The following is a 57671-nucleotide window of genomic DNA, read 5'->3' as shown; positions in this document are numbered from 1 at the left end:
CGGGCGCGCCTGCCGCGTGGCACACCGCATCGCACCCGCACCGACACCCGTGCCTGCACCGACACTCACACCCGCACCCGTGCCTGCACCGACACCCGGACCCGCACCCGCACCCGCACTCTCACCGGGACTCCGGCCGGCCGTGGGACACCGGTGAGGGCGCCGGCGACACGGCTCGCCCCCGCCGCCCGGCCCCGGCCGTCCGGCCGTCCCGGGCCGCCCAACTGCCCCCCGTCCACCGCCCGCTGACCCGCCCGCACAACCGAACGGAGAGATCATGAACCGCCTTGAGCTCAGCGACCTGAAGACCCTGCTGCGCGAGTGCGCCGGCGAGGAGGAGGGCGTCGACCTGGACGGCGACGTCATCGACGTCCCGTTCATGGAACTCGGCTACGACTCGCTGGCCATCCTGCAGACCGCCGGCCAGATCGAGCGGGACCACGGCATAACCCTGGACGAGGACGCACTGGAGGAGGCCGACACACCACGCGCCTTCCTCGCCCTCGTCAACGGCGCACTGTCCGCTCCCCGGGCCGTCGCCTGAACCACGACCGGGCAGGCCGGGCAGGCCCTGGAAGGCCGGGTGCGGATGACCGGGCCGGGTGACCTGCCCGGCCGGCCCGGGCACAACGCCCGCGCACAGCAACCCCGTTCGGGCCGCGCCCATGTCCGCGCCGGGGCCCGCGCCCCTGCGGCCCGCGCCTGAGCCCGCAGCGCCTGAGCAGTGCCCGAGCCCGTGTCCGTCCGCGGCGCCGGACCGGGGCTCGGTCCGGCGCTGTGCGGCACCTCCGCGCCCGCCGCCGCTGTCGCTGCCCTCAGCCCTCGGCGCGGGAACGCCAGTGGATGTCCAGCTCCCGGACCAGGGCCAGTTCCAGCGACGTCAGCGGCACATCCGGGCGCAGCCGCTCGGGGTGGCCCTGGGGCGGCCGCGCCAGCGGCACCTTCGGGGCGCGGGCCCGGTGCATCTCACCCAGCACGTGGTGCAGTCCCGCGGCGGCAAGTGCGGGCCACACCCGCCGCAGCAGACGGGACGGCCATCGGCGGCGCTCGCTCATCTGGCTCTCCCCATTTCTTCCCGGTGGACCGGTCGTGGCCGCAACGCTCTTAGGAAACGGTCGACAACCGCTCGAGAGCCGCTCGCGCGGCGGGTTCGGCCGCTGTCCACCACGCCGCGAGGCGGACTTGGCAGGCTCACCGGACCGAGAACTCGTGTGAGGAGACCGGCGTGCACCCCAGCCCCTCAGTCCGCACCCCGGTGACCGTGCCCGCTCCGGCCGGCCGCGTCACCGAGATCGCGATAGGCGTGCACGCCTATCTCCAGCCGCCCGGCGGCTGGTGCCTGAACAACGCGGGCATCCTCGTCTCCGGCGGCCACAGCGCCCTCGTCGACACCGCCGCGACCGAGACCAGGGCCCGCAGCCTGCGGGCCGCCGCACTGGAACTGAACCCGGCGCCGCCGCGCACCGTGGTCACCACGCACTTCCACGGCGACCACGCCTTCGGCAACTTCGTCTTCCCCGAGGCCCTGGTGATCGGCCACGAGCGCACCCGCACGGAGATGACCGCGGCCGGACTGCACCTGAAAAGCCTGTGGCCGCACGTGCGGTGGGGCGACATCGAACTCGCGCCGCCCACCGTGACCTACCGCGACCGCCTCACCCTCCACGTCGGTGAGATCCGCGCCGAACTGGAGCACGTCGGGCCCGCCCACACCTCCAACGACACAGTGGTCTGGCTGCCCGAACAGAAGGTCCTGTTCACCGGCGACCTCGCCATGAACGGAGTGACCCCCTTCTTCCTGATGGGCTCCCTCGCCGGATCCCTGGCCGCGATCGAGCGGCTGCGCGCGTACGGCGCCACCACCGTCGTACCCGGTCACGGAGCGGTGTGCGGACCCGAGGTGTTCGACGCCGTCGAGGGCTACCTGCTCCTGGTGCGCCGGCTCGCGCAGGAAGGCGTACGGGCCGGCCGGACCCCGCTTGAGACGGCACGCGGCGCAGACCTGGGACGCTACGCACGCCTCCTGGACCCGGAGCGGCTGTCCGCCAACCTCAGCCGCGCCTACGCCGAACTCCAGGGCCTGCCCGCCGACGCGCCGCTGCCCCTGCCCCAGAAGCACGCCGCACTCGATGAGATGACCGAGTTCAACGGCGGCCCACTCTGCTGCCTGGCCTGACCGGACGCACCCCGGCCCGGAACCCGGCCCTGACTCCGGGCCGCCCCGAACCGCTCTGAGGGCCGGCTCGAGCGTCGCCCCTGCGGGCCGCCCCGAGCGGCCCTGCGCAGACACCGCACACCACCACGCCCGCGCCGCACATGTCCGTGCGCACCGCACGCCACCACGCCCGTGCGCACCGCACACCACCATGTCCGCGCCGCGCATGTCCGCGCGCCCAGGCATGTCTGCTACGACGAAGTCGGCGTCCCCGGTGAAGTCGGCGTCCCCGGCGCGGGCGTTCGCCGCCTGCCCCGCCCATCACCCCGCCCATCACCGCGCCCGGCATGGCCCGGCGCGGCCCGGCGCGGTGTGGGCCGTATCCGGTGCGCGGGCGCTGCCGCACCCGGGTGCGCGTGCCGCCGTATCCGCGCGGACCAAGGCGGCGAACTCGGAAGCGTACGGGGCCAGTTCGCCGCGCGTGTACGGGCTGAGTTCACGACGCCGCGCCCGGTCGCGCGCCGTGCCGGGGCGCGGTCGGCTGTGCCGGTTCTCCTCGTGTTCTGCGGCCGCGGTCGAGCGGGTTTCGAACATCTCTCGAGTTCCGGCCCTGAGCGTGGGCGTACCCACCACCACGCCAAGCCGGCCCGTCGACGCGCCGGAGCCGACCCGTCGCAGAGGGGGCCGCACACCGTGCCGCACTTCACGTGCCCGCAACTGCCACTGGACGGACTCCTGCGCCGCGCCGCCGCACGCGCCCCGCACGCGCCCGCCCTCACGACCGGACGCGGGACGGTCACCTTCGGGCAGCTCGACGCCCACGCCGACCGGATCGCCCGGTTCCTCGCCGCCCGCACGGCGGGCCGCGGCCCGGTCGTGGTCGGTGTGGCCGCCGGCCTCGACGCGCTCTTCCCCGCCGCCCTCTACGGCACCAGCCGCAGCGGCAACACCGTCGCCCTGATCAATCCACTGGCCGACGAGAGCACCCTGCACCACCTGTGCACCGCCGCCGGCATCGAGATCGCCCTGGTCCCGGCCGCCGTCGCCGAGCCGCTGGCCAGGATCCGCGGCCGGCTGCCCCTGCTGCACACCGTCCTGGTCACCGACGCCGACGCCGGCGGGGCCGTCCCCGAGGGCGCCCTCGCGCTGCACACCGTCCTGGACACCGTGCCCGGCGAGCCCTACACGCCGCCGGCCGCCCCGGACCTGTCCGCGGTGGTCTGCCTGCAGTTCACCACCGGGACCACCGGGCGCCCCAGGGGAGTGCGGCTCACCCACCGCAACCTTGTCGCCAACGCCGCCCAGACCGCCCTGGCCCAGGGGCTCGGGCCCGCCTCGGTCACCCTCAACCACCTGCCGCTGTTCCACCTGATGCATCTCAACTCCGCGGTGTACGCGGGGGCTCGGCAGGTCCTGTGCCACGACCCGGACCCGGTGGCCTCGCTCGCGCTGGCCGCCCGGGCGGGTGCCACCCACTACTACGGGCTGCCCGCCCGGCTGCACCGGCTCGCCGCCGATCCGCGGCTGGACACGGCCCGGGAGGGAATCCCGGCCGGCCCGCGGCTGACCGCGCTCATGTCCGGCGGCACCGCGCTGGCCCCCGAGGCCGCCCGCCGCCTGCACCATGTGCTCGGCGTCCCCGTGATCCAGGGCTACGGCCTGGCCGAACTCTCCCCGCTGTCCCATATGCAGCGCCCCCACGACCCCGTGCTGCCCGGCGCGGTCGGCCCGCCCCTGCCCGGCACCCAGTGCCGTGTCGTGGACCTCCGCTCACGTGCCGGGGTCCCGGCCGGGACCCCGGGGAAGTGCAGGTGCGCGGACCCCAGGTGATGGCCGGCTACCTGGACGACGGCGGACCGTCCCCGATCGACGCGCAGGGCTGGCTGTCCACCGGTGACGTCGGCCTGCTCGACGAGGACGGCCGCCTCTTCCTCGTGGACCGGATCGACGACGTCTTCACCTGCGACGGCCACCTCGTCTCACCCACCGGCGTCGAACGCGTCATCGCCGCGGACCCCAGGGTCGCCGACTGCGCCGTCGTGGCCTGGCCGGACGCGGAGCACGGCGCCGTGGCGTGGGCGGGCATCGTCCTGTGCGGCCCGCCCGGAGCCGCCCGGCACACCGCGCGCACGCTGGAGGCGATCGTCCGGGACGCCAATGGGCGGCTGGCCCCCGGCGAGCGGATCCACCGGGCCCAGGCACTGGACGCCGTGCCCCGCACCCGTACCGGAAAACCCGAACGGCAGGCGCTGCGGGAGTCCGTGCGCGCCCGCGCCGCCGCCGAAGCCGGCGCCTGAACGGTGCCCTGATATCCCGCCCGACACCCGGGCCGCCCGTCCGACAGGAGACCCCTCATGGCGACCTCTGTGCACAAGCCGCCCCCCGGTTCCGACGTGCTGGTCGTCGGGGCCGGGCCGGTCGGTCTGACCGCCGCCCACGAACTGGCCCGCAGGGGCCTGCGGGTGCGGGTCGTCGACGCCGCACCCGGACCCGCCCGCACCAGCCGCGCCGTCGCCGTCCACCCGCGCACCCTGGAGACCTTCGACCAGATGGGAACGGTCCAGGGCATGCTCCGCCACGGCCGCCGCAACCGGGCCTTCACCATGTACGCCACCGGCCGGCGCCTGGTCCGTCTCGAGGCCGACTACGCCTCGATGCCCACCCGTTACCCCTACACCCTCATCATCGAGCAGACCCGCACCGAGGGCGTGCTGCGCGCCGCCCTCGCCCGGCTCGGCGTGCGGGTCGAATGGGGCGTGCGCCTGGCAGGGTTCGAGCAGGACGCGACCGGCGTACGGGCACGGCTGGTCCACACCGACAGCACCCGCGACAGCACCCGCACCCTCACCCGCGACAGCACCCTCACCCGCGACAGCACCGGCGCCGCGGAGCACGAGGAACGCGAGGGGCGGCCAGCGCGGGAAGAGCCCCGGGAACGCGAGGGGCCCCAGGGGCGGGAAGAGCGCGAAGAGCCCCGGGGGCGGGGGGAGTCGGGGGATTCGGGGGAGTGGGAGGAAGTCTGCGCGGTGCCCTGGCTGGTGGGCTGCGACGGCGGCCACAGCACCGTCCGCAAGACCCTCGGCCTGCCGCTGGTCGGCGAGAGCCGCGACACCTGGATGCTCGCCGACGCCCCCGTCCGCATGGACCTGGCGCCCGACACCATCTACTGGGTCCACACCGGCGGCCAGGCCCTGATGATGGTCCCCTACGCCCGCGAGGGCCACTGGCGCCTGCTCGACACGGCCCCCCGCAGCCATGACGGGAGGGGGAGCGCCGAACGGTTCAGCGCCAGGCTCTCCCGCGGCCTGGGCACCGGTGTCCAGGTCGGCGAGCCCGAGTGGACGTCCGTGTTCACCTTCCAGCAGCGGATGGTCCCGCGGATGCACGAGGGCCGCGTGTTCGTCGCGGGCGACGCCGCCCATGTGCACAGCCCGGCGTCCGGGCAGGGCATGAACACCGGCATCCAGGAGGCGTACAACCTCGCCTGGAAACTCGCCGCCGTCCACCACGGGCACGCGCGGCGCCCGCTGCTCGAGTCCTACGGCCAGGAACGGGTCCCGGTCGGGCGGGCGCTGCTGGACTCGACGCGCACCGCCACCTGGCTGGTCCAGTTCAAGAACGCCCTGGCCGCCATCGCGCTGCCGCTGGTCTTCGCGGTCGTGCGCAACGTGCCGTGGCTGCGCCGCGCCATCCAGCGCAAGGTGCTGGGCGGCATGTCGGGGCTGCGCCTGCACTACGCCGGATCGCCCCTGACCACACCCGCCGCCATCCCCCGCACCCGCCGTCCGCGCGGCCGGCCGGGGCCCGGGCCCGCGCCGGGCGAACGCGCCTCCGCAGCGGCCACCGCAGGCGACGCGCTGGTCCGTGAACTGCGCGACGTGCGCTGGTCCCTGCTCCTGGCCCACGACCACGACGACAGCAGCAGCGGCGGCGGCATCGGCGGGAGGGGGAGTGGCAGCGGGAGCGGGAGTGGCAGCGGGAGCGGGAGTGTTGCGCTGCGTACGGCCCGTGAGGCGGAGAGCCGGTACGGGGCCTGGCTGTCCGTGCGCCGCGTCGGCGGCCGGAGAGGACAGGGAGTGCTGCCCGACCCGGACGGAGCCCTGCGTGCCGCCCTGGGGCTGGCGGCCGAGGGGTCCTGGGTGCTGGTGCGGCCCGACGGCTACCTCGCCGCACGCGGCGAGACGCTGACCCCCGCCGTGCTGGAGCGGGCGCTCGCCCCGGTCCACCCCGTCGCCGCCCGGGATGCAGCGCCTCTCGAGCGGCCCTCCGGCAGCCGTCGAGCCGTTCAGGACACGGTCGAGACGAACAGCCCAGCAGGCGCCACGGAAATGGAGAGAACACGATGACGTCATCCCCGCCCGCCCCCTCGCCCGCCCAGCCGGCCGCCCTGGTCACCGGCGCGACGAGCGGCATCGGGCTGGCCGTCGCCCGCGACCTGGGCCGCCGCGGCCACCGTGTCTTCATCTGCGCGCGCAACCCCGAGCAGGTCAAACAGGTCGTCGAGGACCTGCGCGAGGAGGGCCTGGACGTCGACGGCACCGCCGCCGACGTCCGCTCCGCCCCGTCCGTCGCCGCGCTCGTGCGGGCCGCGGTCGACGCCTTCGGCCCGATCGGCGTCCTGGTCAACAACGCCGGGCGCAGCGGCGGCGGCCCGACCGCCGACCTCTCCGACGAGCTCTGGTACGACGTCATCGACACCAACCTCAACAGCGTCTTCCTGCTCACCCGCGAGGTCCTCAAGAACGGCGGCCTGGCCGGCACCCGAGGCGGCCGCATCATCAACATCGCCTCCACCGCCGGCAAGCAGGGTGTCGTGCTCGGCGCCCCCTACTCCGCCTCCAAGCACGGCGTCGTCGGCTTCACCAAGGCGCTCGGCAAGGAACTCGCCCCCACCGGCGTGACCGTCAACGCGGTCTGCCCCGGCTACGTCGAGACACCCATGGCCCAGCGGGTCCGCCAGGGCTACGCCGGCGCCTGGAACACCACCGAGGAACAGGTCCTGGAGCAGTTCGAGGCGAAGATCCCGCTCGGCCGCTACTCCACCCCCGAGGAGGTCGCCGGCCTCGTCGGCTACCTGACCACCGAGCACGCCGCGTCCATCACCGCCCAGGCCCTCAACGTCTGCGGCGGTCTGGGCAACTTCTGAGATCCGCCCGCCCCGAACCGTCCGTGTGATCCCCAGAGCGAGGAGTGGGACATGTCCGCCGAGCGAGTGCACCGCACCACGCACCAGGTGATCGTCGCCGCGCCGGCGGGCGTGGCGTACGGGCTGATCTCCGACGCCCCCCGGTGGCCGCTGTTCCTGCCGCCCACCGTGCACGTCGAGCAGCTCGACTTCGACGGTGACCACGAGCGGCTGCGCATGTGGGCCACCGCCAACGGCCACCTCACGTCCTGGACCTCACGCCGCACCCTGGACCCGCAGCGGCGGCGGATCACGTTCTGCCAGGAACTGCCCGCCGCCCCCCTGCGCTCCATGACCGGCACCTGGACGGTCGAGGCGCTCGGCGCCGACCGTTCCCGGCTGACCCTGCAGCACGACTTCACGGTCACCGGCGGCCACCGTGAGGACGTGGCCTGGGTGCGGCGGGCCACCGACACCAACACCCGTACACAGCTGGAGAGCCTGCGCGCTCTCGCCGAGCGCTGGGGCCGCCTGGACGACCTGGTCCTGTCCTTCGAGGACACACTCCGGGTGCCCGGACCGGCCGAACTGGTCTACGACTTCCTCTACCGGATCGGCGACTGGCCCGAGGTGCTCCCGCACGTCACCCGCCTGGACTTCACCGAGGACGAACCCGGCATCCAGTCCCTGTCCATGGACACCCGCACCCCCGACGGCCGCACGCACACCACCCGGTCCGTGCGGGTCTGCTTCCCGCACGCCGGACGCATCGTCTACAAGCAGACCGCCACCGCACCGCTGATCGCCGCACACACCGGCGAATGGTCCGTCGTCCCCGACGAGAAGGGCGTCACGCTCATCGCGCAGCACCATGTCGTGCTGCGCGAGGAGGACATCACCACGGTGCTGGGCGAGCACGCGGACCTGGCCGGGGCCCGCCGCCATCTGCGTCAGGTCCTGGGCCGCACCAGCACAGCGGTCCTCGACCTGGCCGGCCGGCACGCCCGCAGCGCGGTCACGCTCCTGTGAGGGCCGCCCCCGGCCCCCCGGCCGCCCCCGCCGCACACACCGCCGCCGCCGCCGCCGGCGTCGGCGCCGGTGCCGGTGCAGGTGCAGGTGCCGGTGTGGCAGGGTCCGACGGCGCCGAGCGGGCCGCGCGGATCGAGGAACTCCTCGGCGATCCGGCCGACCCGCGCAACCCGCACGGCCACCGCGCGCTCCTGGACGCCGACGAACAGCGCCGCACCCCGCAGGACACCGAGGCACTGCTCACCGACGCCGGCCTCGCCGCCGAGTTCGTCCCCCACCAACTCGGCGGCCGCCTCGCCCGCCCCGACACCCTGGCCCGCGTGCTGCGCCCGCTCTTCCGCCGCGACGTCGCCCTCGGCTTCGGCTACGGCATCACCGCCCTGTTCGGCGCGGCCGCCGTCTGGGCCGCGGGCAGCCGGCAACAGCGCGAGCGCACCGCCCGCCACCTGCTCCACGGCGACGACGACGGCGGCGGCCGGGTCACGATCCTGCACCACGAACTGACCCACGCCAACGCCATCCTGCGCGACGAGTTCACCGCACACCCCGCCCCGGGCGGCGGCTTCGTCCTCGACGGACGCAAGGACGTCATCATCAACGCCGACCGGGCCCGCGCGTTCGTCATGTACGCCCGCACGAGCGCCGCGCCCGGCCCGCACAGCCACTCCGTACTGCTCCTCGATCCCGACCGGCTCCCGCCCGCCCGGCTGCGCCGCCTGCCGCGCGTGGCCACCCCCGGCATGCGCGGCAACCGCTTCACGGGACTGGAGTTCACCCACTGCCCCGTCCCCGCCGACGCCCTCGTCGCCGCCACCGGCGACGGACTCCCGCTCGCCCTGCGCACCTTCATGGTCAACCGCTGCCTGATCCCCGCCGCCCTCGTCGCCGGCGTCGACAGCGCCCTGCGGCTCGCGGTGAAGGCCGCGACCACCGGCCGCACCACCGGGCAGCCGGCCCGCCGTCACCAACCGGTCCTCGCCGGCGTCTTCGCCGACCTGCTGGCCTGCGACGCCATGGCCGTCACCGCCCTGCGCACCCTGAGCCTGCTGCCCGACAGCGCCCACCTGGCGGCCGCCGCCGTCAAACTCGCCACCCAGGACGTGCTGCGCGAGAACCTGGACGAACTGGCCACCGTCCTGGGCGCACACGGCTACGACCGCGGCCCCCTGTACGGCGGCTTCCAAAAACTCGGACGCGACCTGCCCGTCGCCGGACTCGGCCACGCCGGCAGCGCCGCCTGCCAGGCCGTCCTGGTGCCACGGCTGCGCGCCCTCGCCCGCACCTCGTGGTTCCGTACCCCCGAACCCGCCCCCGCCCTGTACCTGCCCACCGCCGCCGTCCCCGACCTGGACTACCGCAGGCTGTCCCTGACGGGCGGCGACGACGTCCTGACCGCCACCCTCCTCGGCGCCGCCCACCGGCTCGGCCCGCAGCGCACCGCCGGCCCGCAGCGGGCGGCACTGGCCGACCTCGCGGACACCTTCGTCCAGGAGATGCGCACCCTGCGCGAGCAGTGCGGCCACCTCCCCGAAGCCGTCCACGACACCCTCGCCGACCCGCGGGCCTGCACCCTCCTGGACCGCTACGTCCTGGTCCTCGCCGCCGCCGCCTGCCTGGGCGTGTGGGAGGGCCACCACCACACCGGCACCTTCCTCGCCCAGCCGGCCTGGGCGGTGCTGGCCCTGTCCCGGATAGGACGCCGGCTCGGCCTCCCGGTCCCCGAACCGCCCCACGGCGTCGTGCAGTCCCTCCTGGAGGAAGCACTCCTGCGGTTCGCCCACGGCCGCAGCTTCGACGTGTACGACACACCCCTCGCAGGCTAGGAGACAGCCGCCATGCACCGGACGGCGACCGGCGAGCCCCTGCCCGCCGACTCGGACCGGCCCGCGGCCGGCGAACCCCTCCAGACCACGCACCGGCCCCGGCCCGCGGCCGGCGAGCCCCTCCAGGCCACGGACCGGCCACGGCCCGCGAGGGGCGAGCCGATCCACGTCCTGCCCGCCGGACCCTGGCGGCCCGTCCGCGACCACCTGAGCGCCCACGGCCACGCCGTCGTCCACACCACCTGGGGCGAATGGCTGCCCGCCGCGCTCACCCGGCCCCACCTGCGCCGGCTCCTCGGACGGCGGGACTGGGCCCGCTGCCGGCGCATCACCGACCCGGCGGTCCGCTACCGGTTCGTCGCCTCCCGCCTGCTGATGAAATACACGGCGGCGGCCGCACTGGCCACCGCACCCGAGGGCCTGGACGTCTCCTACCGGCTCGGCGGACGCCCCTACCTGCGCGGCTTCGACCAGCTCGACCTCAGCCTGACCCACACCGGCGACCTGATGGCCCTCGGACTCAGCAGAGACGGCCGGATCGGCGTCGACGCCGAGCCCGCCGACCGCAAAATGCGCCCCGACCTGCTGCAGGCCCAAATGTGCACCCCCACCGAGGCAGCCGAACTGGCCCGGCTCGCCGAGGACGAACAAAGCGAACAGACCCTGCGCCTGTGGACCCTCAAAGAGGCCTACACCAAGGCGCTGGGCCAGGGCATGCGGCTGCGCTTCACCGAGTTCGGCTTCGGCCTGCACACCGGCCGCCTGCTCGCCCCGGACGGCACACCCGCCGCCCGCACCGAATGGACCTTCTCCACCCACCGCATCCTGGACCGCTACCTGCTCAGCACCGCCCGCCACGACGCGGGCCTGGACACCGCCCCCGACACCTCGGCACGCACCATGCTCGACCCCGGCTTCGCGGCGGTCATGACGCACTCCCTCCCACCGCCGCACGACCCCCGCGCCCCCCGCCGCCCCGGGTGAGCGAGCACCGGCGCTCGAGACCTCGAGACCCGCTCGCACCCGCCTGACCCCCGCTCGGCGCGTCAGCCGCACGTCAGCGCCATGGCAGCCGCATACCCGACACTCGGGAACGGACGGTGCGGACCACCGAGCCGAGGCATGCCCGCAAGCACCATGCCCCGGATGGCGATTCAGGAGACACCCGATGACCAAGTTCCAGCCCCCAGGCGCGCCGCCCGCCGCGACCGCCGGACCCGGGGCGGACGAGGCGGGCACCGTACCCCTGACCGAGCGGCAACTGGCCCTGCTGCGCCGGCACCGGGCCCACCCCCACGACGCCTCCTCGAACCAGGTGTTCGCCATCGACCTGCGCGGCCCCCTCGACGACACCGAACTGCGCAGCGCCCTGGCCCGCCTCATCGCCCGCCACCCGCTGCTCTCCGCCCGCCTGGCACCCGGCCCCGACGGCCCGGACGGTCCGCCCCGCCTCCACCTCGACCCGGCCCGCACCCCCCGCCTGGAACGCCGCACCGCCACCGGCCACCCGCCCACCGAGGACGAGGCCGGCCAGGAACTCGACCTGGAACACACCGGCGTCCTGCGCACCGTGCTGATCGCCCACGGGCCCGCGCACCACACCCTGCTGCTCGTCATGCACCGCCTCGTCGCCGACGGCGAGTGCGCCGGCCTGCTCCTGGCCGACCTCCTCGACGCCTACGAGCACGGCGAGAACCCCGCCGCCGCCCCCCGCGCGTTCATCGCCCACACCACCGCCCCCGCCCCCCGGGCGATCCCGGACAACCCCGCCGCGGCGAACAGCCCCGGACACCCCCACGAACCCGGACACCCCCACGAAACCAGCCACCCCGCCGCCCCGCAGACCCTGCCGGTCACCCCCCGCCAGCACGCCCTGCTGCTGGACGCCCTGGCCCACCACGGCACCGGCCGCTACGTGGAACAGCTGTTCTGGCACTGGCACGGCCCGCTCGACACCGGCCGGTTCACCACCGCCTGGCAGTCCGTCTTCGACCGCGAGACCGTCCTGCGCGCCGCGTTCGACTGGAACCACGAACCGCGCGTCGTGCTCCACGACCAGGTCACCGCCGACGTGGTCCACCACCGCGCCGGCACCCTCGACTGGGACGACCTGCTGCACCAGGACCGGCTGCGCGGCTTCGACCTGCGCGCACCGGGCCTGCTGCGCGCCACCCTCCTCGACGACACCCGCCCCACCGGCGACCCCCGCGCCACTGACGACACCCCCACCGGCGACCCGCGCGCCACCGGTGACACCGAACGCGCCACGTCGACCCGCGTCCTGATCACCTTCCACCACGCGCTCCTCGACCACTGGAGCGTGTCCGTCCTGCTCCAGGAGTTCTACCGCGCCTACCTCGCCGACGGCCTCCTGCCGGGCAGCGAACGACGCCCCGACATCCGCGACTACGCACACTGGCTCGCCCGGCAGGACACCGCCCCGGCCCGCGCGTTCTGGTCGGCCGCCACCGGACCGGCCACCCCCACGACCCGCCCCGCCCTGCCCGGCCCCGCGACCGGCCAGACCGGCTGGGGCCGCGCACAGGCCCGCCTCAGCCGGGCCGAATCGGGCCGCCTGCGCCGCTGGGCCGCCGCCCGTGCCGCCACCGAATCCAGCATGCTCCAGGCCGTGTGGGCGCTGCTCCTCTACCGCACGGGCGGCGCCCACGGACCCGCCCCGGTCGGCTTCGGCGTCAGCGTGTCCGGCCGCGGCATCGCCCTGGACGCCGTGGAACGCCTGCCCGGCCTCCTGATGAACGCACTGCCCGTCATCGTCCGCATCGACCCGGACCACTCCATGCCCCGCCTGCTGGCCCAACTGCGCGACCAGGCACTCGACATGGCCGCCTACGAATGGGTGTCGACCGCACAGATCCACGAATGGAGCGGACGCGGGGCCGACGAGAAACTCCTCGACAGCCTGATCGTCTTCGAGAACCGCCCGCGCACCTCACCGGCCCTGGACGCCGCCCTGGCCGCACACGACATCCGCATCAGCCCCCCGCAGACCCTCGGACTGCACAGCGCCTTCCCCATCACCCTGCTCGCGTCCCCCGGCACCGACGGCAGCCTGCTCCTGACCGCCGTGCACGACCGCACCCGGATCTCGGACACCGACGCCGGCCGGCTGGTCGGCCTGTGCGCCCGGCTCCTGCGCGAACTGCCGTCCACCCACGACGAGTCGACGACCATCGCCGACATCGTCGCCGCCCTGCCGGAGGCGGACCTGCCCCGCATGACGGACGACACCGCCGTCGGCCTGCCGTGAGGTAGCCGGTCCTGGTGTCGATCCGGGCGAAGGCGAGGCCTGGCGTCCCACGCCAGGACAGGGCGCTCTTCCCCGGGCTGCGTGGTGATCAGCCGGACGGTGGCGGGTCAATCCCGAGGACTGGCAGGCAGTCGCCGACGGCGACGAGTCCGATGTCGTCGCGCCGCCGCTCGAGCCACTGCTCGCGGGTCAGCCTCCGGCGGCCGACACGGCACGCGGCACCTATTCGGCCCGGAGCCCTGACCACGGTGATCCTCCCCGAGGGAGAACTGCCGCACTGCGGCTGGAACTTCTTCACCCGGTGTCTTCAACGGTCGCCACGTACGGGCGGCACGGTTTTCACCCATGCCGCCCGTACAGACGGACACACATCGAGGTCGGCACCCGGCGGCCCGCCCCCGGTACGGCAGTGCGGTGCACGGCAGACCGGGATCGGCGGACAAAGGCCCGGGTGCCGAGGGCCTGGAGTCATGGGGCAGCAGGTCAGGACGAGGACGTGGAGCTCATCGAGGTGGCCTCCCAGGCGAAGCCGTCCGGGTCGGTGAAGGACCCCGTGGAGCTGCCCAGGACGATCCGGTGCGAGCCGGTGCCGTCGTCGGCGACACCGAGGTCCTTGGCCAGGCCGCGGCGCTTGTACAGCGCCAGCTTGACCGGGCTGGACTCGTCCGCGGTGAACTCGGCGTACTTGCCGCCGAAGCTCTTGCCGACGGTCAGGCCCTGCTCGACGTAGAACCGCTTGCTCGCCTTGACGTCCTCGACGCCGAGCAGGAGCACGATCTCGTCGATCTTCTTGCCGGCCGGGCCGGTGTCCTTCTTCGCGGAGGTCGCGACCTTCCAGATCGTCCCGTCCGGGGCCTGCACGACGCCGCCGTAGCCCCACAGCGACTTCGCGACGGGCTTCAGCTCCGTGGCGCCGGCCTCGATGGCGGCGTTGATGAGGCTGCTGACGTCGGCCGGCTGGGACACCGTGAGCGCCAGCGTGAACCCGCGGAAGCCGGTCGTGGGCGTCTCGCCGGCCCGCAGGCGCACCTGGGAGCCGAGGCCGAAGGCGTTGGTGTAGAAGTTCTGGGCGGCGGCGGGGTCGGCCACCTCGAGGGTGATGGATGCGATGGAAGTCATGCCGATCACGCTAGTTGCGGTGCGGGTGCGGTGGCTTCTCCATTCCTGCTCGATCCGTCCGCCGGGTCACTCGCGTACCACGCGATGCCGCCCGTTCCGGCCGCCGCGCGGCGGGCGTAGAGATCCGGCGGCATACCGGCCAGCTCGGTGAAGCGGGCGGTGAAGACGGCCGGGGACGGGCAGCCGACCGCGTGCCAGACCTCGGTGACGTCGAGGTCGCCGCGGCGCAGCAGTGCCATCGCGTGTTCGATGCGCCGCGTCGTCAGATAGGCGTACGGCGACTGGCCGTAGGCGAGGCGGAACTGCCGGCCGAGGTGCCCGGCCGTCATGTCCGCGGCGCGGGCGAGCGCCTCGAGGTCCAGCGGCTGCGCGTACTGCCGGTCGATCCGGTCGCGGACGCGGCGCAGTTGCGCGAGATCGCGCAGGTGCTGCGCGGCGATCCGTGCGCGCCGCCATGCGGGATGGCACATGGGAGAACTCCTTCCTCCCGTGTCCGGGAGAACCTTCCGGGAGAACCTCGGTGGATGCCGGGAGCGGAGTGGAGCAGAGCGGGCGGGTGCGGCGGGGTGGGGCGCACAGGCCGGGCCCGGCCGGCCCCGGCCGGAGGGTTCAGCGGGTCTCCTGGATGCGGACCAGGTTGCCCGCCGGGTCGCGGAAGGCGCAGTCGCGGACGCCGGTGGGCTGCAGGAGCGGTTCCTGGACGACCTCGGCGTCGCTCGCCTGCACCTTCGCGAAGACGGCGTCGAGGTCCTCGGTGGCCAGCAGGATCCAGCCGTAGGTGCCCTTGGCCATCATCTCGGCGATGGTGCGGCGTTCGGCCTCGGTGATCCCGTGACCGGCGCCGGCCGGGGCGAGCAGGAGGGAGGTGCCGGGCCGGCCGGCGGGGCCGACCGTGATCCGGCGCGTCCGGCCCTGTCCGACGTCGCTGCGGACCTCGAAGCCGAGGACGCCGCCGTAGAAGGCCAGCGCGGCGTCCGGGTCGTCATGCGCGATGACGCTCGTATGAATGGTGAGATCCATGGCCGTCACGCTAGCGGCGCCCCGCTCAGCGGGGCTTCTCGATTCCTGACCCGTCTGCCCGCCAGCCCGCTCGTCTGCCCGCCAGCCTGTTCGTCAGCCCGCCCGCCCGCCCGGCACCCTCCCTCCTGCTCGTCCCACCGTCTCCGCCGCCGCCAGCCGGACCGTTCGTCCGGCTGTCATGCCGTCCGCCCGTTCTCCGCCGTCCGTCCGCCCGTTGGCCCCGCACCCCGCACCGCGCACCGCGCACCGCGCACCGCGCACCCCGCACCGCGCACCGCGCACCGCGCACCGCGCACCGCACATCGCGCACTCGGGGTCCGCGCGTACGTGCGCCGCGGCCCCCGAACTCCCGTGCTGCTGCGGCGTTGTTCCTGTCCGTGCCGAGCGGTTGCCGTTCGCGGCTGTGCCGGATCCCGAGTGTTTCTCGAGCCGGTCGCGACGCCGACGCGTCACGCTGCTGGGTGGATCAAGAGGGAGTGAGGTGCGCGATGGACCAGGCGGTGGAAAGGGCGGTCGCCTACATGCGGGAGCGTTGCGGCGAGCCGCTGACTCTCGCCGAGATCGCCGAAAGCGCTCTGCTCAGCCGTTTCTATTTCACGCGGGTATTCAAAGCGGAGACCGGGCTCACTCCGGGGAGATTTCTGGCCGCGGTCCGTATGCACGAGGCCAAACGGCTGATCGAGAGCACCTCGATGAGCATCACCGAGATATCCCTGGCGATCGGGTACAACAGCCTGGGTTCGTTCACGAAGTCCTTCACGGCCAGTGTCGGAGTGTCCCCGGGCCGGTTCCGCCGGCTGTCGCGGGACGGGCGGCAGGGCCTGCCGGACCCGGAGCCGGCCGTGTGGCCCGGGGGCGGCACGGTCGCCGGGACGATCAGCCTGCCGGAGGGCCACGGGAACGCCCGCGTGTACCTGGGCGCGTTCCGCACGGCCGTCGTCCAGCACGCGCCGCTCGCCTGGACCGTCGTCGACGTGCCCAGCGGGCGTCCGTCCTGCTACTCCCTGAAGAACGTTCCCGGCGGGAGCTGGCACCTGCTCGCGGTGGCGCAGGCCGCCGGTGTCGGGCCCGATGAGCGGGCCGGGCGGACCGTGCTCGTCGGGGGGCACGGCCGGCCGGCCGTGACGGTCGCCGCCGACGGTGTCACCAGCGTGGCGGTGCGGCTGCGCCCGGTCAGGCCGGCCGATCCGCCGGTCCTGCTCGCGCTGCCCGCGCTGGACCCCCCGGCCACCGTGACGGCCCGCCCCGGGTGCGCCTCCGTCACTCCGGCCGCCGGCGGCGCCGCGCGGCGCCGAGCCGCGGGGGGCCGAGCCGCGGGGGGCCGGGCCGCTGGGGGCCACCTGCGGCTGGCGTCCGCGGCGCCGGCCCGGTCACGGCCGTGAGCGCGGGGGAGTGCGGCACAGTTCCTGGCGGGTCTTGAGCCGTTCGGCGAGCAGGCCCCACTCCCGGCCGATGTGCTCGGCGATCGGGGCGATGACGCCGAGCCAGTGCGGCGGGACCGCGTCGACGAGCGTGCGCCAGTCCTCGCCGGGCTCGGTGGCGTGCAGCTGCATCCAGCGCAGGAACTCCCGGCCGCCGGCGGTGTAGCGGATGGCGGGGTCGGCGGCCATCTTGGCCGCCACCGCCGCCCAGGTGGGCGGGGGGTCGGTGTGGTTCCTGCGGTGCCCCGGCGCGGCGTCGGCGTTCGGTGCCACCCGCAGCGGCACCCGCGCGGCGCCGTCGAAGACCGCCTCCGCCGCCTCCGCCGTCCGCTCGCCCTGCCCCGCCGGCGCCACGGACTGCATGGACTGCATGGACTGCAGGGACGGGAGGGACTGCATCGGCGGTACGAACTGCACGGGCCGCATGTGCTGCGGGCGGGCGGCGTTCTGGCGTCCGTCGCGTTCGGGGCCCTCGCCGCGCCGCAGCCGCGCGCTCACGTCGTGGACGGTGCCGAGGGACACGTCGGTCTCCCGGGCGACCTGGCGCAGCGGGGCGTCGGGGTGGGCGGCGATGTACTGGGCGGCGCGCCGGCGGCCCTCGCCGGCGTCCACCGGGCGCCGGCGTCCGTCCTGGCCGATGCGCTTTCCGTCGAGCGGTGTGTGGCCGGCCGTCCTCTCGCGCAGCGAGGCGATCGTCTTCGCGCTCAGACCGGTGATCTGGGCGATGGCGCGGTCGGACCAGTCGGGGTGGGAGGTCAGCACCCGCTGGGCTCCGCAGACACGGTCGGTCTTGGACAGCGGAAGTCCGTGCGCGCCGTTGGCCTTCATGGCGATGACGAGGGCCTCGGAGTTCGAGCAGTCCACGAAGCGGGCCCGGATGGTGTCGTCGCCGCGGAGCCGGGCGGCCTCCAGCCGGTGCAGTCCGTCGATGACGCGACAGCCGTCCACCTGGACGAGGATGGGCGGCAGTTCGGCCGAGCCCGCCGCGTCGACGAGGAGCTGGATGTGCGCGGCGTCGGTTCCGCTCTGGCGCAGGGACACCCCGGGCGACAGCGCGGTGACGGGGACATCGCGTGCCGGCAGTTTCTCGAAATTCTTCAGATCGAATTCGCCGCGGGTCGAAGAATCGATGCCCTCCATCCGGACGGGGCTGAATGCACTCGTTATCAAGACGGCTTGCGCGTTGCTCTGAGCCATTCCTGTTACTCCCTCTCTGCTGCCGCTGCCGACGAGCGTCGCAGGAGGGTCTTTAGCTGCAGTCGAGAGCAGGTCGACGTTCTCTGGAAACACGACGCCGCGGGCGCCCGCCGGATCGGCGGACGCCCGCGGCGGGCGCCGGGGGTCAGGCGTCCCTGCGCTGCAGCAGTACGGCCGCGACGGCCAGCAGGGCGGCCGTCCACAGCGCGAGCACCCCAAGGCCCTGCCAGGGCCCCAGCACGTCGCCCGTGCGGGGGTGCTGCTGGGTGATCAGGTATCCGGCCTCCGTGGGGAGATAGCCGTGGACGTGCTCGCCCACGCTGCCGGGCAGCAGCTTGGCCATCGGGGCGATCACCAGGACGAAGGCGATGACGCCGGTGATGCTCGCCGCCGTGTGCCGGATGATCGCGCCGATCGCGAGCGCGAACAGGCCCAGCAGGGACAGGTAGAGGCCGCAGCCGACGACGGCCCGCAGGACTCCCGGGTCACCGATCGCGACCGGGGCCTTGCTGTGCAGGATCGGCGCGCCGATGAAGAAGGAGCCGAACGCGGTCAGTTCGCCCACGGCCAGCACCAGCAGCCCGAAGACGGCGCCCTTGGCCGCCAGCACCGGCACCCGCTTGGGCACCGCGAGCAGGCTGGCACGGATCATGCCGGTGGAGTACTCGGAGGCGATGACCATCGTGCCCAGCACACAGATCGCGAGCTGGCTGAGCAGGATGCCGCTGCCCAGGATGGTGCCGGTCGGATCGAGACGCATCGCGGCCTGCTGGGAGGCATCGCTCTTGTCCCAGTTCGCGACGCCCATCTCCATGAACAGCACGGTGAAGACGAGGGTGAGCACGACCAGGATGGCCAGCGACCAGACGGTGGAGCGGACCGAGCGGATCTTGGTCCACTCGGAGAGCATCAGCCGCCCGAAGCTCGGCCGGTGCGCTGCGGCGACGCGCACGGGGGCGCTCAGAGTGGTCACTTCACGCCTCCGGCGGTGGGTGCGACGGCGTCGTACTCGACGGCGTCCCGGGTCAGTTCCATGAAGGCGTCCTCGAGCGATCCTCGACGGGTCGACAACTCGTGCAGGACCAGACCGCCGGCGGCGGCGATCTCGGCGATGCGCGGGGCCTCGACCCCGGTGACGTCCAGGTCCCCGTCGCCGGTGGGTTCGACGGTGGCGCCCTCGGCCCGCAGCAGCGTCACCAGCCGCGCCCCGTCAGGGGTCTTGACCAGGACGGACTGCTCGGTGCTGCGCTCGATGAACTCCTCGGTGGAGCAGTCGGCGACCAGCCGGCCGCGGCCGATGACGATGAGATGGTCGGCGGTGACGGCCATCTCGTTCATCAGATGGCTCGAGACGAAGACGGTACGGCCCTCCGCCGCGAGCGACTTCATCAGATTCCGGATCCACACGATGCCCTCGGGGTCGAGACCGTTGACCGGCTCGTCCAGCACCAGCACCGCGGGATCGCCCAGCAGCGCCGCCGCGATGCCCAGCCGCTGCCCCATGCCCAGCGAGAAGCCGCCCGCCCGCTTGCGGGCCACCGCGGCCAGCCCGACCCGCTCGATGACCTCCTCGACCCGGCGCCTGCCGAACCCCTGCGTCTGGGCCAGGCACAGCAGATGGTCGTAGGCGCTGCGGCCGGTGTGGACCGCGCGCGCCTCCAGCAGCGCGCCGACCACCTGCATGGGCTGCGCGAGATCGCGGTAGCGCACACCGTCGACGGTGGCCTCGCCGGCGTCGGGCCGGTCCAGTCCCAGCAGCAGTCGCATGGTGGTGGACTTGCCTGCGCCGTTGGGGCCCAGGAAGCCGGTGACCCGGCCGGGCTCGACCGTGAACGACAGGTCGTTCACGGCGGTCTTGTCGCCGTAGCGTTTGGTGAGGTTCTTGGCCTCGATCATGGTCACCTCGGTTGAATGGCCTGCGAGAGTTTCGCCGGGGAAAAAACACTCCCCACCCGCCTGTGGTATCAGGAGTTCCATTCCGTTCAGTAGTCGCAGACCGCCCCGGTCCTGAACGATGGCCTCCGCTTCGACCCGTGGTTATTTTGGCAGTGATGACTGCCCGCTCGAGCGCCTGTTTCATCTGCTTACTTTCCTCGGTTGAACCCGCAAACCCATGAGGGTGGCCATGAATTCAGTCACGAACGATCCGCCCGGCACCGGCCGGCGCCCGGTGATCGGGATCTGCGCGCGGACCGCGCCGGTCACGCTCCAGGGCAGCGACCTGGCCGTCAGCCTCGCCCTCCAGTCGCACGTGGCCTTCCTGTCCGAGGCGGGCTGCACCCCGCTGCTGCTCCCGCTGCTGCCCGGCGCGGCGGACCTGGCGGACCGGCTCGACGGACTGCTGATCCCGGGCGGCCCCGATCTCGATCCCGCGCTCTACGGCCAGGACCCGCACCCGGCGACCCGGGCGATGAGCCCGGACGCCGACCGCGTCGAACTGGCGCTGGCCAGGCGGGCACTGGACGCCGGGCTGCCGGTCCTGGCGATCTGCCGGGGCATGCAGCTGCTCAACGTGCTGCACGGGGGCACCCTCGAGCAGCACCTGCCGGACACCACCGGCGACGACGGCCACCGCCCGCGCACCGCGTCCTTCACCCTCGGCCGCCATCCGCTCAAGCTCCGGCCGGACAGCCGGATCGCGGCCGTCCTGGACGAGGACGAGCCACGGACCGCCTGCCACCACCACCAGGCCGTCGGCCGGCTCGGCGCCGGCCTCACCGCCACCGGATGGGCCGGCGACGGGATCGTCGAGGCCGTCGAAGTCACGGACCACCCCTTCGCGGTCGGTGTGCAATGGGAATGCGGGCAGACATCCGACCGGCGGCTTCATGAGGCACTTGCCCAAGCCGCCGGACGTCCGAAGAATTAGCGGGCCGCCGAAAATTTTGTCGTCGCGGAAAAGCACGGCCCCGAGGGCAGAGTCTTTTCCGGTCTTTCCCGATCCCTGCGCGAAGGAGAATTAAAGATGCCGCCGCGGATGCCCAACCCGTCGCTGGTCGTTCCCGATGTCCTGCCGCCCATGCGCGCCCTGGTCAAGGCCGTCAACAGTGTCGGCGTGCCGTTGCAGACGCTCGTGCTCATCCACCTGCGGGTGAGCCAGATCAACGGCCGCCCGGTCCAGATACCCGTGAAGAAGCGCGAGTTCGAGGAGGCGGGGGAGGAGGACCACCGTCTGCCGCTGGTGGAGACCTGGCGGGAGCAGACCTGCTTCACCGACGCCGAACGCTCCGTGCTGGCACTGGCCGAGGCCGCCACCCGCATCGAGGGCCACAAGGACCCGGTGTCGGACGAGGTCTGGGCCGAGGCCGCCCGGCACTTCACCGAGCGGGAACTGGGCGCGGTGGTCCTGCACATCGGTCTGGTCAACCTCTGGAACCGCGTCAACGTCGCCACCAAGCAGGAGCCGGTGGACTGGCGCATCAACCCCAAGACGTGGACCCCGATGACCACCCGGCTGCCCGCCGCCCCCTGACCCCGTCCGCCCCTGCGTTCCCGCCTCCCTGTCACGCCCGAGGCCCTGTCCGGCGCCACCACCGCCGGACAGGGCCTCGGGCGTTCACCGGCCCGCCCCGGCCCCGCGACCACCCACCGGCCCGCGGACCCGCGCGGACCCGCCCCGGCCCCTCGGGCATCCACCGGCCCGCGGACCCGTCCCGGCCCGGCGCCGGCCCCTCGGGCATCCACCGAACCCGCGCGGACCCGCCCCAGCCCGCGCGGACACCCGCGGACCCCGCCCCGGCACCCGTCGGCCCGCGCGGATCTGTTCGGACTCCCGTGGGCCCGTGCGGACATGCCGGACTCCCGTGGGCCCGCACAACGGGTGCGGGCCCACGGGAGTCACGTTGGCTCGTACGGAAATCCGGGACCGGCTCAGGCGGCCCGCCCGGTGCGGCCGGCCGCACCGGTGCTGAGGACGGCGAGCAGAGTCCTGGCCTGCACGTTGACGTAACGGCTGTGCCCGGCGAGCCAGTTCAGCTGGCCCGGGGTGACCCAGTGGTATCCCGGGGGCGGCTGCGTGGGGGTGGTGGCCTCGTCGGTGTCGACGATCAGGTAGCGGCTCTCGGCGTCGAGGAACCGGCCGCCCTCCTCGGAGTGGACGGCCGAGTACCGGATCCGGTCCGCGGGCGCGTCCAGCATCAGGTCGAGGAACGGCGGGCGCGGCCCGGGGTCCGACGGGGGGTAGTTCGCCGGAGCGCACTGCACGGTCGGCGCGAGCTCGGCGGTGTCGAGGAAGCCGCCCTCCACACGGGCGTGCACCAGGACGTGCGGGACGCCGTCGAACACGCGGTGGGCGAAGCCGACGATCCCGCGCTCCACCGGTTCGATGATCGGCTGGGTCCAGCCGGCCACCTCCCGGCCCGCACCCTCGACCGACACCGCCACCACCCGGAAGAACCGGCCGTCGGCCCGGCCGATGGACCTCTCGTCCGCCTGCCACCCGGCGACCTCGCGCAGCGGCATACGGCGCACGCTCACGTCCTGCCGCGCCCGTTCCGCGGTGAACCAGGCCAGCAGGCCCGCGTCGCAGGACAGCGCCCGGGGTTCGGCGGCGGCCGCCGGAGCGCTCGCCAGCACGGTCCGCGCGTCCATGTTCACGACGTTGTCCAGCCGCAGCAGCTCCGCGATCTGCCCCAGGGTGAGCCAGCGGAACGCGTCGCCGGCGGGGACGTCGCCGTCCGTCTCGACGATCATGTTGCGGTTGCGTTTGCGGTAGAACCAGGCGCCGTGCTCGGACTGCAGGACGTCGGTGAGCACCCGCTGCCGGTCCGGCTCGACGAAGTGCTCCAGATACGTCACCGCCGCTCCGCCGTGCGCCTTGGTGTAGTTGCTGCGGGTGGCCTGCACGGTGGGGGAGAGCTGCACCAGGTTGGGGTTGCCGGGTTCCATCTTCGCCTGCATGAGGAAGTGCAGGACGCCGTCGAACTCCTTGGCCAGGATGCCCAGGATGCCGATCTCCGGCTGCACGATGATCGGCTGCTGCCACTGGGCGCCGGGCCGCATCACGTGCAGGCCCTCGATGGTGAAGAACCGTCCCGACCGGTGCCGCAGGTCGCCGGTGTCCGGCGCGAACGACCAGTGGTCGAGCCCGGCGAACGGGATGCGCCGCACCGTCGCCCCCGCGGAGCGGCGCACCCGCTCCAGCCACCGCGGCACCTCGGACGTCGCGATGTGGACGCCCTGGGCTGTCGCCGCCGACAGGGCCAGCCGCTCGCCGGTTCCGGGCCGGGACCGGGCGACCAGCCGCGCCGGTGCGCTCATCGCCGGCCGCCCTGGTCCGCGGCCTGCTTCCACCACTGCGGGTTGTCCCGGTACCAGGCGACGGTCTGTGCCAGACCGGTGTCGAAGGAGGTGAGCGGCCGGTGGCCGAGCTCCCGCTCGATCCTGCCCTGGTCCAGGGCGTAGCGCCGGTCGTGGCCCTTGCGGTCGGTGACGTGCCGGATCATGTCCGGCCCTGCCCCGCACAGTTCGGCGAGCCGGTGGGCCAGCTCCAGGTTCGCCACGGCGGTGCCGGCGCCGATGTTGTAGACCTCACCGGCCCGGCCTCCGGTCAGCACCCGGTGCACGGCCCGGCAGTGGTCGTCCACGTGCAGCCACTCGCGGATCTGGCCGCCGTCGCCGTAGACGGGGACGGGCTGTCCTTCGAGGAGCCGGGTGACGGCGAGCGGGATGAACTTCTCGGGGTGCTGGTAGGGGCCGTAGTTGTTGGAGCAGCGGGTCACCGAGACGTCCAGGCGGTGGGTGCGGAAGTAGGCCAGGGCGACGAGGTCGGAGGCCGCCTTGGACGCCGCGTAGGGGGAGTTGGGCAGCAGTGGCGACTGCTCGGTCCAGGTCCCCTCCTCGATGGAGCCGTACACCTCGTCCGTCGAGACGTGCACCACCCGCCCGACACCGGCCGCCGGACACGCCTCCATCAGTGCCTGGGTGCCCTCCACGTTGGTCCGCACGAACGCGGCGCCGCCGGCGATCGAACGGTCCACATGGCTCTCGGCCGCGAAGTGCACCACCGCGTCCTGGCCGGCCAGCACACCGGCCAGCAGGTCCCGGTCGAGGACGTCCCCCCGCACGAAGGTGAGCCGCGGATGGGCGGCGGGCAGGTTGTCGCGGTTTCCCGCGTACGTCAGCAGGTCCACCACCGTGACGTGCGCGTCCTCGAAACCCGGATAACCCCCCTCGAGCAGGGTCCGTACATAGTGCGAGCCGATGAACCCGGCTCCGCCGGTGACGAGGATTCTCATGTGACCACATCGCAGTCGGAATTCCACGCTCGAAGCATGTGCCTTTTCCCTTTTCGACGAGGGGACGGATACCGCTCGGCCCGCGCTGGAGAACTGCCTGATTCCCGGTCGCCCTTCGGCCGCCGGATTCCTGCCTGACGCGGCCCGGCGGTCCCGGGGGAGGGGACCGCCTGTGACCCGGTCCCGCCCGGCGAGGCTAGGACGCCCGCCTAAAAGCCCCCTCGAAACGGACTCGAGGGGGCTTTCGGAACTGCCTGAGCGTGTGCCGGGGTGTCAGCTGTCCTGCAGCAGCCCCAGAACGTTGCCGTCGAGGTCGGTGACGGTGGCCACCAGCCGGCCGCCGCCGACGTCGGCGGCGGGGCTCTTGACCGTGGCCCCCGCCGCGGTCACCTCGGCCAGCTTCGCCTCGATGTCGGGAACGTGCCAGTAGGCGACCGGCGAGGTGATGTCCTGCGCTCCGGCCGGCACCAGCCCGATGTGCTGGCCCGCGATGTCGAAGCCGACATAGAACTCCGAGTCGGTCTGCGGCTCGATGCCGAGCAGGGCGGCGTACACCTTCTTCGCCGCGGCCACGTCCGCCACGGGATGCAGGACGGTCTTGATTCCCTGAATGGCCGAGTCAGCCATTTCCACTCCTGGGGGGTTGGGATTTCGTGCCCCCATGCTAGGAAGATCCGCGGCCGTGATGCATCCCCGTACCCGATCACTCCAGCGGGTTTCCAGCCACTCTTGACCAGAAGTGGACAGGCCCTTGCCAGGCTGCGAGCGCGCTGAATTCAGGAGGGGAAATCACGTGAATAAGCTCGCATGGCTCACAGCGGTGGCCGTGGCCGGTCTGCTGGGGCCGGCCGTCGTCCCGGCGGCGGCCAAGGACGCGGCCCAGCCGGCCGCTTCGGCCGCCTCGACCATCGCCTGGTCGCCGTGTCCCGACACCGACCCGGTCCTCGGCAGCCTGCTCAAGGGCCTGGACTGCGGCACGGTCCAGGTACCGCTCGACTACGCCGACCCCGGCGGCCGGCAGATCAGCCTGGCGCTGACCCGGGCCGTCCACACGGCCCCCGACAGCCAGTACCAGGGCGCCGTGGTCCTCAACCGCGGCCAGTGGCCCGGCGGCATCGGCCGCGACCTGCCCACCCGGTACGCCCAGGGCACCACCGGGCTGGCCAAGGACGTCGGCGCCGCCTACGACTGGATCGGCTTCGACCCGCGCGGCGTCGGCGCCAGCGAACCGTCCGTGGTCTGCGACAGCGACTACGTCTACCCCGGGCACGCGCAGCCCGCCTCCGTGCCCGCCACGCCCGCCGCCGAGCAGGAATGGGCCGACCGGGCCCGCGCCTACGCCCAGAGCTGCGGCGACACCTACGGTGACGTGCTCAACCACCTCACCACCAAGGACGCCGCCCGCGACCTCGACCGGATGCGGATCGCGCTCGGCCAGGACAAGATCACCTACTTCGGCACCGACTGGGGCACCTACCTCGGCTCGGTCTACGCCTCGATGTACCCGCACCGGGTCAAGCGGATGATCCTGGACAGCGTGGCCCGGCCCAACGGCAAGTGGTACAAGAACAACCTCGCCAAGAACGAGACGTCCGAGACGAACGCCCGGATCTTCTTCACCTGGGTCGCCAAGTACGACGCGGTCTACCACCTGGGCACCACCGCGGCCGCGGTCGAGGCGAACTACTACCGGGGCCAGGACGCGCTCGGGGCCGCCCCCCTCGACGGCAAGATCGGCCCGTCCGAGTGGGCCGACGTCTTCGAGCCGGTCGTCTACCGCAGCTGGACCTGGCTCTCCCGGGCGAAGGTGCTCTCCGACTGGGTGGTGCGCCAGGACCCCGCCTCGCTGCGGGCCACCTACTCCGACCCGGGCTTCCCGCACCAGAACCGGCACGCGATGACCAACGCGGTCCAGTGCACCGACGCTTCCCAGCCGCGCAACTGGAGCCGCTGGCACAAGGATTACTCCCGCCAGTACGCCGCCGGGAACCACTTCCTGACCTGGACCAACGCCTGGTACAACGCGCCGTGCGCGTTCTGGCCGGTGCCGGCGCAGACTCCGCAGCAGGTCGGTGACCCCTCGGTGAACGTCCTGCTGGTGCAGCCGGAGTTCGACACCGCGCACGGCACCACCGGCGCGGTGCGCACGCACAAGCTGTTCCCCAACTCCCGCCTCGTGCTGGAGCAGGGCGGCCACAACGTCGGCGCGGCCCTGTCGGCGAACAACAACGCCTGCCTGAACACCTTCGTCGGCGACTACCTGCGCGACGGCACCCGTCCCGCCTCCAAGAAGGGCATCGACGCGACCTGCCAGGCCTCCCCGGACCCGGTCCCGGCGTCCTGAACCGCCTGAACCGGACGGCGGCCCCGCACCGTTGAAGGGTGCGGGGCCGCTTCCGCCTTTGCCCGCCGTCGCGGCTCAGCGCACGGCGGGCACCGGCCCGGACGCCGGCACCTGTGCGGGCACCGCCCCGGACGCCGGCAGCCGCGCGGGCACCTCGCTCGTCCTGGCCCGCAGCACGTCCGCGGGCGCCGTGCCGGCCCGGTGGGCGGCGACCAGGTCCTCCAGGGTCTGTGTCATCTCGTTGGGGGAGGGCATGGCCAGCACCTCCTCGCTCAGCTTTCGGGCGTTGGCCCGCAGCGACTGGTCGTGGAGCAGCCGCTCCAGCGCGGCCCGCACCCGCGGCCCGTCCGCCTCGGCGGGCTTCATGGCCAGCCCCGCCCCCGAGCGTTCCAGGCAGCGGAGTTTGAGCGGGACGTCGAACGCCCGGCTGACCAGCAGCTGCGGCACGCCGTAGCGCAGGGCGCAGCCGAACGACCAGGTGCCGCCGTGATGCACCATGGCCGCGCAGGTCGGCAGGACGTCGGCCAGCGGCACGGACTCCACCAGACGGGTGTTGGCCGGCACCCGCTCGAGCCGGGCCTGGGACTCCCGCGGCAGGGTCAGGATCAGTTCCATCTCCAGGCCGGCCGCCGAGTCGAGGATCTCCTGGATCCGTTCCACGGGCAGCAGCTGCCGCACCGGACCGTCGTTGACCGCGTCCCCGAAGGTCATCAGGACCCGCGGCGCCCGCGGCGGCTCGGCGATCCACCGCGGCACCACGGCCGGCCCGTTGTAGGGGACGCACTGCATGGGCAGCGTCGTCGCCCGCTCGTCGGGGCGGAACGCCCCGGGCAGCGGGTCGATGGTGAACTGCCCGCTCACCAGCTCCTCGGAGAACGCGCAGCCGTACTTCTCGGCCCAGCCCGCCAGCCACTCGCCGAGCCGGTCGGCGCGGTCGTGCGGCGGGCGCAGCGCCCGGGCGTGCAGGAAGTCCTCCCGCATGCGGGAGTAGACGTCGACGGAGTACAGCACCCGGGCGTGCGCCGCCCCGACCGCGGCGGCGGCCACCGCGCCCGCGAACGCCTTCGCCCCCCACAGCACCAGATCGGGCCGCCAGGAGCGGGCGAAGGCGACCAGTTCCTCCATCATCGAGTCGTTGGAGCGCCGGGCCTGCGGCAGCACCAGGTCCTCCATCACCGAGGTGACCTGCTCCCAGTCCAGCCGCGCACGGTCGGGCCCCAGCTCGAACAGCGGGCCGAGCCCGTCCTGCGCGGACTTCCGCGCGCCGGGCGGGGCGGCGGCGGCCGCCGCCTGGCGCCGCTCGTCGCGCCGTCTGCGCAGCTCGGGGCTCTCACCGGGCCCCACGCCCAGGCCCGTCAGCCCGGCCCCGGCGACGGCGTCCAGGAGGTCGGGCCATCCGGCCACCCGCACCTCGTGCCCGGCCGTCTGCAGCGACCACGCCAGCGGAACCAGGTTGAACAGGTGCGTCTTGAACGGGAACGGCACGATGAGAACCCGCACGGCGGATCTCCTTCGGGTCAGGGGCAATGGGGGGTGGCGCGGTCGACGGCACGCGTCGACGCCCCTGCCATCCTGATCACGTATCCCGTACGGGGCTTCTCCAGGTTTGCCCACTGGTGCTGGTCGAGGCGGTCACCAGCACGGAGACGGCGGCGACCGCCAGAGCCGTCGGCAAGGGTCCCGCCAGGTCGCACAGCGCTCCCGTGAGCAGGATGGACACCACCACGCCCAGCGGCAGCAGTGTGGCCCGCAGCGTCACCACCGCCGGCAGCTGCTCGGTCGTGGCCACCGCCAGCAGCCGGTTGTTGAAGTGGACGTAGGCGACCTCGAACAGGACCAGGAACAGCGCGTACAGCACCAGCGTCGGCGCGGTGCGCCCGGCCAGCACCGCGGTGGCCAGGAACGGCATCGGTGCCAGTGCCCACGCGGCCGAGGGCAGGTGCCCGAGGTGGCGCTGGGCGGGCAGGGCGGTCAGCGACCCGGCGAAGACGGCGACCGAGGAGACGGCGACGAAGACGCCCACCAGCCGGGTCCCGCCGCCCAGCACCTGCAGCGGGATCACGGTGACGGCCACGGTGTGGAACCCCTGCCAGAACGCCACCAGCAGGAACCGGGCGAACAGCCTGCGCAGCACCGGATCGGTGACCCGCAGCCGCCCGCCCTCCGCATCCTCCCCGGCACCCCCGGCAGCCTCGCCGTCCGTGCCGCCTGTGCGGTCCGTGCCGGCGGTGGTGTTCGCGCGGGTGTTCCCGGCGGGCGACGGCAGTGCCCAGGCGAGCAGCGCGGACAGCGCCAGCAGCGCCGCGTTCACCGCGACCAGGCCCCGCAGCGGCAGGACCGAGGCGGCCGGTCCCGCCAGCGCCGCGCCGAGACTGACCCCCGTCAGCTTGCCGATCTCCGCGAGGGTGTTGGCGCGCTCCAGCCGCCCGGGGTCGACGGCGGCGCGCAGCGCGACCGAGGTCGCCGAGCGGGTGAGCGCCTCGCAGAACCCGCGGGCCAGGACCAGGACGGTGGCCACGGCCGCCAGCGCGCGGCCCGGCGCCGCGAGGGCGGCCAGCGTCAGCACCAGACTGGCCGCCTCGGCCGCCCGCACCAGGTGCTCCGGGGGATGCCGGCGCAGCAGCCGGTTGAGCGGATGCGCCAGCAGCAGCGCGGGCAGCCACGGCGCGCTCAGCACCGCCCCGGCCAGCAGCCCCGACCCGGTGGCCGACCCCACCCGCGTGGACAGGCTCACCAGAAGCAGGAAACTCCCGCACGCGTTGACGAACAGCAATACGGGAGTGAAATTCGGCGAACGGCGCACCGCCGGAAACAAGGTCGATGTCATCACAGCCCCCCTCCAGGAACCGGAGGATGCCAGAGCTGAACACATTTCAGCGACCAGGGCCGCTGCCTATCGTGAACATATGACAGCAACCACCGGGAACAGCCCGTGCATTGTGATGGTCGACGCCTATGCCGCCGTCCGTTCACTCGTTCTTGAATTCAGGAAACAGGGATGTTCGGTCGTCCGGGTGCAAAGCACACGCGACGTTCCGCTCGTCTACCGTTCGGCGCCCTACGTCCGTGACGACTTCATCGCCGACATCGTCCACGACGGCGACGTGGCGGCCACCCTCACCGCCCTCGCCGCGTTCACGCCCCTCGCGGTGGTCTCGGGCGGCGAGTCCGGGGTGGAACTCGCCGACCTGCTCGCCGAACGGCTCGGCCTGCCCGGCAACGGAACCGCCCTGAGCACCGCACGGCGCGACAAACACGTCATGGTCGAGACCGTGCGTGCCGCCGGGCTGCGCGCGGCCCGCCAGCTGCGCGCCACCGACGCCGGCGAACTGGCCGCCTGGCACCGCGAACTGGGCGGACGCGTCGTCGTCAAACCGCTGCGCAGCGCCGGCAGCCAGGGCGTCTTCTTCTGCGACACACCCGAGGAGTCGGCCGCCGCGTTCCGCTCCCTGGCCGGCACCGACGACGTCTTCTCCCGCGCCAACGACGGGGCCGTGGCGCAGGAGTACCTCCCCGGCACCGAGTACATGGTCAACACCGTCAGCCGCGACGGCCGCCACCACGTCTGCGACATCTGGCGCACCAGCCGCGTCAGCGCCAACGGCGTCCTGGACCTGTGCGACGCCCTCGCGCTGACCGACTCCGGCGACCGGGCCGCGGCCCCGCTGACCCACTACGCCTTCCAGGTCCTGGACGCCCTGGGCATCCGCCACGGCCCCGCGCACGTGGAGATCAGGATGACCCCCGCCGGGCCGTGCCTGGTGGAGGTCGGCGCCCGGATCGCCGGCGGCGGCATCCCGGCCACCGCCGGCCTGGGCATCGGCGCCTCGCAGCTGGAGTGGACCGTCGAGGCGTACCTGCGTCCCCACGACTTCCACGCCCGCGCCCAGGACACCTACACCCTGCGCCGGTACTGCGCGATCGCCGGCATGGTCTCGCCGGTCAGGGGCGTGCTCAGCCAGTACCGGGGCATCGAGGAGATCCAGCGGCTGGAGAGCTTCCACGCCCTGGCGACCCCGGTCAAACCGGGCCAGGACATCGCCTTGACGGTCGACGACCTCACCTACCCGGTCATCGTGACACTGCTGCACGACCTCGAGGAGGTCGTGCAGCGCGACCTGAACACGATCCGCCACCTGGACGGCACCGGCTTCTACGTCCTCGACCCCGCGGCCGGCCCCTGACCCGCAGGCTGCCGTGCCCCAGGCCGCGCGGCCGGGGGCCGGTCGCGCCGTTCGACCGCCGCCCGGCAGCAGTTGAACATCACCGCCCGGCGCGAGCCGCTGCCGGCCGCGACCACGCCGGCCGCGGCACCCGGTAGACGAAACTGACCGCGGTGCGCGGCTGCGACGCCGTCGTGTTGGGCGCCGAGCGGTGCAGCACCAGGCCGTCGAACAGGACCGCCGACCCCGGCTCCAGGGGCATCGCGACCACGGCCGTGCGCGGCAGATGCTCGTCGGCGACCCGCGGCTCCCGCGCCCGCCGAAGCGGCGGCTCGCCCGGCAGGCGCTCGCTGTCCCCGGTGTGCGGCAGCAGCCCCAGCAGATGCGAGCCGGGCAGGAACTCCAGGCAGCCGTTGTGCACGGTGGCCGGCTCGAGCGCCACCCACACCGTCACGATGCCGTGCTCGCCGGCGTCGAAGCCGGGCGGCGCGAACGCCATGTCCTGGTGCCAGGGCTTGGCCGAGCCCACCACCGGCGGCTTGGCCCACAGGAAGGAGTTGACCAGCGTGCCCGGGGCGCCGGCGGCCCGGGCGACCGCCCCGCCGGCCAGGTCCAGCGAGCGCTGCACGGCCTCGAACTCGGGGACGTGCACATGGATCCGGTCCGCCGACCGGAGCACCCCCGCAAGCGCCCGCTCCCCCTGCTGCCAGGCCGCCCAGCCGCCGATGCCGGGCGCCTCCAGGACGAAGTCCCCCTCCGAGACGGCGCGGTCGCGGGTGAGGTCCTCCAGCGCGCCCACCGCCCGCCGCAGCCGCACCAGCGCGTCACCGGCCGCGAGCCCCGGAAGCCGCACGAATCCGGTCTCCCGTATTCCCCCGGAATCGGTCTCCACCATTTCTCGTCCTCCCTCTCTTGACATCGGATCACCCGCGAATTTACCCGTATGTATCACAGGGCGTTCATGTTCAAGACGAGCCGGAAAACGGTTCGTTGCCACCCCTTCGGCGCTCTGCGTATCCTCTCGGGCCATGAGGCCGTTCGGCCGCATCGAAAGCTATGTGCGAAAGGAGTGGAATATGAGCGACCGCACCTTTATGGAGACCCGTGACGCGGACGAGGAGACCAGCAAGTGGTAATCCTCTGACAGCGAAGTACGCGCCGCCCGTACGGGAATTCCGTACGGGCGGCACGTCGTCCCGAGAGAGGCAGAAATGGTAGGCAATCGCGTTTCCCACGTCATCGACCTTCCCGCCGACCTGCTGGTGATCGACGACTCCACCGACGACCGCTACTGGGCCTCGGTGGAACGCGTCGTCGACCTGGCCGGACAGAAGGCACCGACCGCCGACGGGGTGCCGCTGCTGGCGAGCCTGGTGGCCGCCCACCCCGAGTGGCCGGTGCGCGCCGGCGCGGTGCGGCTGCTGGCCGCCCACCACGCGGACGACCCCGCCGCCGGCAGCGCCGTGGCCGCCGCGACCCACGACACGGTCGACTGGGTCGCCTTCACCGCCCTCAAGGTCATCACCCAGTACCGGATCGCCGCCGCCGTCCCCGACCTCATCCGCATCTCCGGCTGGCCCAGCAACTTCACCCGGCCCGACTGGGCGCGCAAGCCCGTCGGCTGCGGCGCGGCGCTGACCAAACGCGCCCTCATCGCCGTCTTCGGCACCCGCGACCCCGCCGAACTGCGCCGCCTGGAGGACGAGTACTTCACCGACATGCGGACCCGGATCGAGGCCGCGCGCAGCCGGCCCCGCCGCCACACCGACGTGATCGCGGTGCCGGGCGGCCCGGCGATCATCGGCGCCGACGAGAAACCCGACGCCTTCCGCATGGCACAGGACGACAGCACCCTGCGCGCCGTCGACGTGCCCGCCTTCCTCATCGACCGGACCACCGTCACCAACGCCCGCTACCGCGTCTTCCTCGAAGAGGTCGGCGACTCCGGCGAGTTCGACCACCCCGACCAGCCCCTCGAGCGCTCCCACCGCCCCGCGCACGGCCACGACGTCCGCTTCAACGCGCCCGGCCTGCCGGTCGTGGGCCTGGACTGGTACGACGCCTACGCCTTCGCGAAGTGGGCCGGCGGCGCCCTGCCCAGCGAAATCCAGTGGGAGAAGGCCGCCCGCGGCGTCGACGGCCGCCGCTACCCCTGGGGCCAGGACTGGGACCCCGCACGGGTGAACTACGTCGAGCGGTCCTTCGGCGAGCAGGTCAGCGACCTCGACTCCCTCGAAGCCCTGCTGGTCACCGTCGAACAGGGCGAGCGGCCCGACCACCCGGTGCTGCCCGCCGACGCCCTCCCGCAGGGCGCCAGCCCCTACGGGGCCCTGCAGATGTCCGGCAACGTGTGGGAACTGACCCGCACCAACTTCTACACCGGCCAGGACATGGACCCCTTCTTCCAGGGACGCCACCCGCTGGACTTCATGAACCGCAAGGACGCCTTCCACGTCCTGCGCGGCGGCACCTGGACCTCACCGCCCACCTGCCTGACCACCTTCTACCGCGGCAAGGACCTGATCACCGACCGGCACAACGAGGTCGGCTTCCGCTGCGTGTACGAGACGAGCACCTGATGCGCCTGACCTCGCTCGGCCACGCCGCGGTCCTTGTCGAGACGGGCAGCGAGCGGATCCTCTTCGACCCCTGGCTCACCCAGCGCCTGGACCGCTTCTGGGAACACCACCCGCCGCTGCCCCACGACCTGGTCCGCCAGGTCCTCGACGACGGCGTCGACTACGTGGTCCTCAGCCACCACCACTTCGACCACCACCATTTCCCCTCCCTGCGGCAGCTCGCCGACGGCGCCGACGTCGACTTCGACGACAGCCCCCGCCAGAGCTCCGCCGTCACCTGCATCTACCCCGCCGGCCCCGTGCCGCCGCGGCTGACCGCCTCCGGGCTCGGACACCAGGCGATCGCCTGGACCCTGCGCCGCCTGGGCTTCGAGCACCTGCACCCGGTGACACCGGGCGACACGCTCACCCTGGGCGCGGCGACCCTGCGGACCTTCCCCTCGGCCGTGCCGTTCCCCGAGATGAGCGTGCTGGTGCAGACGGCCGACGCGGCCGTCATGCTGTGCGGCGACGCCCTCCTGCACGAGCAGACCGTGGCCGCCTTCCGCCGCGACGACGCACCCCGGCTGGACGCCGTCCTCGTCCCCGCGCACAGCGTCTCGCCGCCCGGCGTGCTGACCGAACGCCGCCCCCTGGCCGACCCGGACGCGGTCCGCGCCCGCGCCGCCGCCACCTTCGACCGCTACGTCGAGGCGATCCCCGCCGCCGTGACCGTGCCCTCCTCCTTCGGCTGGCGCGTCAGCGGCGACGGCGCACGCGACTACTCCTGGTGCAACACGACCATGTTCCCCTTCACCCCCGTCCAGGCCCTGCGCCGGCTCGACGAACTGGGCCGCGACGGCCTGCTGTGGGGACCCGGCCAGGTGATCGAGGCGGCCGACGGCAAGGCCGCCCTGACCGACGGACCCGTCGCACCCGCCGCCTACGACTTCGACCGGCTCTACGCCGAGGTGACCCTCGACCCGGCCACCCCGGTGCCCCCCTTCGACGCCGCCGCCGACCGCCACGGCCGCCAGAGCCGCAGCGGCGAACACCTGCTGCGCGAACTCCTGGACCGCCTGGTGGCCACCGACTACTGGTACCGGGCCCTGGACGACGGCGCCGGACGCCACGTCATCTCCCTGTACGAGGACCACGGCACCCAGACCGCCTTCCTCCTCGACCCGGTCGCCGACCGGGTGACCCGGCTCGGCGAAGGCCCGGCCCGCGCCCACCTGGCCGGCGGCGAGGGCTGGACCGAGATCGCGGCGAGCACCCTCGAGGCCCTCCTCGACGCCGACCTGCTGTTCGGCAGCTCCTTCGGCCTGTGGGCCAGCGACGGCGTCCTGCTCTCCGCGGTCTTCCACCACCCGTCCTTCTACACACGCCACATGGACCGCCGACTGCGAGAGGCGAGCACCCCGTGAACACCCCCGCCGTCATCACCTACGACAGCGCCTGCCTGCGCGGCAACCCGCTGGGCGACCCCCACCGCCGCCGCATCGAGGTGCACCTGCCGCCCGGATACGACGGCGTGCGCCGCTACCCGGTCATCTACTGGCTGCCGGGATTCGGCGCCCACCCCGGCCTCGGCAACCGGGCCCTGGCCTTCGGCACATCCGTCGCCGACCGCCTGCACCAGGCGATGACCGACGGCCGGGTACCGCCCGCCCTGCTCGTCGTGCCCGACTGCACCACCGCCTACGGCGGCTCGCAGTACCTCGACTCCGCCGCCTCGGGCCGCTACGCCGGCCACCTCGCCGAGATCGTCGCCGAAGTGGACCGCCGCTTCGCGACCCGGGCCCAGCCCGCCTGGCGCGCCATCGGCGGCAAATCCAGCGGCGGCTACGGCGCCCTCGTCGCCGGCATGACCTCCCCGCTGTTCGGAGCGGTCATCGCCTGCTCGCCCGACGCCGGCTTCGAACACAGCTATCTGCCGCTGCTCCCCGCCACCCTCGACACCATCCGGGCGGCCGGCGGCGTCGACGCCCTGCTGGCCCGCCGCGACAGCGGCCCGCACGACGGACCCTTCATGGTCGCGATGAGCATCATCGCCATGGGCATGTGCTACGCCGACCGGCCCGGCACCACCCCGCAGGACGCCCTGCCCTGCGACCCCGTGACCGGCGTGTTCCGCGACCGGGTGTGGCAGCGCTGGCTCACCCACGACCCCGTCCGCATGCTGCCCGCCCACACCGCCCCGCTCACCGCCCTGGGCCTGCTCCACCTCGGCGTCGGCGAACGCGACGAATACGGCATGCACTGGGGAGCCCGCGCCCTGCACGCCGCCCTCGACACCCACCACGTCCCCCACGTCTACGAGGAGCACACGGGCGGACACCACGGCATCGAGCACGTCTTCACCGACGCCCTCGCCCACCTGTGGCAGACCTGGCGGCACGGGCAGGAACCGGAGAGCGACACGTGTGCGGCATAGCGGGCTTCATCAGCCTGGACGGACGGCGCGACCCCGCGTGGCTGGACGCGCTCGGCCGGACCATGACCGACGCCATGGCCCACCGCGGCGAGGCCGCCTGCGCCCCCTACGTCTCCGCGTGCGGCACCGTCATGCTGTGCGCGACCCGCCTGGCGGTCCGCGACCGCACCGAGGCGGGCGACCAGCCGATGACCGACCCCACCGGCCGCATCACGCTGGTCCACAACGGCGAGGTCTACGGCTCCCGTTCACCCGCACCACCCCTGTGGGAGCGCCGCACCACCTGCGACACCGAGTTCGTCCTCCAGCAGATCTGCCGCCAGGACGACCCCGGGAACGCACTGCGCCCGCTGGACGGCATGTTCGCCCTCGCCTGGCACGACACCACCACCGGCCGCGTCGTCCTGGCCCGCGACCACTTCGGCGTCAAACCCCTCTTCTACACCGTCACCGAAGGCGCCCTGCTGTTCGCCTCCGAACAGGGCGTCCTGCTGCGCACCGGCCTGGTGAGCCCCGAAGTGGACCCCGAGGAATTCCTCCTGCGCTCCTGGATCCGGATGGACGCCGCCGACGACCACACCTGGCTGCGCGGCATCCGCTCCCTGCAGCCCGCCGAATACCTCCTCCTGGACCGCCCGCACACCAGCACCCACCGCTACTGGAAACCCGCCGCGGTCGACGACCCGATCCAGCCCGAGGAGATCAGGGCCGCCTTCGACCGGGCCGTCCACCAACGGTCCGTGTCCGACGTCCCGCGCGCCGCCGTCCTCAGCGGCGGCGTCGACAGCACCGCCATCGCCGCCGCCCTGACCCGCACCGGAGTACCCCTGGACGGATACGTCCTGCGCTACCAGGACGGCATCGGCGGCTCCGGCGACGACGTCTCCTACGCCACCGAGGTCGCCGCCCGTCTCGGCATCCCGCTGACCGTCTGCGACCTGGACCGCGACAGCGCCGCCGCCCTGGTGCCCGTCCTGCCCACCCGGCTGATGCGGCCCCTGCTGCACGGCGCCGAACTGGCGATGCACCACCTCTACCGCACCATCGCCGACGACAAGAACACCGTCGTCTACTCCGGACACGGAGCCGACGAACTCTGGGGATACCAGGACGGCCGCTACTTCCCCGTCGTCGACCCCTACGCCCCCACCTACATCCACGGACGCCACTACCTCACCCACTGCCTGCACGCCGACGAACGGCCCGTCTGGGCCCGCCTCATCAGCTGGATGGCCCACGAACTCGACGTCGACATGACCACGGTGACCGACCGGGTGTGGGAACGCACCCTGGACGAGTACCGGGCGCTGAAGACCGCCTCCCCCCTCAAACGCGGCCGGCACCACCTGATGCGCCGCTTCCTCGTCTACGTCAACGACATGGTCGACGCCACCTCGGCCACCTTCACCCTGGAGGACCGGCCCGTCTTCCAGGACGTCGCCCTGACCGAACTGGCCTTCCGCTGCCCCGAACACCTCAAGGACACCAACCAGCCCGGCACCCACAAAGGCCTCCTCAAAGCAGCACTCGCCGACCTGCTGCCCGACTCGGTGCGCGCCCGCCGCAAACAGGGCTTCCCCAGCCCCGCCGACCCCGGATACACCCGACGCCTGACCGAACTCGCCGACGGCCTCGGCACCCCCTTCGGCCTGCCCGCACCCCCCGCCGCCCTGCGCGCCGAACTCGGCGTCGGCGAATGGATGTTCCTGGCATCGGCCTCCGCCTGGACCGACCACCTCAACGAGCTCACAACCCACCCGAGGAGTCACGGTGAGCCACTCCGTCCCCCGATGGCGCCCGCAGGCCCTGCACCACGCGGCCGACCTTGACCCCGTCCCCCCGGTGCTGGACGAGACCAGCGCCCAGCCCTGGTGCACCTTCGTGCTCTGGCAGCCCGCCGAACTGCCCCGGGGCTGCGACACCCGCACCGGCACCCTGCGCCGCGAGGCACCCCCCGGCCGCGTCGACGCCGCCGGCCGCACCCCCTGGAGCGACGCCAACCCCTCGGGCTACCGCACCGAGATCTCCGGCGGCGGACGCAGGCTGCGCCTCAAACAGTTCCTCTACGACTGGGCCTTCCCCGCCGCCGACCACCCCTGCCTGTGGGGCAGCGAGACCCGCCCCCACGAGATCGGCGAGGACCGCGTGGTCTGGCTCGGCACCGACTACCTCGGCCACCGGGCCGGCAGCGCCCGCATGGCCCGTACCACCGTCGAACTCTCCGTACTCGAAGGCGAGTTCACCGACGAGGAGATCATCGCCCTGTACGCCGCCCTGCGCCCGGCCGTACCCGAGGCGCTGCCCCGGATCCTGGCCACCCCGTTCTCCGAACTCAGCTACTGGGCCCGCCACCGGGCCGACACGGTCGCCGTGCCCACCGGCGTCTTCGCCTTCCAGCGCCGCGGCCGCACCCACGAGGGCCACTGGACCCCCTCGGCCGACCTCACCGCCTTCCTCGGCAAACAGGGAATCCCGCTCACCGCCGGCCCCTTCCACGCCGACAGCGCCGCCACCTACGGCGACGGCACCACCGTCCGCGAACTCGACGTCGTCTACGCCACCCCGGCCGGCGGCGAACTGCGCCTGACCGCCCAGCGCACCGGCGGCGGACGCCTTCGGTTCCCGCCGCAAAGGGACAAGCACCCCGCCACCGCCGAGACCCGCGACCTCGGCGGCCGCCCGGTCCATCTCGGCTACCTCAGCGCTGAGTTCGGAGCCTGCGACGCCTGGTGGCAGCACCCCGACGGCTACGACCTCAGACTCCTGTCCAGCGCCGGCACCGGCCTGGGACGCGACACGTTCTTCACCCTGCTCACCGCCATCGACACCGGACTGCGCCTGGCCGGCAACGCGGAGGTGCTGGGGTGACCACCACGGAACGCACCCTCGGCCCCGCCACCACCGGCCCCGTCGCCACCGGTCCCGCGGTCACCGGCCTGCCGGATGCCGGCGGGACGGCGCGACGGCCCGTCCTGGACCCCGCCACCGGCCGCGTCCTCACCCATGTGCCCGACACCGACGGGCCCGGCGTCGCCGACGCCGTGGCCCGCGCCGACACCGCGTTCCGCACCGTGTGGGCCGACACCTCCGCCGCCCGCCGCTCCCAACTGCTGCGCGAACTCGGCGGCCTGCTGCGCGAGGACCGCGACCACCTCGCGGCGCTGGAACGCGGCAACGCGGGCAAGCCCACCGCCCGTGCCGCCGCCGAGGTGGACTTCGCCGCCGACGTCGTCGACTGGTTCGCCGCCGCCGCCCGCTACCCGGTGGGGGAGACCCACCCGGCCGGCCCCGGCATGCGCACCTACACCGACCGGGTCCCGGTGGGGGTGTGCGCGGCGATCTGCCCGAACAACTACCCGCTCCTGCTGGCCGTCTGGAAGATCGCCGCGGCGCTCGCGTACGGCAACACGGTCGTCGTCAAACCGGCACCCGAGACACCGCTGTCCGTGCGCCGCCTGGCCGACAACGCCGCCCACGTGCTTCCCCCCGGTGTGCTCACCGCCGTCCACGGCGGGGCCCGGACCGGCCGGCTGCTGTGCGAGCACGCTGACGTCGCCATGGTCTCCTTCACCGGTTCGACGGCGGCGGGCCGCGAGGTCGCCCGGCGCTGCGCGGACGGCCTCAAGCCCGTCTCGCTGGAACTGGGCGGCAAGAGCCCCGTCGTGGTCTTCCGCGACGCCGACCTGGACGCGGCCGCGCGGGCGGTCGTCGCCGGCTTCACCGGCAACACCGGCCAGATGTGCGTGGCCGGGACCCGCCTGATCGTGGACCGGGCCGTGCACGAGGAGTTCGTCGCCCGCGTCGCCGAACTCGCCGGCGCCCTGTGCGTCGGCCGGCCCGAGGACCCCCGCACCGATCTCGGCCCGCTGATCAGCCGGGCGGCCGCCGACCGCGCGGACCGGGCGGTGAAGGAGGCGGCGGAACGCGGCGCGCGGGTGATCCTCCCGCCCGGCCGCCGCGAGGTCCGAAGCGACCTCGACGGCGGGTTCTACGTCCACCCGGTCATCGTGGACGGCGCCCCCTTCGACACCCGCGCCTGGCGCGAGGAGCTCTTCGCCCCGGTGCTGTCCGTCGCCGCGTTCGACACCGACGCCCAGGCCCTGGACCTCGCCCACGACACCGCCTACGGCCTGTCGGCGTCGGTCTGGACCTCCGACACCGACCGCGCCGAACGGTTCACCCGCGCCCTGCGCGCCGGCATGGTATGGGTCAACACCTGGGGCGACACCCAGGAGACGGTCAGCGTCTCGGGCATGGGCCAGTCCGGGTACGGCCGCGAACTGGGCATCCACGCCGTGGAGGGCTACACCCGGCCCCGCGCCGTCTGGGTGGCCCACCGGACCGGGCGGTAGCCACGATGCCCCCACCCCCCGCCCAACACCCCCCGACGGCAAGGCCCTTGACCGGGCCCTCCGTCACCCCACCGCACCCGACCGCGCAGACCTCCACCGCGCAGCCGCCTGCCGCACAGACCCCGACCGCGCAGACCTCCGCCCTGCAGCCGCCTGCCGCGCAGACCCCGACCGCGCAGACCTCCGCCCTGCAGCCGCCTGCCGCGCAGACCCCGACCGCGCAGACCTCCGCCCCGCAGCCGCCTGCCGCACAGACCCCGAGCCGGCGGCCCGCCGCCCCGCGCTCCTCGACCCTGCGGCCCTCGATCCCGCGGCCCGCCGCCACCCCGTACCTCGCCCAACACCCCACATCCGCGCGGCCCTTGGCCCGGCCCTCCGCCACCCCGCAGCCCGCCTCCGCCCAACCCGCCTGTGCGCGGCTCGACTTCCGCAGTGACACCCGTACCGTGCCGGACGCGCGGATGCGCGCGGCGATGGCCCGAGCCCAGGTCGGTGACGACGTGTACGGCGACGACCCCACCGTCGCCCTGCTCGAACGGCGTACGGCCGAACTGCTGGGCACCGAGGCCGCCTTGTTCCTCCCGACCGGCACGATGGCGAACCTGCTCGCCCCGCTCGCCGCGTTCGGCCCCGGATCTCCGCCGCCGCGTCTGATCGCCGGCGCCGGCACCCACATGGCGTTCCTCGAGTCACCGGGGCTGCGCCGCTTCGGCGGCATCGAGGTGACGCCGGTGGACCAGCGCCCCGACGGCCTGCCCGATCTCGACGCCCTGGCCGCGCTGCTGTCCGCCCCGGCGGACCGGCCGACCGTGGTCTGTGTGGAGAACACGAGCATGATGCACGCGGGCAACGCCCTGGACGCCGCGGCGATGCGCTCGGTGGCCGCGTCGGCCCACCGCCACGGCGCGCACTTCCACCTCGACGGGGCCCGCCTCGCCAACGCGGCCGTGGCCCTGGACGTCCCGCCCGCCCAGCTCGCCGGACCCGCGGACAGCATCGCCTTCTCCCTCTCCAAAGGGCTCGGCGCGCCGGTCGGCGCTCTGCTGTGCGGGACGTCCGCGTACATCGCCTACGCCCGCGAGCTGAGGGGATGGCTGGGCGGCTCCCTGCACCAGGCGGGCGTGGCCGCCGCGCCCGCGCTGATCGCGCTTCGCCGCCTGCCCGACCTGGCCGCCGACCACCGCAGGGCCGCCGCGCTCGCCGACGGCCTCGCCGCCCTGCCCGGCGTCACGGTCATGCGCCCGCCCCGGCCCACCAACATGGTCATGGCGCGCCTGGCCGGGCTGAGCGCGCAGGAGTGCGCCGCGCGCCTGGCCGGCCACGGCGTGCGCGTCCTGCCGCTGCCCAACCATCATGTGCGCTTCGTGACGCACCGCGCACACGACATGATCGGTGTGCGCGAGGCCGTCGGCGCCGTGGCGGCCGTGGCCGCCACGGCGCCGGGGCCGGCCGGCGACCGACGGAGAACTCCCGTACGGGGAGCTCTTCCTGACACCCTGGAGGAAGACATGACGGACGTGCCACCGCGTGGACCGCAGGAGCGGCTGCGCGACACCCGCGCGAGGCTGGAGAACGACGTCGACCTGTGGGTCGCGACAGCGGGCGCCTCCGGCGGCGTCCACCTCGTCCCGCTCTCCTACCTCTGGGACGGGACCGCGTTCCTCGTCTCGACACCGCGGACCTCGGTCACCGGCCGCAACCTGCTGGCCGACGCCCAGGTGCGCCTGGGTGTCGGCCCGACCCGCGACGTCGTGATCGTCGACGGCGTCGCGGAGCCGGTGGACAGCGCCGACCTCGGCGACAAGACGTGCGAGGCGTTCGCGGCCAAGACCGGCTTCGACCCGCGCAAGGAGACCGACGCGCCCTACCAGTACTTCCGGATCCGGCCGCGCCGCGTCCAGGCCTGGCGGGAGGCGAACGAGCTGGCGGGACGCACCCTCATGCGCGACGGCGCCTGGCTCGACTGACCACCCGGGAACCCGGCCCCTCGCCGCCGCCGCCACTGCCACTGCCACTGCCGCCGTTGTCGTTGTCGTGGCCGTCGGCCGGTCTGCCGTGCGAGCGGCCGGCGGCGCGAGGTCCAGTCGTTCTTGACCGGCGCTGAAGAGCGCTTTGACAGGCTGCGACAGGCAAGGCATCTGTCAATTCTGGAGGGGCGAATATGGGAGCCATCGAGGTTCCGGTCCTGATCGTCGGCGGCGGCGGATGCGGCCTGTCCGCCTCCGTGTTCCTGTCCGACCAGGGCGTCGATCATCTGCTGGTGGAACGGCACCCGGACACATCGAGGATTCCGAAGGCGCACTATCTCAACCAGCGCACGATGGAGATCTTCCGCCGGCACGGCATCGCCGACGACGTGTTCGCCGAGGCGGCGCCGCTGGAACTGTTCGGCAAGGTGCGCTGGCAGACCACGCTCGCGGGCGACGGGCCGATGGACCGCCGCCTGATCCATGAGATGGATGCCTTCGGCGGCGGCACACTGCGCGAGAGCTACGCGAAGGTCGGGCCCGTCCTGCCCGCCAAGCTGCCGCAGATGTGGCTGGAGCCGATCCTGCGCCGCCACGCGGAACAGCGCGGCCCCGGCCGCGTCCTGTTCCACCACGAGGTGACCGCCTTCTCCGACGAGGGCGACCACGTCCTGGCCGAGATCCGCGACACCGAGACCGGTGAGACCACCACCGTCAAGGCGCAGTACCTCATCGGCGCCGACGGCGGCCGCATGGTCGGACCCGCGGTCGGCATCCGCATGGAGGGACCGCCCTCCCTGGTCAACACCACCACCGCGTACTTCTCCGCAGATCTGTCCCCGTGGTGGGAGGAAGGCACGCTCATCACGCACTTCCTCAGCCCCGAGGACCCCGACCTGTCCAGCAACCTCATCGAGATGGGACCGAGCTGGGGCAAGGCCTGCGAGCAGTGGGGCCTGCACTTCGCCCCCGGCCCGCCCGGCCGCTGGGACACCGAGACGGTCATACCCCGCATCCGTGAACTCCTGGGCCTGCCGGACCTGGAGGTGACCGTGCACAAGGTCACGGACTGGATCGTGCACGCGCACCTCGCCGACCGCTACCGGGTCGGCCGGGTACTGATCGCCGGTGACGCCGCGCACCGCCAGCCGCCCGCCGTCGGACTCGGCCTCAACACCGGCATCCAGGACGTCCACAACCTCGCGTGGAAGCTCGCCGCGGTGCTCAGCGGCCGCGCCCCCGACAGCCTGATCGACACCTACGAGGCCGAACGCCGGCCCGTGGGCCGGGAGAACGTCGACTGGGCGACCTCCGCCGCCGTCCACCACCAGGCCCTCATGGACGCCATCGGGCTGGGCCACAACGTCCCCGCCGGGCGCCGCGGACAGCGGCTGGCGGCCTACTTCGACCCGTCCCCGCTCGGCGACACCGTGCGCACCCGCGCCCTGGAGATGTTCCACACCCACCGCGGCGGATGCCAGTCGCTCGACATGGAGGTCGGCTTCGCCTACGAACAGGGCGCGATCGTCCCCGACGGCAGCGAGCCGCCGGCGCGCGTGCCCATGCGCGACGAGCACCGGCCCACGTCCCGCCCCGGACACCGGCTGCCGCACGCCTGGATCACCCGGGACGGCGAACGCCTGTCCACCCTCGACCTCACCACCCCGACCGCCTTCACCCTGATCACCGGCCCGCAGGGCACACCGTGGTGCGAGGCGGCCGAGAAGGCGGCGCAGAAGTTCTCCGTCCCCATCAGCACGGTTCGCATCGGCACCGGCGCCGAGTTCGCCGACGTGGACGGCGGATGGGAGGCCGTCCGGCAGATCACCGACGCCGGCGCGCTCCTGGTACGCCCCGACCAGCACGTCGCCTGGCGTGCCACGGGCACCGGCGAGGACCCCGAGCAGATCCTCACCGAGGTCTTCGCCGCCCTCCTGGACCGCTGAACGCGCCAGGAAAGCGCGCCAGGAACGGACACGCCAGGAACAACGCGCCGGGGAACACGAAAAGAAGAAGGGGGCCGTGCCCGATCACCGGGCACGGCCCCCTTCTCGCGTCCCCCGGCACACCCCGCTGCGGGCGGACGTGCGCTGCGGACCGGCTTCCTCAGACTCCGGCCGCGACGGACCGGGCGGCCGCGTCCGACTTCAGCCAGGCCAGGACCTGGTCGGCGGCCTTGCGCGCGGTGGCCATGCACACCCCGGCGCCCACCCCCTCGTACAGCGCCCCGCACACCGCGAGTCCGGGCTGGGCCGCCACCGCCTCACGGATGCGCCGCACCCGCTCCAGGTGACCGACGGTGTACTGCGGCAGGGCGTCGGGCCAGCGGCTCACCCGGCTCGCCACCGGGACACCGCTCACCCCGGTGGCCTCGGCGAGTTCGGCCGTCGCCAGCGCGACGAGATCGGCGTCGTCGCGCAGCAGCAGGTGCTCCTCGCCGAAACGCCCGAGCGAGCAGCGCACGATCTCCACCTCGCCCGCCAGGTGCGGCCACTTCACGGTGGTGAACGTGACCTCCTTGACGGCCTTCTTCTCCACCGCGGGCACCCGGTAGGCGGCGTATCCGCGGCCCGAGAGCCCGCCGGGGAACGCCGCGCGCGGGTAGGCGAGCGTGACCATCGCGACGCTCGCGTAGGGGACTTCGGCCAGTTCCGAGACGGCCGGGGCCATCCCGGAGACCCCGGAGAGCAGGCTGCTCGCCGGGCCGGCCGGGACGGCGACGACGACGGCGTCCGCGTCGATGTGTTCCCTCGCGCCGCCCGTGCCCACCGTCAGCCGCCAGCCGTCCGCGGTACGGGTGAGCTCGCGGACACCGGCTCCGGTGCGCACGGACGCGTCGGGTGCGGCGGCCAGCACCTCCCGCACGAGCGCGGGGGGCAGCGAACCGAACCCGCCGTCCAGGGTCGCCACGCTCACCGGCGGCGGCTTCTCGCCCGGCGCGAGCTGCGGCGTCAGCGAGCCCGCCGCGTCCGCGAGCGAGACGTGCGCGCGGGAGGCCTTGGCCAGCGGGGTCAGCGTGGCCTCGAAGGACAGGTCCTCGGCGCGGCCGGAGAACACCCCGGCGAGGAACGGGTCGACGAGACGGTCCACGACCTCCTGGCCGAGCCGTCCCGCGACATGGGCCGCGACCGAGACGTCGCCGTCCCGCTCGGACGGCGCGAGCACCAGGTCCTGGCGGGCCCGGTCGAGTCCCGCCGCGGACAGTACCCCGGAACGGGCGAGGCCGTCCATGTCGCAGGGCACGCCCATGAACTGACGGTCCGGCTGCTGCCGGATGCCGCCCCTGGTCCAGATCGCCGACGCGGTGACGCCCGCCGACATGATCCGCTCGCCGAGCCCGGTCTCCTTGACCAGCCCGGTGGTCTTGCGTCGGTTGGCGTACAGCGATTCGGCGCCCTCGTCGACCGCGACCCCCGCCACCTCGGAGACCGACAGCTTCCCGCCGATCCGTGACGATCCCTCCAGGACCGTCATCCGGACCGGCTCGTTGCGCAGATAGAACGCCGCCGCCAGTCCCGCGATACCACCCCCGATGATGACCACATGGGGCTTTCCACTCGCCTGATCCCGTTCGGTGCCAGCCATTCCACCAGATCCTTCATGGTTAGTGTCGTAGAGGCCGTCCCGGCGCCGGCGCCCGGCGTCGGGGCAGGTCTTGGCAGTCTGGCCGGGGGCCTTGGACCCCCGGTCGAGAGCTCCTAGGGCTAGGGCCGGTCTTCGGTGGTGAACCAGCGGTCGAGGGCCTGGGTGAGGTCGTCGGTGGTGCCGGGGGAGGTCCAGGCGACGTAGCCGTCGGGGCGGATGAGGACCGCGTCCAGGCCGGGGTCGGGGCCGGTGGTCCAGGTGGCGGTGACGGCGTCGACCCGGTCGGGGAGTTGGTGTGCGGGCAGCCCTGCCGCCGGACTGCTGGTGTCGGTGGTGATGAGCAGGCCGTGGGCGGTGTGCAGGAGGTCGGCGACGCGGGTGCGGGTGCCGTCGGGCAGGGTGAGTTCACGCGACGGTGGCATGCGCCGGCCGAGCACCGGATGGTCGCCCTTGGCGAGGTCGTAGCGGATGCCGAGGTTGCTCAGCATTCCGGCCAGGTGGCCGGCGGCGTCCCGGTGGGCGACCAGCTCGCCCATGACCTCACGGACCGGGTCCATGTCCTCGCCGGTGAGCCGCAGCTCGATCGCCGCCCGCGCGTTGCGCGCCAACTGCTCGCCGACGGGGTGGCGTTCACCGTGGTAGGTGTCGAGCAGGCCCTCGGGGGCCCGGCCCCTGACCGCCGCCGCCAGCTTCCAGCCGAGGTTCACCGCGTCCTGCACGCCCACGCTCAGCCCCTGCGCCATGGCCGGAGGCTGCACGTGCGCGGCGTCGCCCGCCAGGAACACCCGGCCGCGCCGGTACTGAGCGGCGGCCCGTGAGGCGTCGGTGAAGCAGCTGATCCAGCGGCACCGCCCGTGGTGGATGTCCTCGCCGGTCAGCCGCTCCCAGGCGTCGGCGAGGTCGTCGTAGGTCAGGGAGGCGCGGTCGCGCGGCGGTGTGCCGGCCTCGTGGACGACGACCCGGGTCACCCCGTTCTCCAGGTCCATCGCCATGACCATGCTGCCGCCCGGCAGGTTCTCGCCGATACGGCGCTTGCGGGTGTCGATCCCGGTGACGTCGGCCGTCAGGAAGCCGCGCCGGCCCTCGGACCCGGGAAAGCCGATCCCGGCCAGCTTGCGCACGAAGCTGCGCCCGCCGTCGCAGCCGACCAGATAGGCGGCGCTCTCCTCGCCGGGTCCGTCCGGGCCCTCGAAGGAGACCACGACGCCCTCGGGGCTCTCGCGGAAGCCGGTCACCTCGACTCCGCGCAGGACGGGCACGCCGAGCTCGTCCACCCAGTCCTCCAGCATCCGCTCGGTGCGGAACTGGGAGATCCCCCGGTGCCCGTAGTGGTCCTCCGCCAGCAGGCCCAGATCGATCGGCACCCCGCCGAAGTGGCTGTCGGCGGGCTCGGTCGCGCCGAGCCGGCCGAGCAGGCCCCGCTGGTCGAAGCACTCGGCGGTGCGCTTGGTGAAGCTCGCGCCGCGCGACTCCCGCGCCGGGGCGGCGAGCCGTTCGTGGACGACGACGTCGACGCCGCCGAGCTTGAGTTCGCCCGCCAGCATCAGCCCGACCGGGCCCGCGCCGACGACGATCACATCCCTGGTCATCTGTGTGTGCTCCTCAGCGGTCGATGCCGCAGGCGGTGACCCGCCCGCGGGCCGGGGGCCTGGGGTTGGTGAACCAGCGATCCAGGGCCTGGGTGAGGTCGTCGGTGGTGCCGGGGGAGGTCCAGGCGACGTAGCCGTCGGGGCGGACGAGGACCGCGTCCAGGCCGGGGTCGGGGCCGGTGGTCCAGGTGGCGGTGACGACGTCGAGCCGGTCGGGGAGCCGGCCCGGCAGATGCTGCGCCGCCGCACCGCTGTCGGTGGTGATGAGCAGGCCGTGGGCGGTGTGCAGGAGGTCGGCGACGCGGGTGCGGGTGCCGTCGGGCAGGGTGAGTTCACGCGACGGTGGCATGCGGCGGCCGAGCAGGGGATGGTCGCCCTTGGCGAGGTCGTAGCGGATGCCGAGACCGCTGACGATCCCGGCGGCCTGCTCGGCGGCTCCCTTGTGGGCCAGCAGTTCGCCCATGACCTCACGGACCGGGTCCAGGGCGTCCTCACCGAGGTAGATCTTCGACGCCGCCCGGGCGTTGCGGATCAACTCGCCTCCGACGGGGTGGCGTTCGGCGTGGTAGGTGTCGAGCAGGCCCTCGGGGGCCCGGCCCCTGACCGTCGCCGCCAGCTTCCAGCCGAGGTTGGCCGCGTCCTGCAGTCCGGCGCTGAGCCCCCACGCGGCCAGCGGCGGGATCTCGTGCGCGGCGTCGCCCGCCAGCAGCACCCGGCCGCGCCGGTACTCCTCGGCCAGCGCGGCGGAGTTCCCGCACGCCCACAGCCACTGGGGCTCGGCGTCGTCGATCGACTCGCCGGTCAGCCGCCGCCACGCGCCGGCGACCTCGGCGAAGGTCAGCGCTCCCGGGTCCGGGCGGGCGGGCAGTGCCGGGTCGTGGATGACGATGCGGCAGCGGCCCTCGCCCAGCGGGGTGCACACCACCATGCTGCCGCCCGCCAGACGCTCGCCGATGGGCCGGGGACGCGGGACGGCACCGGTGATCTCCGCGGTGTACATGCCCCGGGTGGCCTCCCAGCCGGTGGCCGGGATCCGGGCCAGCGCACGGACGGTGCTGCCCGCGCCGTCGCAGCCGACCACGTACGCGGCGCTCTCCTCGCCCGGTCCGCCGGGGCCCTCGGAGCACACCACCACGCCCTCGGGGCTCTCGCGCAGCCCGGTGACCTCGCGGCCGCGGTGCACCGGGACGCCGAGCTCCTCCAGCCGGCCGCCCAGCGCCTCCTCGGTCCTGGCCTGCGAGAGGCCCAGCACTCCGCTGTGGTCCTCGTCGAGCATGCCCAGGTCGAAGCGGACCCCGCCGAAGTGCCCCATCGGGCCCCACCGGAACGCGCCGAGGCGGGGGAGCAGCCCGCGCTGGTCCAGCGACTCGGCGGCCCGCCGGTTGAAGCCGAGGGCACGGGACTCCCCGCTCGGGGCGGGCAGCCTGTCGTAGACACTCACGTCCACTCCGCCCAGGCGGAGTTCTACGGCCAGCATCAGGCCGACAGGACCCGCACCGACCACTATCACGTCAGTTGTATTCATTATTTGAGGCCTCTGCACTGTGGCAATGGTTGGCCATCGTGAAGCTACCCAGCGCAATGTCCGACCGCAATGAACTGAAATTCACCGGCACCGGTTCGGTGTTCGACTGCGGAATCGGCGTGCTTGAACACGGCAGTGAACACTTTGGACACGGAGTCCGTGCGACAGCAATATCGGAGATGCCTTCGCGTTCCGCTTCTCACTACGGTGCGTGCCGCGCGTCATTCAGATTCTCGAAGACATGCCGCCCGGCCTCCCGGACACCGCGCGGCACACCGTCGCCGGCGCGGACAGGCGGAACCCCCGAGAAAGGAGCAGGACGTGACGGTCGAGAAGATCGCGCTCATCACGGGTGCCAACAAGGGCATCGGATACGCCACCGCGCGACAGCTCGGTGAGCAGGGCGTCGTCGTCATCGTCGGTGCGCGGGACGAGGTGCTCGGCAAGCAGGCCGCCGACGCGCTGGCCGCCGACGGCATCACCGCGACAGCGCTGCGCATCGACGTGCGGGACCCGGACAGCGTGGCCGAGGCCGCCCGCACGATCGAACGCCGGTACGGACGCCTGGACATCCTGGTCAACAACGCCGGCGTCGCGGGCGCCTTCACCGGCACGCCCGGCGAGGCGAGGGCGGCCGACCTGCGGGAGGTCTACGAGACCAACGTCTTCGGCGTGGTCACCGTGACCCACGCGATGCTGCCGCTGCTGCGCCGCTCCCCGGCCGGACGCGTCGTCAACCTCTCCAGCCACGTGGGGTCGCTGACCCTGCAGGCGGATCCGGGCTCCCCGCTGGCGGGCGTCAACATGATCGCCTACCAGTCCTCGAAGACCGCGCTGAACGCGCTCACCCTCGCGTACGCGAAAGAGCTGCGGGACACCCCCGTCAAGGTCAACGCGGCCCTGCCCGGAGTGGTGGCCACCGACATCAACCACCACCGCGGCCGGCGGACCCCCGCCGAAGGGGCCGCGATCGTGGTCCGGCTCGCCCTGCTGGACGAGACCGGCCCGTCGGGCGCCTGCCTGGCGGACGACGGACCCCTGCCGTGGTGACACGGAACGCCCGGGCGACGACCCCGGCCCCGGTCCCGGCCACGACCTCGGCCACGGGCGGAGCCACGACGCTGGCACCGGCTGCGGGCCCGGCCCCGGCCCCGACCCCGGTCCCGGTCCCGGTCCCGGTTCCGGCCACGACCTCGGCCACGGGCGGAGCCACGACGCTGGCCCCGGCTGCGGGCCCGGTCACGGCCTCGGCCACGGCCTCGACCTCGGCCACGGCCTCGGCCACGGCCTCGACCCTGGTCAGGGCCTCAACCCCGGGAGCGACCCCGGCCCCGACAATCACGGGCGCGGCCACGCACCCGCACTGGGCTACGGCCCCGGTCCCGCCCCTGGCCCCGGGAGCGACCCCGGCCACAACCTCGGCCATGGGCGCGGCCGCGGCCACGGGCGCGACCACGACCCCGGCCCCGGCTGCGACCCCGGCCCCGCCCGTCACGGGCGCGGCCACGCACTCGTACCGGGTGACGGTCCCGCGCCCGGGCTCGCGTGCGGGCCGGGCCGGTCACGTGCTGCCGTTCGCGGCGGCGGTCCGCGCCGTCACCGAGGAGCCGGTACCCGCTCTTCCCGCCGCGCCGGGGAGGGACGGCGGGGCCGGCCGGAACCACGGCGCCGGCTCCCGCGGCACGCCGGCGCGGGCGTGGGCGAGTTCGGTCCCCGCGGCCTGATCCCCCGGGGATCAACGGCCGTTCGCGGCCATCACAACGGATCACCGAAGCCGGGCCGAAAAGCCCCGGCGCGGCACACGACACGGAGGCAGGCAGTGGCGGTTGAAGGAACGATCCTGGTGCTGGGCGGTACCGGCCGGCAGGGCGGGGCGGTGGCCCGCGAACTGCTGCGGCGCGGACACACCGTGCACGCCCTGGTCCGCGACCCGGGCAAGGAACAGGCACGGGAGCTCGAGGAGGCGGGCGCGGTCCTCGTACGCGGCGACCTGGACGACGAGGCGTCGCTGCTCGCGGCGATGCAGGGCGTCCACGGGGTGTTCAGCGTCCAGACCTTCCGCGGCCCCGGCGGCGTCGAGGCCGAGGAGCGCCAGGGCAGGGCGGTGGCCGACGCCGCCGTCCGGGCCGGGGTGCGGCACTTCGTCTACAGCTCGGTCGGCGGCGCCGACCGCGACACCCGCGTCCCGCACTTCGAGAGCAAGCTGAGGATCGAGCGGCACCTGTCCACGCTCGACCTGCCGGTGACCGTGCTGCGGCCGGTCATGTTCCACGACATCCTCCTGGACATCGCCCCCCGCCCGGTGGACGACGGACTCGTCCTGGGCCTGTGGCTGGACCCGGGGACCGCGGTGCAGCTCATCGCGACCAGCGACATCGGCGTGTTCGCCGCGGACGCCTTCGAGAACCCGGACGCCTGGCTCGGCCGGACCGTCGAGATCGCCGGAGACGTCCTGACCGGACCGCAGATGGCCGCCGCGTTCGAGGCCGCGTCCGGCGTCCCGACCCGCTTCCGGCAGCTGCCCATCGAGCCGCTGCGCGCGGCCCGCCCCGACCTGGCCAACATGTTCGACTGGTTCGAGCGCGACGGCTACCACGCCGACCTGCCCGAACTGCGCCGGGGCAGGCCCGGCCTGGTCTCCCTGGAGACCTGGCTGAGCGACAACTGGACCGCACCGCTGGCCACATCACCGCGCTGACCGCGCTGGCCACATCACCGCGCCGGCCACATCACCACGCCGGTCGCCGGGACCGGGGCCGGGGAGCTCAGAGGAAGATCGGATCCCGGGTACGGGTCCGCTTGAGCTCGAAGAAGCCCTCGGTCCCGGCCACGGCGAGCACCCCGTCCCAGAGCTTCACCGCGGCCTCGCCGCGTGGGGCCGGTGTCACCACCGGGCCGAAGAACGCCACGTCGTTCACCGCGACGACCGGGGTGCCCACGTCGGTGCCGACGCGGCCGATGCCGTCGCGGTGCGAGGCGCGCACCGCGCCGTCGAACTCCTCGGACCCGGCCGCGTCGGCCAGGCCCGCGTCGAGGCCCGCGGCGGCCAGCGCCGCCGCGTAGGTGGACCGCTCCTTGGGCGCCTTCTCCAGGTGGAACCGGGTGCCGAGTTCGGTGTACAGCCGGCCCAGCACCTCGGGGCCGTAGGCCTGCACGGCGGCGGCGCACACCCGTACCGGCTCCATCCGCAGGGCCAGGTCCCGGTGCCAGCGCTCGGGCAGGTCGGCGCGCCCCTCGTTGAGCACGGTCAGGCTCATCAGGTGCCAGCGCAGTTCCAGCGGCCGGTGCCGGGCGACCTCGAGGATCCAGCGGGAGGTCAGCCACGCCCAGGGGCAGGTCGGGTCGAACCAGAAGTCCACGGGGGTGGGGCTGTCGTGCCGCAACGGGTCCTCCTCGAAAGTGCCTGTGGGATCGCGGGGCCGGCGCTCTGCGCGGCCGGTGCGGAGGTGCGCCGCCCGCGCGGGTCGAGCCGGGGCCGGCGCACCGCCGCGGCCGGCCCCGGGTCCGTCATTTCACCCGGATCCTTCTCGGTTTCCATGGCGACCCCGGAACACCCTGGCAAGGGCGGGCCGGAATACCGGTGGAGCGGCGCTGGAATTGTGCTGTTCAACCGCTCAAATTCCCTGGTTGAACGTTCGAGTGAATTCCGATAATTCCGGAGTTGCGGGCCGCGGAAGCGCCGACCTATCGTCTGGAACCCCGAAAAGGGCGCTATGAAAGGAAAGCCATGTCCTCATTGCCCGAGGTCCGTGACCAGTCCGATTCGTACGAGCTGCTCCATCTCATTCAGGGTGCTGTGATCACCCAGGCGATATCCGTCGCGGCCAGGCTCGGCATTGCGGACGTCCTCGCCGACGGACCGCTGTCCGCCGAGGAGATCGCCCAGCGGGTCGGATCCGACCCGAAGGCGACCCACCGGATCCTGCGGGCGCTGTCCGGGCACGGGGTCTTCGCGGTGCGCGGCGACGGCCGGTACGAGCACAGCGCGCTGTCCGACAAGCTCCGTGAGGACGCGCCGGACTCGATGCGCGGGTTCGCCCTGCTGATGAGCCACCCGCTGCTGCACGAGGAGTGGGGCCACCTGCAGGCCACTGTGGAGAGCGGCGAGCCCAACCTGCCGAAGCTGCGCGGCATGGGCGCGCTGGACTTCTTCCACGCGACCCCCGAGTACGCGGCCGTGTTCTTCAAGGCGTTCGGCGAGCTCTCGGAGTCGGAGACCGACCCGATCCTGGCCGCCTACGACTTCTCCGGCTTCTCCACGGTCGTGGACGTCATCGCCGGCCGCGGCAACCTGCTGGCGGGCATCCTGAAGCAGGCACCGGACGTCAAGGGTGTGCTGTACGACTCCGAGATCGCCACCGTCGACTCGCCCGCGCTCTTCGAAGCCGCAGGCGTCGCGGACCGGCTGACCATCGAGCACGGCGGCTACCTCGGCGAGCTGCCCGCCGGCGCCGACGCCTACCTGTTCAAGCACATCATCCACGACTTCTCCGAGGCCGACGCCGTCACCGCGCTGCGCAACGCGCGCGAGGCGATCGCCCCCGGCGGCAAGCTGCTGGTCATCGAGTACGTGCTCCCCGAGAACAACGAGAAGCACCTCGGCCACACCATCGACCTGTGGCTGATGCTGATGCTCGGCGCCCAGGACCGCACGCTCGCCCAGTACACCGAGCTGTTCGCCAAGGCCGGCTTCCAGGTCACCCGGGCCGTCCCCACCAGCGCGCCGATCTCGATCATCGAGGCGATCCCGGTCTGATCCCGGCGGGCACAAGCCGGTCCCCATCGCAGAAGCCGAGGCTCAAGGACAGGAACCATGGATACCGAGGTCATAGTCATCGGGGCGGGTCCTGCGGGACTGACGCTCGCGGCCGAACTCCGCCTCGGCGGCGCCGAGGTCACCGTCTTCGAGCAGCGCACCGAGCGGAGCTGGGAGTCGCGCGGCATCGGCTTCACGGCGCGCGCCACCGAGGCGTTCCACCAGCGCGGCATCCTCGACCGCCTGGAGAACATCGAGATCACCCGGCAGGGCCACTTCGGCGGCATCCCGATCGACTACGGGGTGCTGGAAGGCTCGCACTTCGGCGTGCGCGGCGCCCCCCAGTACAAGATCGAGGAAATGCTCGAGACGTGGGCGCTGGAGCTGGGCGTGACCCTGCGCCGGGGCCACGAACTCACCGCTGTGAGCGATTCCGGCGACAGCGTCACCGCGACCGTGCGCGGCCCGCGGGGACTCGAGGAGTGCACCGCCCGCTACCTGGTGGGCTGCGACGGCGGGCGCAGCACCGTGCGGCGCCTGGCGGGTTTCGAGTTCGCCGGCTCGGACGCCACCCGCGAGATGTACCTGGCGGACGTCAAGGGCTGCGACATCAAGCCGCGGATGATCGGTGAACTGCTGCCGAACGGCATGGTCATGGCGGCGCCGCTGGAGCAGGGCTACACCCGCATCATCGTCTGCGAGAACGGCACGCAGCCCGACCGCGGCCGCGAGGTGACCTTCCCTCAGGTCGCGGACGCCTGGCAGCGGCTGACCGGCGACTCGATCCACCACGGCGAGGCCCGCTGGGTCAGCGGCTTCACGGACGCCACCCGCCAGGCCACCGAGTACCGGCGCGGCCGGGTGCTGCTGGCCGGCGACGCCGCCCACATCCACCTGCCCGCCGGCGGGCAGGGCCTGAGCATCGGCGTGCAGGACGCCTTCAACCTCGGCTGGAAGCTGGCGGCGACGGTCCGGGGCCACGCCCCCGAGCACCTGCTCGACACCTATCACGCCGAACGCCACCCGGTGGCGGCGCGGGTCCTGCGCACCACACTCGCCCAGGGAACGCTCAACCTCACCGGCCGGTCGGTCGCACCGCTGCGCACCGTGATGGCGGAGATCATCGCGATCCCGGCGGTGGCCCGGCACCTGTCCGGCCTGGTCAGCGGCCTCGACATCCGCTACGACCTCGACGGCCCCGGCCCCGGCCCCGGCCCCGGCCCCGGCCCCGGCACCGGTACGGGTACGGGCCGGCCCGCGCACCCGCTGCTCGGCGCCCGGATGGCCGACCGCGCACTGGAACGCGCCGACGGCGGCCACGACCAGGTCGCCCGCCTGCTGCACCCGGCCCGCGGCGTCCTGATCACCGCCGACGCCTCCGGCGACACCGGCCGGACCGCCGCCGGCTGGTTGGACCGCGTCGACCTGGTCCGGGTGAAGGACTTCCCCGCCGGACCGGAGGAGGACGGCGCCGCGACCGAGTCGGTGCTCGTCCGCCCCGACGGCTACATCGCCTGGACCGCACCCGACGGAGGCGGCCTCGAGGCCGCGCTGCGGCGCTGGTTCGGCGAGCCGGCCCAAGACTCCGCGGCCCAGGACTCCGCGACCCGAGACTCCGCCATCCAGGACTCCGCCACCCGAGAGGAGAGCACGACGTGACCGAGAACGCGGTACGTGAAACGGAACACGAGATCGACGTCCAAGCCCCCGCCGCGTCGGTGTACGCGCTGATCACGGACGTCGGCCGGTGGCCCGAGACCTTCCCCCCGACCGTGCACGCCGAGGTCGTCGAACGCGACGGCGACACGGAACTGATCCGGCTGTGGGCGACCGCGAACAACGCCGCCAAGACCTGGACCTCCCGGCGCGTGCACGACCCGGACCGGCTCAGCGTGACGTTCCGTCAGGAACGGTCGCAGCACCCGGTCGGCGGGATGGGCGGCAGCTGGGTGGTCGAGCCCCGCTCCGCCACCTCGTGCCGGGTGCGCCTGCTGCACGACTTCTACGCGGCGACCGACGAGGCGGCCGACCTCGACTGGATCAGCGCGGCGGTCGACCGCAACAGCGCCTCCGAACTGCGGGCGCTGAAGGACAGCGCCGAGGCGGCCGGGCCCGCCGAACTGTTCACCTTCGAGGACACCGTGACCGTCGAGGCGAGCGGCAAGGACGTCTACGCCTTCCTCAACGAGGCACAGCTGTGGCAGGAACGGCTCCCGCACGTCGCCCGGGTGTCGCTGCAGGAGGACGAGCCCGGCCTGCAGATCCTGGAGATGGACACCCGCACCAAGGACGGCAGCACCCACACCACACGCTCCGTGCGCGTGTGCAAGGCCGCCACGGCCATCGTCTACAAGCAGATCGTGCTGCCCGCCCTGATGACCCTGCACACCGGGCGCTGGCTCATCGAGGACCGCGACGGCGGCGGGGTGTCGGTGACATCGCGGCACACGGTGCGGATCAACACCGACAACATCACCAAGGTCCTCGGCGCGGACGCGACCGCCGACAGCGCACGGGACTTCGTCCGCACCGCCCTGAGCGGCAACAGCCTGGCCACCCTGCGCCTGGCGAAGGCCTACGCCGAGGGCCTGGCCGGCGAACCCGCCCGGCCGTGACCTCCGCCCGGGCCGCCGCGCCGGTCGTCATCGTCGGCGCGGGCCCCGTCGGCCTGCTGCTCGCCTGCGAACTGCGCCGGGCCCACGTCCCGGTGACCGTCGTGGAACGCCTGGCCCGCCCCATGACCGAATCCCGGGCCGGCCAGCTCACCACGCTGAGCGCCGAACTGCTGCACGAGCGCGGCTTTTCGGCGCTGCTCGCCGGCGCCGCGCACGAACCGCGCACCCACTTCGGCGGCCTCAGCTTCGCCCTGACCGCCGTCGACAGCCCGTACGCGGGCCACTGGAAACTGCCCCAGTACCGCACCGAGGCCGCCCTGGGCGAACGCGCGGTGGAGCTGGGCGCGTTGGTGCTGCGCGGGCACGAACTGACCGCGCTCACCGACCGCCGGGACCACGTCGCATGCGCGGTCCGCGGCCCCGCCGGGCACCGGCTGCTGCGGGCCGCCTACCTGGTGGGCTGCGACGGCGCGCACAGCACGGTGCGCCGGCTGGCCCGCTTCACCGTCACCGCCACCCCCGCGACCCGACGGCTGCTGCGCGCCGACGTGTCGGGGCTGCGCATCCGCGACCGCCGCTTCGAACGGCTCGACGCCGGCTTCGCGGTGGCGGCCACCCGCGACGGCGTCACCCGGGTCATGGTGCACGCCTTCGGCGACACACCGGACAAGCAGCACGGGCCCCCCGGGCCCCCTTCCTTCGCGGAGGTCGCCACCACCTGGAAGCGGGTGACCGGAGAGGACATCCACGAGGGCACCCCCGTGTGGCTGGACGCCTTCGACGACGCCAAGGGACACGCCGACTCCTACCGGCGCGGCCGGATCCTGCTGGCCGGCGACGCCGCCCACTGGCATCCGCCGGTCGGCGGCCAGGCGCTGAACACCGGACTGCAGGACGCCGTCGACCTGGGCCACAAGCTCGCCGAGACCGTGCACGGCCGGGCCGCCCCCGGCCTCCTGGACACCTACCACGACCAGCGGCACCCCGTGGCGGCCCGGGTGCTCGACCACGTCGCGGCCCAGGAACAGCTGATGTTCGCCGGCCCCGAGGCCGGGCCGCTGCGCACGCTCTGGTCCGAACTGATCGCCCTCGAGGGGGTCCGCACCCATCTGACGGCGGTGGCGAGCAACCTCGACCACCCGTTTTTGCAGGTACGCAAGGGGAGGCAGGAAAGGCAATGCAGGACTTCGACACAGACGTGATCATCGTGGGGGCGGGGCCCACCGGGCTCATGCTCGCGGGCGAACTGCGCCTGGCGGGCGTCGAGGCCGTCGTACTGGAGCGGCTGACCGAGCCGATGCGCCAGTCACGCGCCCTGGGCTTCTCCGCCCGGACCATGGAGGAATTCGGCCAGCGCGGGCTGCTGGAACACTTCGGCGACCTGGGC

Annotated in this window: 49 protein-coding genes and 1 pseudogene (2 of these 50 running past the window's edge); 33 read left to right on the top strand and 17 right to left on the bottom strand. The window is 73.5% G+C overall.

The features are described from left to right. Window positions 1-157, top strand: partial view of a thioesterase II family protein gene (locus tag OG788_RS01925; RefSeq protein ID WP_406368705.1) — the final stretch only. The gene continues 692 nt to the left of window position 1, outside the view; the window shows 157 of its 849 coding nt (coding positions 693-849); its start codon lies off the left edge, out of view; it ends in the stop codon at window positions 155-157. Window positions 158-277: 120 nt separating this feature from the next. Continuing rightward, window positions 278-544, top strand: a complete 267-nt coding sequence (locus OG788_RS01920; RefSeq protein ID WP_356758536.1) for an acyl carrier protein — start codon at window positions 278-280, stop codon at window positions 542-544. Window positions 545-815: 271 nt separating this feature from the next. Here the strand turns inward: OG788_RS01920 and OG788_RS01915 are convergent, their stop codons facing one another. Then, the gene (locus tag OG788_RS01915) at window positions 816-1055 is read right to left on the bottom strand and encodes a DUF6059 family protein (RefSeq protein WP_406368703.1); all 240 of its coding nucleotides are present in this window, start codon (window positions 1053-1055) and stop codon (window positions 816-818) included. A 170-nt stretch (window positions 1056-1225) separates the two neighbouring features. Between OG788_RS01915 and OG788_RS01910 the strand changes: the two genes are divergently transcribed. The 9 genes from OG788_RS01910 (at window position 1226) to OG788_RS01870 (ending at window position 13400) form a co-directional block, all read left to right on the top strand. Continuing rightward, window positions 1226-2176, top strand: a complete 951-nt coding sequence (locus tag OG788_RS01910; protein ID WP_406368701.1) for an MBL fold metallo-hydrolase — start codon at window positions 1226-1228, stop codon at window positions 2174-2176. A gap of 672 nt (window positions 2177-2848) precedes the next feature. Next, complete coding sequence (locus OG788_RS01905) at window positions 2849-3985, top strand: AMP-binding protein (protein ID WP_406368699.1); 1137 nt, start codon at window positions 2849-2851, stop codon at window positions 3983-3985. After that, window positions 3967-4452, top strand: a complete 486-nt coding sequence (locus OG788_RS01900; RefSeq protein ID WP_406368697.1) for an AMP-binding enzyme — start codon at window positions 3967-3969, stop codon at window positions 4450-4452. Before OG788_RS01905 ends, OG788_RS01900 begins: the two co-directional genes overlap by 19 nt. Window positions 4453-4509: 57 nt before the next feature. Continuing rightward, window positions 4510-6501 carry an FAD-dependent oxidoreductase gene (locus OG788_RS01895; RefSeq protein WP_406368696.1) on the top strand — a complete coding sequence of 664 codons (1992 nt, stop codon included), beginning with the start codon at window positions 4510-4512 and terminating at the stop codon, window positions 6499-6501. Continuing rightward, the gene (gene fabG / locus OG788_RS01890) at window positions 6498-7301 is read left to right on the top strand and encodes a 3-oxoacyl-ACP reductase FabG (RefSeq protein ID WP_266766282.1); all 804 of its coding nucleotides are present in this window, start codon (window positions 6498-6500) and stop codon (window positions 7299-7301) included. Before OG788_RS01895 ends, fabG begins: the two co-directional genes overlap by 4 nt. 51 nt (window positions 7302-7352) lie before the next feature. Next, complete coding sequence (locus OG788_RS01885; protein ID WP_406368694.1) at window positions 7353-8309, top strand: aromatase/cyclase; 957 nt, start codon at window positions 7353-7355, stop codon at window positions 8307-8309. A gap of 95 nt (window positions 8310-8404) precedes the next feature. Continuing rightward, the gene (locus tag OG788_RS01880; RefSeq protein WP_406368692.1) at window positions 8405-10132 is read left to right on the top strand and encodes an acyl-CoA dehydrogenase; all 1728 of its coding nucleotides are present in this window, start codon (window positions 8405-8407) and stop codon (window positions 10130-10132) included. Between the two features lie 12 nt (window positions 10133-10144). Then, window positions 10145-11116: a 4'-phosphopantetheinyl transferase family protein gene (locus OG788_RS01875; RefSeq protein ID WP_406368691.1), complete on the top strand. Its 972-nt coding sequence runs from the start codon at window positions 10145-10147 to the stop codon at window positions 11114-11116. A gap of 184 nt (window positions 11117-11300) precedes the next feature. Continuing rightward, a complete protein-coding gene (locus OG788_RS01870; protein ID WP_406368689.1) occupies window positions 11301-13400 on the top strand; it encodes a condensation domain-containing protein in 2100 nt (699 codons plus the stop codon). A 483-nt stretch (window positions 13401-13883) separates the two neighbouring features. On the opposite strand, the gene OG788_RS01865 is transcribed toward OG788_RS01870, so the two are convergent. The 3 genes from OG788_RS01865 to OG788_RS01855 form a co-directional block, all read right to left on the bottom strand. Further along, a complete protein-coding gene (locus OG788_RS01865; RefSeq protein WP_406368687.1) occupies window positions 13884-14519 on the bottom strand; it encodes a glyoxalase in 636 nt (211 codons plus the stop codon). Window positions 14520-14524: 5 nt separating this feature from the next. Further along, window positions 14525-14989 carry a helix-turn-helix transcriptional regulator gene (locus OG788_RS01860; protein WP_406368686.1) on the bottom strand — a complete coding sequence of 155 codons (465 nt, stop codon included), beginning with the start codon at window positions 14987-14989 and terminating at the stop codon, window positions 14525-14527. 139 nt (window positions 14990-15128) lie between these two features. Continuing rightward, a complete protein-coding gene (locus OG788_RS01855) occupies window positions 15129-15539 on the bottom strand; it encodes a VOC family protein (RefSeq protein WP_406368684.1) in 411 nt (136 codons plus the stop codon). Between the two features lie 488 nt (window positions 15540-16027). Here OG788_RS01855 and OG788_RS01850 point away from each other — a divergent pair, with 488 nt between their 5' ends. Next, a complete protein-coding gene (locus tag OG788_RS01850) occupies window positions 16028-16921 on the top strand; it encodes a helix-turn-helix domain-containing protein (RefSeq protein ID WP_406368682.1) in 894 nt (297 codons plus the stop codon). Here OG788_RS01850 and OG788_RS01845 read toward each other — a convergent pair. From OG788_RS01845 to OG788_RS01835, 3 genes are all read right to left on the bottom strand, one after another. After that, a complete protein-coding gene (locus OG788_RS01845; protein WP_406368680.1) occupies window positions 16910-18157 on the bottom strand; it encodes a nuclease in 1248 nt (415 codons plus the stop codon). The genes OG788_RS01850 and OG788_RS01845 overlap by 12 nt on opposite strands. Window positions 18158-18302: 145 nt before the next feature. After that, window positions 18303-19130 (bottom strand): ABC transporter permease, encoded by an 828-nt coding sequence (locus tag OG788_RS01840; RefSeq protein WP_351543867.1) that lies wholly within the window; start codon window positions 19128-19130, stop codon window positions 18303-18305. Next, window positions 19127-20053: an ABC transporter ATP-binding protein gene (locus tag OG788_RS01835; protein WP_406376645.1), complete on the bottom strand. Its 927-nt coding sequence runs from the start codon at window positions 20051-20053 to the stop codon at window positions 19127-19129. The genes OG788_RS01840 and OG788_RS01835 overlap by 4 nt, the downstream gene beginning before the upstream one ends. A 229-nt stretch (window positions 20054-20282) precedes the next feature. Here OG788_RS01835 and OG788_RS01830 point away from each other — a divergent pair, with 229 nt between their 5' ends. Together OG788_RS01830 and OG788_RS01825 are read left to right on the top strand one after the other, a co-directional pair. After that, entirely contained in the window at window positions 20283-21026 is a 744-nt protein-coding gene (locus tag OG788_RS01830) for a gamma-glutamyl-gamma-aminobutyrate hydrolase family protein (RefSeq protein WP_351543874.1), read from the top strand. A gap of 96 nt (window positions 21027-21122) precedes the next feature. Then, complete coding sequence (locus tag OG788_RS01825; protein ID WP_266766269.1) at window positions 21123-21629, top strand: carboxymuconolactone decarboxylase family protein; 507 nt, start codon at window positions 21123-21125, stop codon at window positions 21627-21629. A 398-nt stretch (window positions 21630-22027) separates the two neighbouring features. Here OG788_RS01825 and OG788_RS01820 read toward each other — a convergent pair whose 3' ends face one another. The 3 genes from OG788_RS01820 to OG788_RS01810 form a co-directional block, all read right to left on the bottom strand. After that, window positions 22028-23416, bottom strand: a complete 1389-nt coding sequence (locus OG788_RS01820; protein WP_351543877.1) for an NDP-hexose 2,3-dehydratase family protein — start codon at window positions 23414-23416, stop codon at window positions 22028-22030. Further along, window positions 23413-24393: a dTDP-glucose 4,6-dehydratase gene (gene rfbB, locus OG788_RS01815; protein WP_406368677.1), complete on the bottom strand. Its 981-nt coding sequence runs from the start codon at window positions 24391-24393 to the stop codon at window positions 23413-23415. Before rfbB ends, OG788_RS01820 begins: the two co-directional genes overlap by 4 nt. A gap of 273 nt (window positions 24394-24666) precedes the next feature. Next, window positions 24667-25020 carry a VOC family protein gene (locus OG788_RS01810; RefSeq protein WP_351543883.1) on the bottom strand — a complete coding sequence of 118 codons (354 nt, stop codon included), beginning with the start codon at window positions 25018-25020 and terminating at the stop codon, window positions 24667-24669. Window positions 25021-25186: 166 nt separating this feature from the next. Between OG788_RS01810 and OG788_RS01805 the strand changes: the two genes are divergently transcribed. Beyond that, window positions 25187-26737, top strand: a complete 1551-nt coding sequence (locus OG788_RS01805) for an alpha/beta fold hydrolase (protein ID WP_406368675.1) — start codon at window positions 25187-25189, stop codon at window positions 26735-26737. A gap of 75 nt (window positions 26738-26812) precedes the next feature. Here the strand turns inward: OG788_RS01805 and OG788_RS01800 are convergent, their stop codons facing one another. Both OG788_RS01800 and OG788_RS01795 read right to left on the bottom strand, forming a co-directional pair. Further along, the gene (locus OG788_RS01800) at window positions 26813-28237 is read right to left on the bottom strand and encodes a nucleotide disphospho-sugar-binding domain-containing protein (RefSeq protein ID WP_406368674.1); all 1425 of its coding nucleotides are present in this window, start codon (window positions 28235-28237) and stop codon (window positions 26813-26815) included. A gap of 76 nt (window positions 28238-28313) precedes the next feature. Beyond that, window positions 28314-29564 (bottom strand): MFS transporter, encoded by a 1251-nt coding sequence (locus OG788_RS01795; RefSeq protein ID WP_406368672.1) that lies wholly within the window; start codon window positions 29562-29564, stop codon window positions 28314-28316. A gap of 79 nt (window positions 29565-29643) precedes the next feature. Here OG788_RS01795 and OG788_RS01790 point away from each other — a divergent pair, with 79 nt between their 5' ends. Then, the gene (locus OG788_RS01790) at window positions 29644-30921 is read left to right on the top strand and encodes an ATP-grasp domain-containing protein (protein WP_406368670.1); all 1278 of its coding nucleotides are present in this window, start codon (window positions 29644-29646) and stop codon (window positions 30919-30921) included. A 79-nt stretch (window positions 30922-31000) separates the two neighbouring features. Here the strand turns inward: OG788_RS01790 and OG788_RS01785 are convergent, their stop codons facing one another. Then, the gene (locus tag OG788_RS01785; RefSeq protein WP_406368669.1) at window positions 31001-31795 is read right to left on the bottom strand and encodes a phytanoyl-CoA dioxygenase family protein; all 795 of its coding nucleotides are present in this window, start codon (window positions 31793-31795) and stop codon (window positions 31001-31003) included. Window positions 31796-32111: 316 nt separating this feature from the next. Here OG788_RS01785 and OG788_RS01780 point away from each other — a divergent pair, with 316 nt between their 5' ends. The 9 genes and pseudogenes from OG788_RS01780 (at window position 32112) to OG788_RS01740 (ending at window position 44160) form a co-directional block, all read left to right on the top strand. After that, the gene (locus OG788_RS01780; RefSeq protein ID WP_406368667.1) at window positions 32112-33479 is read left to right on the top strand and encodes a formylglycine-generating enzyme family protein; all 1368 of its coding nucleotides are present in this window, start codon (window positions 32112-32114) and stop codon (window positions 33477-33479) included. Next, window positions 33479-34885: an MBL fold metallo-hydrolase gene (locus OG788_RS01775; protein WP_406368665.1), complete on the top strand. Its 1407-nt coding sequence runs from the start codon at window positions 33479-33481 to the stop codon at window positions 34883-34885. Before OG788_RS01780 ends, OG788_RS01775 begins: the two co-directional genes overlap by 1 nt. Beyond that, window positions 34882-35895 (top strand): alpha/beta hydrolase, encoded by a 1014-nt coding sequence (locus OG788_RS01770; RefSeq protein ID WP_406368663.1) that lies wholly within the window; start codon window positions 34882-34884, stop codon window positions 35893-35895. The genes OG788_RS01775 and OG788_RS01770 overlap by 4 nt, the downstream gene beginning before the upstream one ends. Next, window positions 35883-37724 (top strand): asparagine synthetase B family protein, encoded by a 1842-nt coding sequence (locus tag OG788_RS01765; protein ID WP_406368662.1) that lies wholly within the window; start codon window positions 35883-35885, stop codon window positions 37722-37724. The genes OG788_RS01770 and OG788_RS01765 overlap by 13 nt, the downstream gene beginning before the upstream one ends. After that, the gene (locus OG788_RS01760) at window positions 37666-38763 is read left to right on the top strand and encodes a hypothetical protein (protein ID WP_406368660.1); all 1098 of its coding nucleotides are present in this window, start codon (window positions 37666-37668) and stop codon (window positions 38761-38763) included. Before OG788_RS01765 ends, OG788_RS01760 begins: the two co-directional genes overlap by 59 nt. Then, window positions 38760-40247, top strand: coding sequence for an aldehyde dehydrogenase family protein (locus tag OG788_RS01755; RefSeq protein ID WP_406368658.1), 1488 nt, complete (start codon window positions 38760-38762; stop codon window positions 40245-40247). The genes OG788_RS01760 and OG788_RS01755 overlap by 4 nt, the downstream gene beginning before the upstream one ends. 5 nt (window positions 40248-40252) lie before the next feature. After that, window positions 40253-41650, top strand: a pseudogene (locus tag OG788_RS01750) (GntG family PLP-dependent aldolase); the annotation flags it as partial. 105 nt (window positions 41651-41755) lie between these two features. Then, window positions 41756-42214 carry a pyridoxamine 5'-phosphate oxidase family protein gene (locus OG788_RS01745; protein WP_351544455.1) on the top strand — a complete coding sequence of 153 codons (459 nt, stop codon included), beginning with the start codon at window positions 41756-41758 and terminating at the stop codon, window positions 42212-42214. A 194-nt stretch (window positions 42215-42408) separates the two neighbouring features. Next, window positions 42409-44160 (top strand): FAD-dependent monooxygenase, encoded by a 1752-nt coding sequence (locus OG788_RS01740; RefSeq protein ID WP_406368656.1) that lies wholly within the window; start codon window positions 42409-42411, stop codon window positions 44158-44160. A gap of 160 nt (window positions 44161-44320) precedes the next feature. Here the strand turns inward: OG788_RS01740 and hemG are convergent, their stop codons facing one another. The 3 genes from hemG to OG788_RS01725 all read right to left on the bottom strand — a co-directional run bounded on the left by hemG (window position 44321) and on the right by OG788_RS01725 (window position 48913). After that, window positions 44321-45799 carry a protoporphyrinogen oxidase gene (gene hemG / locus OG788_RS01735; RefSeq protein WP_406368654.1) on the bottom strand — a complete coding sequence of 493 codons (1479 nt, stop codon included), beginning with the start codon at window positions 45797-45799 and terminating at the stop codon, window positions 44321-44323. A 119-nt stretch (window positions 45800-45918) separates the two neighbouring features. Further along, complete coding sequence (locus OG788_RS01730) at window positions 45919-47388, bottom strand: FAD-dependent monooxygenase (protein WP_406368653.1); 1470 nt, start codon at window positions 47386-47388, stop codon at window positions 45919-45921. 13 nt (window positions 47389-47401) lie between these two features. After that, window positions 47402-48913, bottom strand: coding sequence for an FAD-dependent monooxygenase (locus OG788_RS01725; protein ID WP_406368652.1), 1512 nt, complete (start codon window positions 48911-48913; stop codon window positions 47402-47404). Window positions 48914-49234: 321 nt separating this feature from the next. Here OG788_RS01725 and OG788_RS01720 point away from each other — a divergent pair, with 321 nt between their 5' ends. From OG788_RS01720 to OG788_RS01710, 3 genes are all read left to right on the top strand, one after another. Next, complete coding sequence (locus OG788_RS01720) at window positions 49235-49963, top strand: SDR family oxidoreductase (protein WP_356759641.1); 729 nt, start codon at window positions 49235-49237, stop codon at window positions 49961-49963. A 374-nt stretch (window positions 49964-50337) separates the two neighbouring features. Further along, entirely contained in the window at window positions 50338-50637 is a 300-nt protein-coding gene (locus tag OG788_RS01715; protein WP_406368650.1) for a hypothetical protein, read from the top strand. A 95-nt stretch (window positions 50638-50732) separates the two neighbouring features. Further along, the gene (locus OG788_RS01710; protein ID WP_406368649.1) at window positions 50733-51611 is read left to right on the top strand and encodes an NmrA/HSCARG family protein; all 879 of its coding nucleotides are present in this window, start codon (window positions 50733-50735) and stop codon (window positions 51609-51611) included. A 67-nt stretch (window positions 51612-51678) separates the two neighbouring features. On the opposite strand, the gene OG788_RS01705 is transcribed toward OG788_RS01710, so the two are convergent. Next, window positions 51679-52296: a DsbA family protein gene (locus tag OG788_RS01705; protein ID WP_406368647.1), complete on the bottom strand. Its 618-nt coding sequence runs from the start codon at window positions 52294-52296 to the stop codon at window positions 51679-51681. Between the two features lie 344 nt (window positions 52297-52640). Between OG788_RS01705 and OG788_RS01700 the strand changes: the two genes are divergently transcribed. The 5 genes in view from OG788_RS01700 to OG788_RS01680 are tightly spaced (at most 57 nt apart) and all read left to right on the top strand, a layout consistent with a single transcriptional unit that may run on beyond the window. Then, window positions 52641-53669: a methyltransferase gene (locus OG788_RS01700; protein ID WP_351544484.1), complete on the top strand. Its 1029-nt coding sequence runs from the start codon at window positions 52641-52643 to the stop codon at window positions 53667-53669. A gap of 57 nt (window positions 53670-53726) precedes the next feature. Next, entirely contained in the window at window positions 53727-55328 is a 1602-nt protein-coding gene (locus tag OG788_RS01695; protein WP_406368645.1) for an FAD-dependent monooxygenase, read from the top strand. After that, window positions 55325-56284: an aromatase/cyclase gene (locus tag OG788_RS01690; protein WP_406368644.1), complete on the top strand. Its 960-nt coding sequence runs from the start codon at window positions 55325-55327 to the stop codon at window positions 56282-56284. Before OG788_RS01695 ends, OG788_RS01690 begins: the two co-directional genes overlap by 4 nt. Beyond that, window positions 56281-57486: an FAD-dependent monooxygenase gene (locus OG788_RS01685; protein WP_406368642.1), complete on the top strand. Its 1206-nt coding sequence runs from the start codon at window positions 56281-56283 to the stop codon at window positions 57484-57486. Before OG788_RS01690 ends, OG788_RS01685 begins: the two co-directional genes overlap by 4 nt. Further along, window positions 57462-57671: the 5' end (the start) of an FAD-dependent monooxygenase gene (locus OG788_RS01680; protein WP_406368640.1), read on the top strand. The gene runs 1278 nt beyond the window's last position; the window shows 210 of its 1488 coding nt (coding positions 1-210); its start codon is at window positions 57462-57464; its stop codon lies off the right edge, out of view. The genes OG788_RS01685 and OG788_RS01680 overlap by 25 nt, the downstream gene beginning before the upstream one ends.

Origin of the sequence: Streptomyces sp. NBC_00647 (genome assembly GCF_045207245.1) — a bacterium.
GTDB lineage: Bacteria > Actinomycetota > Actinomycetes > Streptomycetales > Streptomycetaceae > Streptomyces.
Note: the sequence above shows the minus strand (reverse complement) of the source record. Positions and strands in the feature narration are given on the sequence as shown.

Bases quoted from the DNA above. Each gene is read 5' to 3' on its own strand.
- OG788_RS01860 (WP_406368686.1), bottom strand. From the start codon at position 14,989: ATGTGCCATCCCGCATGGCGGCGCGCACGGATCGCCGCGCAGCACCTG.
- OG788_RS01780 (WP_406368667.1), top strand. From the start codon at position 32,112: ATGGTAGGCAATCGCGTTTCCCACGTCATCGACCTTCCCGCCGACCTG.
- OG788_RS01830 (WP_351543874.1), top strand. From the start codon at position 20,283: ATGAATTCAGTCACGAACGATCCGCCCGGCACCGGCCGGCGCCCGGTG.
- OG788_RS01700 (WP_351544484.1), top strand. From the start codon at position 52,641: ATGTCCTCATTGCCCGAGGTCCGTGACCAGTCCGATTCGTACGAGCTG.
- rfbB (WP_406368677.1), bottom strand. From the start codon at position 24,393: ATGAGAATCCTCGTCACCGGCGGAGCCGGGTTCATCGGCTCGCACTAT.
- OG788_RS01870 (WP_406368689.1), top strand. From the start codon at position 11,301: ATGACCAAGTTCCAGCCCCCAGGCGCGCCGCCCGCCGCGACCGCCGGA.
- OG788_RS01785 (WP_406368669.1), bottom strand. From the start codon at position 31,795: ATGGTGGAGACCGATTCCGGGGGAATACGGGAGACCGGATTCGTGCGG.
- OG788_RS01775 (WP_406368665.1), top strand. From the start codon at position 33,479: ATGCGCCTGACCTCGCTCGGCCACGCCGCGGTCCTTGTCGAGACGGGC.
- OG788_RS01915 (WP_406368703.1), bottom strand. From the start codon at position 1,055: ATGAGCGAGCGCCGCCGATGGCCGTCCCGTCTGCTGCGGCGGGTGTGG.
- fabG (WP_266766282.1), top strand. From the start codon at position 6,498: ATGACGTCATCCCCGCCCGCCCCCTCGCCCGCCCAGCCGGCCGCCCTG.
- OG788_RS01850 (WP_406368682.1), top strand. From the start codon at position 16,028: ATGGACCAGGCGGTGGAAAGGGCGGTCGCCTACATGCGGGAGCGTTGC.
- OG788_RS01835 (WP_406376645.1), bottom strand. From the start codon at position 20,053: ATGATCGAGGCCAAGAACCTCACCAAACGCTACGGCGACAAGACCGCC.
- OG788_RS01865 (WP_406368687.1), bottom strand. From the start codon at position 14,519: ATGACTTCCATCGCATCCATCACCCTCGAGGTGGCCGACCCCGCCGCC.
- OG788_RS01885 (WP_406368694.1), top strand. From the start codon at position 7,353: ATGTCCGCCGAGCGAGTGCACCGCACCACGCACCAGGTGATCGTCGCC.
- OG788_RS01715 (WP_406368650.1), top strand. From the start codon at position 50,338: ATGGGCGCGGCCGCGGCCACGGGCGCGACCACGACCCCGGCCCCGGCT.
- OG788_RS01745 (WP_351544455.1), top strand. From the start codon at position 41,756: ATGACGGACGTGCCACCGCGTGGACCGCAGGAGCGGCTGCGCGACACC.
- OG788_RS01725 (WP_406368652.1), bottom strand. From the start codon at position 48,913: ATGAATACAACTGACGTGATAGTGGTCGGTGCGGGTCCTGTCGGCCTG.
- OG788_RS01810 (WP_351543883.1), bottom strand. From the start codon at position 25,020: ATGGCTGACTCGGCCATTCAGGGAATCAAGACCGTCCTGCATCCCGTG.
- OG788_RS01875 (WP_406368691.1), top strand. From the start codon at position 10,145: ATGCACCGGACGGCGACCGGCGAGCCCCTGCCCGCCGACTCGGACCGG.
- OG788_RS01695 (WP_406368645.1), top strand. From the start codon at position 53,727: ATGGATACCGAGGTCATAGTCATCGGGGCGGGTCCTGCGGGACTGACG.
- OG788_RS01845 (WP_406368680.1), bottom strand. From the start codon at position 18,157: ATGGCTCAGAGCAACGCGCAAGCCGTCTTGATAACGAGTGCATTCAGC.
- OG788_RS01855 (WP_406368684.1), bottom strand. From the start codon at position 15,539: ATGGATCTCACCATTCATACGAGCGTCATCGCGCATGACGACCCGGAC.
- OG788_RS01895 (WP_406368696.1), top strand. From the start codon at position 4,510: ATGGCGACCTCTGTGCACAAGCCGCCCCCCGGTTCCGACGTGCTGGTC.
- OG788_RS01740 (WP_406368656.1), top strand. From the start codon at position 42,409: ATGGGAGCCATCGAGGTTCCGGTCCTGATCGTCGGCGGCGGCGGATGC.
- OG788_RS01820 (WP_351543877.1), bottom strand. From the start codon at position 23,416: ATGAGCGCACCGGCGCGGCTGGTCGCCCGGTCCCGGCCCGGAACCGGC.
- OG788_RS01730 (WP_406368653.1), bottom strand. From the start codon at position 47,388: ATGACCAGGGATGTGATCGTCGTCGGCGCGGGCCCGGTCGGGCTGATG.
- hemG (WP_406368654.1), bottom strand. From the start codon at position 45,799: ATGGCTGGCACCGAACGGGATCAGGCGAGTGGAAAGCCCCATGTGGTC.
- OG788_RS01790 (WP_406368670.1), top strand. From the start codon at position 29,644: ATGACAGCAACCACCGGGAACAGCCCGTGCATTGTGATGGTCGACGCC.
- OG788_RS01825 (WP_266766269.1), top strand. From the start codon at position 21,123: ATGCCGCCGCGGATGCCCAACCCGTCGCTGGTCGTTCCCGATGTCCTG.
- OG788_RS01920 (WP_356758536.1), top strand. From the start codon at position 278: ATGAACCGCCTTGAGCTCAGCGACCTGAAGACCCTGCTGCGCGAGTGC.
- OG788_RS01795 (WP_406368672.1), bottom strand. From the start codon at position 29,564: ATGACATCGACCTTGTTTCCGGCGGTGCGCCGTTCGCCGAATTTCACT.